Origin of the sequence: Aequorivita marina (assembly GCF_031631895.2) — a bacterium.
In the GTDB taxonomy this organism is placed as follows: Bacteria; Bacteroidota; Bacteroidia; order Flavobacteriales; family Flavobacteriaceae; genus Aequorivita; species Aequorivita marina.
The window spans coordinates 288358-345628 of the sequence record NZ_JAVMBW020000002.1 but is presented as its reverse complement, the minus strand read 5'-3'; the positions used below and the strand labels follow the sequence as shown (position 1 = coordinate 345628).

Below are 57271 nucleotides of genomic sequence, written 5' to 3'. Positions count from 1 at the left end.
GCTGTATTGGTGGTGAAATATCCATCTAAAACCAGACTGCCATCGGTTAGCATAAAACTATAGTCTATAGCTTTAGCCCGTTTTTTCGCGTCTAGATGATTGTTGCCCTGAGCTTCCTTATCAATCAAAATTTTCCCGATGGAATCTTTTGTAGATTTAATGTTTAACGAAATGTCATTGGAATAAATAACACGTTTGTCCATGTCGTTATACTTTAATTCAAGCCCGCTGTTTCGGCCCACGGTATAGCTGTATTGTTTATCGGCACGCATAGAAAGGCGTAACGTATCGCCAGGGTTTATTGCAAGCGTTTGTTCTTCTATAAAATTGCCATCGTAAGCTTGCTCGGTAGCTTGTTTAATGCCAAAAACTGCTAAGCCGATAAGAGAAAGCGCCCAAACAACAATCAGGAATATTTTTAAGGTAGCGCTCATTGGCTTCAGATTGCTGATTAATAGTTTTAAGCCTAGAATAAACAAAGCGAAAAACGGAATTCCGACTACAAAAAAGGTAAGTAGTGCCAATAGCCAAATTGGGGCATTGGTTGTATCAATCATCGCAATTTTTTCGGCTATTTCTGTATTTCCCCAGAAATCTACTGTGCCTACGGTAAAAAATCCAATTACTAACCCAATAAGTGTGGTTAGGGAAATAATAATAATTAACACCCCAATTAATTTGGCGAAAATTTTAAACAGGCTAACAATTAATTCTCCTAGGGAATCAAAAAAACTTGAAGCTCCAGTTTTCACTTTATTGCCGTATTTATCATAATCTACATTTTTCACGCGGTCGGCAACATTATCAAAACCCTCTTTAAACTTTTTTTCAATGTTTGAAATATTGACGGGTTCCCCTGTCATTTTTAGTTTTTCTGAAGTAGTTATGGCTGGTGGAACCAAAATCCAAAATAAAATATATACCAGAATAGGCGATCCGAAACCTGCCACTACCAATAACACCCATAAAAGGCGAATCCAGATAGCGTCTATTCCTAAAAAATGCCCGATACCTGAAGAAACTCCAGAAATATACTTATTGTCAATATCCCGAAACAGCTGCTTGCGTCTAGTAGTACCGCTAGCTTTATGGTTAGCTCCTGAGGTAGGAGGGACGTCTTCAAAAATCTCGTCATCAACCTCATAATCTTCGGGTTGCCCCATAACTTCAATTACTTGGTCTAAGATTTGTAAGGTAATAACTTGATTTGGTTCGCCTCTCTTTTCAGAAAAAAGTTCTGCAATTCGGGCTTCAATGTCCTGCATTATTTCTTCGCTTCCATCATCGTTTTTTAATGACTTCCGAATAGCGTCCAGATAGCGCGAAAGTTTTACATAGGCGTCTTCATCTATATGAAAAGAAATGCCTGCCAAATTTATATTTACTGTCTTATTCATTTTGTGTTTTTTTCGCTGGTTACTATGTTTACAGCCTGTTGCAATTCGTTCCAGGTGCTGTTCAATTCGGTTAAAAATAACTTGCCTTTTTCGGTTAGGCTATAATACTTACGTGGCGGTCCGCTGGTAGATTCTTCCCAACGGTATGAAAGTAGTCCCGCATTTTTAAGCCTTGTGAGCAAGGGATAGATTGTACCTTCAACCACGAGCATCTTTGCATTTTTTAGGGTTTCTAGAATGTCTGAGGTATAAGCCTCTCCGTCCTTAAGGATTGAGAGGATACAGAACTCCAAAACCCCTTTTCGCATCTGCGCCTTTGTGTTTTCGATTTTCATTTTATCTAATTGTTTGTTTTGATTCTCGTTTGTTGGTGAATAGTATATAAGGCTGCTGACTTTTGATTTCTTCACATTGCTGATGCTTCAATACGCTAACAGGTTCCTGTGTCTTTGGCGTGCTTGCACCCATAAACTGTAAAATGGCAGCTAACAGATAACTAACTAATGTGCTCATCTTGAATTGGGTTTTTAGTGTTGGTTTTTATAAATGGTATAGTAAACGGATATTGATACAATTGACCGCGGGAAGCATGGATTGATGCATTTATTACCGCGTACAGCTCAAAAACAAATAGCGCTAACATAATGACCAGTAACAGACCGAATAGGAGCATGTAACCAGAAAGATGCTGCATGTTGCTCATTGAGAAATTCCCTGCATTTTGATCTATTGCCTCTATAAGTGAAATAAAATCGGTTGCAAAAATAAGGAGGAACGGAAGGCAACTTAAGCCTATTAATATATTGTAAATCAAAATACTCAGCTGGAAATTAACAGCTTGCTTTCCGTGCTCGTCAACAAAGGGTTTTTCCTTGTTAAATGTCCAGATTAATAAGGGCGCAATATAATTTGCAAACGGAAAAATGTACTTTAAGAATGTTGACAAATGGATAAAAGCACTTGTGTTTTTTTCATTTTCTGATGTTGTAGTTGTCATAGTCCAATATTTTCTTATACAAATATATGTCTAAAAGATAGTAGTATGTTACGCATAGTACTATAATTAACATTTTTTTAACAAGTAGTGGGTGTGGAATTTATTCAATATCTTCGTGGTATAAATCAATTTTAAATGAAGCTCAGTCCAAGTAAAATCAATACCTTTATGTTGTTTAAATTGCCCGCGGCATATCTCACTGGCGTAAGGGTTAAATCTATCTCAGAAAATGCGTGTGTTACCACAGTTAAACATCGTTGGATAAATCAAAACCCTTTTAAATCTATGTTTTGGGCTGTTCAAGGGATGGCAGCCGAATTGAGCACTGGGGCAATGGTAATGGGAAAGATTAAGGAAAGCGGTGAAAAAATTTCGATGCTTGTTGCCAGCAATAAGGCTACATTCTCTAAAAAAGCCCGAGGCAGGATTTACTTTTCATGTTCCGATGGCGAATTAATAGATGCGGCAATACAGCAAACTTTAGCTACTGGCGAAGGAGAAACGGTTTGGATGAAATCTGAAGGAAAGGATGCCGATGGAAATGTAGTTTCGGTTTTTGAATTTCAATGGACTATTAAAGTAAAGTCATAACTCCATGTACATAGGGTGTTAGATTCATATTTATCCGATTAACATATCTTTAACAGGGTTAAAGTGATAGCAAAAGTGGTAAAGGTGAAATATATTGGCTATATTTATTTCAAATTAATCAAAACACTTGTGCCTATTGATAGAACATCTACCTAATCTAATTTCTTAAAATCTTAATTAGCTATGGCAAGAGCAATGTTTGATTACACAAAGGCGGTACTTGCAAAAGTAAGCTTTGATGTAAATTTGTTCTGTAAAGAATTGCAAAAAGCGTTGACCAGATTGCTTCCTTATGAAGTTGAGGAACTCAAAGTCTGGATTGATTCGCTTCTCAAACAGAACCCACAATTAAATCAGTGTCTAATCTATTTAAAAACATAAATAAAAATCCCTCTGAGAAATTAGAGGGATTTTTTTGTTTTTTAGATAGCCTATTTTATTAATGAAATGAGCCAAGGATCATTATCAGAACTCTCGGTAATTTCAAATCTCTGAATGAAATTATCATTCTTAAAAATATCAAAATAACGATATTCAGGATATAAAATACTATCCCTTGTTCTTAAAGTGTCAGTCTCTTGAGTTCCATTATAGCGCAGTAATAAAATTTGATTATATACACTTTCAGTTCCTGGCTCGGGATTATTACCTTCTATAATACTCCCTCCAATATAGTATGGTCCGAAATAGTTTTTACCCATTTGATCAGATATTAATCGATCAACTTTAAAGATATTCCATTCTCCATAATATTCAATCTCTCCGTCTACGTTGATATACCCAGAGCGTGCTTCTACTTCTCCTTCTGAATACGAACTTCCATCAGGTTTTGAAATGTCTAAGTAGAGATTATATTCTTTGGGTTGTTCAGTTATTCCAGTATCATTTTCTTTAGTACACCCCAAAAACAGGAACATACATAATGCTGTCATTAAAAATGTTTCTTTCATAGTTTTATTTGTTTAAAATTAATTTTTTAGTAAAGTTTCCTGTTTCTCCTTCAAGTTTTACATAGTACACACCTTTAGGAAAGGTATTCACATCTATTGTTAGCTTACCTTCGATTTCAATAGATTGTACATATATTGATTGCCCCATAGTATTAAAAATACTCAAGATAAAATGACCTTTGTTTGGTGCTACAATTGTCACCTCGTTTGTGGCGGGATTTGGGTATAGCAGCATATCTCCGAATTCAGTGATGGCCATTTTTTGTATCGGTTGTGCAATTGGTGTTCCTTTGTCTCCTATAGTAATACATTGTTGTGCAGGTGGTGGCGGATCTCCATGAATAATTGTTTTGTTTGCATATATAGGATTACTGCAAACACCTGTAACTTGCAAATGCAAAATAGATTGATTTGAAGGATTTTGAGTCATTTTTAATTGAACTTGCCTGTTGTTTGGACTACCTACAATATTCCCGTTGGTAGCGCTCCAAAAATAATTGGCTCCGGTAATAACTGGAGCTGAATAGGTATAAGTATAATTAGGGCAAGCTTGGTCATAACCATCAATCTCTATAGCATTAAGATCTAATATATTTGTCGTGGCTTTCTTGCTCCTACAGTTTGGGGTAACTTTAATCTGTCCTCCCCATCCATTATTGGCTTTTACGGTTATACTAGGAGTTCCTTGTCCATTAGTTGTAGAAATACCGCTAGGAACTATAGTCATGTTGTTGGGAACTTCCCAAATGTAACTAGTTACATCTGGCAAAGTATTTACGGAATAGGTAGCAGTTTGATTCTGACAGAGGGCATTCGGGCCAGAAATAATATTAAATGAAGGATGATTAATTCCAATTCCGCCAATATAACCATACATCTTACCAACTTGTAAAGGTGTAAAGTCTGTTCTACAGGTATTTGAAGAAGATATTAGTCCTTTTCTGAAAGATCGAGGGGGGGGGTAAATTCATAATATCAAAAATTAAATGATTATACTTTACTGGCTAAAGAAAGCAATTAAACATGTATAAAATATATTCAATTGTATTTTTTGCAAAAACCATCAACTCAAATATAAAATATTTTTTTAAAAACCCAAAATATTTTGTTAAAATTTCATTTTTTATGTAAAATCGTTGCACTTTATCCCTATAAACCTAGATTAATTCATAGTGCAATGTGTTCTTAATAAATTGTGAACTTTATCCTTACGAAGTGTTAAAATTAAATACAGGCTACTTTTTTGTTGGGCTGATAATCTTTACATCCTGAAAGGCAATCGCACCGCGTACTACGCCCGCAATACTGTCATAAAGAGCTTCAATAATCTGCATTTTTAATTCGCTTTTACTGTAAATCAGGCTTACCTCACGGGCGGGGGAAGGGTCTTTAAAATACTTTAGGTTCTTTTTAAGGCTTGTTCCAACATCTAAGGTGTGTAAATAGGGGAGTAGGGTCATTCCCAAGCCTTCATTAGAGAGCTTTACCAAAGTTTCAAAACTGCCACTTTCCAATTGAAATTTTTCATGCTCAGGATTTTTAGAGCTTTTGCAAAGGTTTATGATGCCATCGCGGAAACAATGGCCGTCTTCCAGCAGTAATATATCGTCAATATCTAAATCGGATACCTCCAACTTTTCTTTTGAAACAAGGCGGTGGCTCGTTGGAATATAGCCTACAAAAGGTTCAAAATACAGCGGTCTTTCTATGATTTTTTCTTGTTCTAACGGAGTAGCGGCAATTGCAGCATCAAGATAACCATCGTTAATTTTGGTGATGATTTCATCGGTGTTTAACTCTTCTATCTTTAACTGGACCTTTGCGTATTTATTTGAAAAATTCTTTAAGAACATAGGAAGCAAAGTAGGCATTATGGTTGGGATGATTCCCAGTTTAAACGTGCCGCCTATAAAACCTTTTTCTTGATCTACAACATCCTGCATGCGTTCAGATTCGTTGACAATGTTGCGGGCCTGTTCTACAATCTTTTCACCAACCCCTGTGAGTTCAATAGGTTTTTTACTTCGATCAAAAATTAGAATTTCAAGTTCGTCTTCCAGCTTTTGAATTTGCATACTGAGCGTAGGCTGGGTTACAAAAGATTTTTCAGCAGCTTTTGTAAAATTCTGGTGCTCGGCAACTGCCAAAACGTATTTAAGTTGCGTGATTGTCATAGTAAATATTGTTTATACAAATATAGTGTTTCTATCAATATATTTGATAGCATATTTGAACCAAGACTGAAGGGGATCCTGAATTTGGATCAATGGGAGCAAACAACCAGACTTAATGTAAATTATGATTTAAAAGAGGAAAGGGGTTACAGCAGGCCGCGTGCTTTAATTTCCAAATATTTGTTGATGGTGTTCACGGTAAGGTTTTCAGGGGCGGTTAGAATGGATTGAATACCGTACTTATGGAGTTCATTAACAATCAATTTCTTCTCATAAATGAATTTTTCGGCAATGGTTTTTTCAAAAACTTGATGGGTAGTGTTCGCTTTTTTGTCAATAAAAGATTTTAGCTCAGTGTTTTCAAAAAATATAACCACCAAGAGATGTGTTTTATTGATAGCTTGTAGATAAGGCAATTGACGATGCAGCGCATCCATAGTTTCAAAATTGGTGTATAACAACAGCAAACTTCTTTGTTTGATATTTCGTTTTACATCAACGTAGAGTCGGGAGAAATCACTTTCAGAAAAATCGGTTTCAACATTGTAGAGGGTTTCTAAAATTAGATGCATTTGGGCGCTTCTTCTTTTGGCAATTACACGATCTGCTACTTTTCTGGAAAAAGTAAACATCCCTGCCTTATCGTGTTTTTTTAATACAATATTTGATATTACTAAAGTGGAGTTAATGGCATAATCCAGCAGACTCAAACTGTTAAAGGGCATTTTCATAACCCTTCCCTTGTCAATCACAGAATAAACGGGCTGCGATTTCTCATCTTGAAATTGATTTACCATCAAACTATTTCGTTTGGCGGTCGCTTTCCAGTTTATATTCCTGATGTCATCACCCGGGGTATAATCCTTAATCTGCTCAAACTCCATGGTATGGCCAATCCTTCTAATTTTTTTAAGACCGAACAGCTTAAGTTTATTTGAAAAAGCAATAAAATCGTATTTTTTTAGCTGAAGAAAAGAAGGGTAGTTCGGCACCATTTGTTCTGCCGAAAATTGCTGCTTCCGAGAAACGAGGCCCAAGACCGAAGCGGAAAATATGTTTAACTTCCCGAAATGATATTCGCCCCGCTCAGTAGGACGAACTTGATAGGTGAATTTTTTCTCTTCGGAAGGACTTAAAACAGAATTAATCTTAAAATCGCGAATTTGCCATTGAACCGGTAATTCATCAATTATTTTTACAGCAACTTTAAATTGAAATCTGTTTATTACTTTTATTTCAACGGTATTCTCGTCGCCGTTTGAAAGTTTGTCTGGCAAAATACGCTTGGCCTGAATGCCCGTTCTATTGCGGTAAAGTATGAAAACATCAAAAATGAACCCAACTATAAGTACATAAAAGCCAAGTTTTATCACCCCGAAAAGCTCCTGAAAAAAGTAGGAAACCACAAACAGGGTGGCAAGGGAAAACAGCACGATAAAAAATCGTTTTGTTAGATATAAACTTTTTAGAAACTTTTTCACTATGATTTATTCAAAGATTTACGATCAAAATTAAGGTAGCTGAGTGGTCCCGGTTTTTATTCGAGATTGTACCCAAGCTAGCGCGGAATTTCAATGGTTTCAATAATTTGCTGTACCACTTTATCGGGGGTGATTCCTTCCATTTCACGTTCCGGAGTCAACATTATTCTATGTCTTAAAACCGAAGGTGCTATTTTTTTAATGTCGTCTGGGGTTACAAAATCACGGCCGCTCATTGCCGCTAAAGCTTTTGAAGCGTTCATAATAGCCAAGGATGCTCGTGGCGACGCTCCCAGATATAGATTTGCATTGGTTCTGGTATTATCAATAATTGCTGCGATGTACTTTAACAGATTATTTTCGATAATTATTTGTTTGATGGTGTGCTGGTATTCCGCGATTTCCTTTGCATTTAAAACAGGCTTAATATCTTTTAGTACGGGCTTATCTTCTCTATTGTGCTCGTTTTCCAAGATTTGGATCTCCTCTTCCAAAGAAGGGTAGGGCACATTTATTTTAAAGAGAAAACGGTCTAGCTGGGCCTCGGGTAGGGCATAGGTGCCTTCTTGCTCTACTGGGTTTTGTGTGGCAAAGACCAAAAACGGTGGTGGCATTTTATACTCGGTGCCGTCCATGGTTACCTGGCGCTCTTCCATAACTTCAAAAAGTGCCGCTTGGGTTTTTGCGGGAGCGCGGTTTATTTCATCAATAAGGATAATATTTGAAAACACTGGCCCTTGCTTAAACTCAAATTCGTTGCTTTTTACATTAAAAATAGAAGTCCCCAGAATATCACTTGGCATTAAATCTGGCGTAAACTGGATTCTGCTGAAATCAACGTCTAGCGTTTTTGCCAATAACTTTGCCGTTAATGTTTTTGCTACGCCCGGTACGCCTTCAATAAGCGAATGTCCATCGGTTAAAATTGAAATGATCAACATTTCCAGCATGTCGTGTTGCCCAACAATTACTTTACCAAGCTCTAATTTTATTTGTTCAACTGCTTCCTGTAGGTTTTTTAAGTCAATTCGGGCGTTAAACTCTAACGGGTTTTCATGTGTTTCTTCCATAATCTATAATCTAAATGCTTCTATATTTTTATTTAGCTCCAGTAAATCGGCTTCACTGTGAACGGATTTTTCTTTTAAGTTTCTAATAAAAAGCATCAATTCCTGTGTTTCTTCTACAGAATTACCACTTTTTAAAGCCAGTTTCTTTATGAAATCTTCAGTAATTTCATTCGTGTTTAAGTAATATTTAGAACGAAGGGTTTCTAAGAAATACGTAATCTTTTTTGCAATAATATTGCTGTAATCCTTATGCTGAAAATATAAATCGCCAATAGTTTGGGTGAATTCTACCGAGGTGTTTTTAAGTGGCTCTATAACGGTTACAATGCGTTGCTCGCGTTTTCCTTTAAAAAGAACAAAAATTAACAACCCGCCTATTAAAACATAATATGCCCAGGTTAATGGGGCTTGATTTAAAACAAACCGCATAGGCGAGGTTATCACTTTTCTGCCCGATTTTATATAATCGTCCCAATAAATTGTTTCTGCATCAATATATGAAAGTGCGTTGGCTGCGTATTGTTCATTGTTTTTAAGCAAGTAATAATTTGAAAATGCCTCGGGCATGGTGTGGAGTAAAAACTGGCCTTCTCCAAACTTCACTTTTATAAAATTGAGCTGATCTAACTGAGGTTTTTGGGTTTCAAAATAGCCAAGAGCAGTAGTTTGTAAAGTATCAATTTTAGTGTAAACCGATTTGTAAACTCCTTTTTTAAAGGTGGGATCTGCTGTTTGGATTAGATTTTTATTGAAAAACTTCGGTTGTATTTCTTCTTCTAAAATATTGTAATCGGTTGAAGTGAAAAGGTTTAATGTGTCTCGTAAAACATAGCTCACACTGCGGGAAGCGATAAAAACAGTGTTGCCGCTTTCTGCGTATTTTAGCACTTCGTCCACCTGTCTTTTATCTAGAAAAACTTCGTCATTTATAAAAAGGTATGCCGAATTAGCCACATAGCTGCTGTCGCTTAAAAACTCATACGGATCTTTTTTAACCTTTCGTATTTCCGAGTTTTTAAATAAGGAAGCTGCTTCTTCAAAAAGAATAAAGCTGCCGAAGGGTATTTTATCAAGGGAAGTATAACTGGCGCGCCAATCTATAGGTTTTGGGCGTACCAATTCAGTAATCACAATTGCCAATAAAGCAATTCCGAAAATCCACAATACTTTTTTTGAACGTTTATCGAGCATTGGTTACATCTTGGTTTAGGCGTTCAAAATCTTTTTCGGCATTCTTAAAACCTGCCTTGTCTAAGGCAAACTCTCCGTACCAGATATTATCATACAAATACGAGGTTTTTTTAAAATGTTCCTTTAAATCTGGGTTTTTAATTTCGGCGTGATAGTCGGTATTTGTTTTTTCAAAATGCCAGTCAATAATATTGTTTTGGGAGAGTAGTTTTAAGGATTTTAAGTACATATACCGAATGGCCAATCTGTAGTCTTCCGCTTTAAGTGCATTGCGTATATAGCTGTCTAAATCTACGTTTTCAATGTGTTCCTCTTTAATATTTAATGGCGCCACTACTTTACCTTGTCTGCCAAAAAAGGAGGAGGCATTGTTGCCAACGAGTAGTTTTACCAAAATGTAAATCGCGAAAATAATAAGCAGCCCATATATTAAGAATTTTACCATTTGGTAAATCTCGGGCGAGAGTTGGAAACCGAACATTTCCTCAATTTTATTAAAAAACCAGCTAATGGCACGCCCTATGAAGTTTTCAGCTTCGCCCTCTATATCGTCATAATCAAAATCCCTACCCGAATATTGTTGGGCAAAATCTTCATTAAACTGTTTTTGCACAATCTTACTGCTGTCCACGGCAACGCTCAGGCTGTCTGTTGGTAATGCAGTGGCAGCGAGGGTATTCAAAAGAAATAGTAATATTACAATCAATCTATTCACTAGCTCCAATATTATCTATTCGTTCTCGAGTGGCTTCGTTATAGGTTTCCTCATGTAGCGAAAAGTATAGAATGCCGTTTACAAATTGCGCCATGGACTGGTTGAGGGTATAAAGCACCAAAACCAAGGAAAGGGCGAGCGTCCATATTACATTTGCCAATGGCGAGTTTGCCAAATCAACACCAGTGTCTAAGGAATGAAAGGCGTACACGCCAATTAGAATTCCCGGAATCATTAGTACCACCATCATTAAAATACCTAGCAGCATACCAATGACAAGGTTTGAAAGGACGCTTTTCCAAAAATATTTTTTTAATAGGTTCCAACCTTCGCTATACGCTTCTGTTACTTCCTTATTATCGTTTATCATTGCCATAAATGAAAGCCCCATCCAGCTGGTATATGCCAAGATGAGGATGTAATAGGCAATGCTTCCCAGGATTGGAATAAAAGAGATGATGGCTCCAACGATCATGACCCCCAAATACATTAACATCATTAAGATGATAAAAAGAACGATCTTCCCGAGGTTTTGTTTTACCACTTCCCAGACTTCACGTTTTTCAACAATGGCACCTTTGTTTTTTTCATATTTAATCACATACACGGCTGCAAGGCTATAATTTAGTACAGCGGTAATGATAAAAAGAATAAAAAAGCCAAGGATTCCCGCACCAAAATATATTTGATATGTAGTGGTGTCATTGGTCATTCCTAAGGAAGGCGTTGCTACAAACGCGCCTACAAATCCAGTTACAAGCAGATAGCTCACGCCTAGAAAGGCGAGTATAAAAAGGCCGTTATAGCTAATAAAGATGTTTAAAAAAGTTTTAAAGTTCTTTTTTAGAAAATCGAAATAGGTTGTAATCATTTCGCCTACGTCTCGCTGCCTTTTAAGCGGTATATATTCTTTTTGCATCTATTTTATTAAGGATAATTGGATAAATAATGTAATAATAAATAATGAGGGCCAAGGAGCTAAAAATAATGCTCATAGCCAACCAAACGGGCATATTGCTATAACGCGTTATAAAGCCTTCGATAAACCCGGCAATTATAAAAAATGGGATGGTGCTGACAACAATTTTTAAACCGTCTTTTGCTCCTTTTAGGAATGAAACCTTCCGCGAATAAGTTTTTGGGAATAAAATACTGTTTCCCATTACCAGACCAGCGCAACCGGCAATTACAATCACCGAAATTTCAATGGTACCGTGTAACCAGATATTTTTTGAAGCTTCAAAAAGCAGATCTCGATTATAAAAAAACGTAAAAAATGCGCCCAGCATAACGCCGTTACTAAAAAGTATGTATGCCGTTCCTAAGGAAGTAATTACGCCAAAAGCATAGGCCAAAAATGCCACCCGAATGTTGTTGATGGTAATGCCTAAAAACGTGCCTATTTCGCTGCCACTTTTGTAAATAGCGGTAGGGTCGCCTTCTTCAATATTGTTTAAAGTTTCGTTTACGTAGCTATCCCCAAGGATTAAGCGTACAAACGAATCGTCATTTAAGGCTGAGACCACTCCAATTGCCGTTGCGGTTGCAAATATTAAAAACGCAAAAAATAAAGTACGGTGGTATTGTCTAAAAAACAATGGAAACTCATATTTCCAAAAGCTCACTACACGATTTTTCGTTTCTTTTTTGTTTTTATAAATTTTTTGATGGGCTTGTGAGGCCAATGAATTTAGATACTGAAGTGCTTTGCTTCCAGGGTAATAGGTTTGCGCATAAGCAAGGTCATTGGTAAGCTGAATGTAGTGGTCAGCAAGTTGATCTGGACTTATTTTTGAATTTAATGTAATTGCTTTTTCAAATGCAATCCATTTTGCCTTATTTTGCTTGACGAATGCTGCTTCGCGCATGTTTTAAAATTTCGATAAATATAATCACTTGCTTTAACATGGCAAACTTAGAAATTAATACCACACAAAACGTAAACCTAGACTATAAAATAGTTAGTGTTGGCGAACGCATTCTTGCTTTTTTAATTGATGTATTCCTGTTTTCTATCTATTTTTACCTAGTAGATTTGGCTACAAAAGGAATGGGCATGGCCTTTAGCGATCATTGGACCGTTTTTGGACTACAACAATTGTTGCTTTTGCCGGTTATGTTTTATTCTCTTTATATGCACATACTTTTTAACGGAAGGACCGTGGGCAAGATGGCGATGAAAACCCGAGTGGTTAAGGTAGACGGTACTCCAGCCAGATGGAGTGATTATATGGTGTTATGGATGCTAAGACTGGTAGATATTTGGATATTTTTAGGTTCTATAGGCCTGTTATCCATCATTTTTTCTGAAAGAAGGCAGCGCGTAGGCGATCATGCTGCCGGAACGGTTGTAATCAGTACCAAAAACAAAGTAAAGATAAGCCACACTATTTTAGAGGAAATCGCTGAAGATTATCAGCCTAAATTTATGAATGTGACTATCCTTACCGATAAAGATGCGAGACTTATTAAAGAAACATATCGAATTGCTATGAAATCGAATGATTTTAAAACCTTGAACCTACTCCGTAAAAAAGTAGAGTCGGTCCTGGGAACATCATCAGATTTGTATGACAAGCAATATTTAGACACCGTGATGCGGGATTATAACCATTTTACACAAAACATGTGAGTTTACTTTTAGTTTTAGATATTATAGGAACCCTGGCATTTGCCATTTCTGGCGTACTTACTGCGCTCAGTAAACGATTAGATCCGTTTGGAATATTGATAATTGCCTTTGTTACTGCCGTTGGTGGGGGTACGCTGCGCGATATACTTATTGACGCCAATATAGCTTGGATGCGAAACCTTACCTATGTGTACGTGATTTTTGGCTCCGTAGTATTTGCGGTAATTTTTAGAAAACGACTCAGCTATTTTAGGAGATCCCTATTTTTGTTTGATACCATTGGGATTGCTCTTTACACCATAGTTGGTGTTGAAAAAGGAATTGCCGCAGGCTTTGAACCCATTATCTGTATTGCCTTGGGCACCATGACAGCGTGTTTTGGAGGAGTTCTTCGCGATATTCTGTGTAACGATATCCCAATTATTTTTAGAAAAGAAATCTATGCTACCGCCTGTATTTTAGGGGCTTCGGTTTACTTTATACTATTACGAACTACATTAGCTACAGACCTTATTGTTATAATTTCTGGTGCTACCGTAATGACTGCTCGGCTTTTGGCAGTTTACTTTAAATTATCGCTCCCCAATATTTATAGGAAAGAAGAACTGAAGTGAGCTTTTTTGAGGCAATGGCTTAGATTCTTACACGTTAGGAAAAACTCTTTCTCTTAAGTGGTTTCTTACGCTGGATAGTATTGTAGTTAGATTAAAAGGCTGTGTGTTGTTTTTAGTGAAACTAGCTGATTAACTGGGTGTAAAGTGTGATATTTTGGGGTATATTTGGGTGTTCGGATACATTTGCGTACGAAAGAAAATTATGCTAAATTTGAAATATGGAGGTAAATATTCAAAAAGCTAAAATTGACTTAATTCAGTGGTTGACCACTGTAGAGGATAGTTCTATAATTCAAAAAATTATGGAATTAAGAAATTCTGAAAACAAAGACTGGTGGAATGAAATATCTGATGCTGAAAAAAAATCAATAGAATTAGGGATTTCTGATGCTGATAACGGTAATCTGAAACCACACGCTGAAGCAAAAAAAATATATGAAAAGTGGTTATAAAATTCTTTGGACTGAACACGCTCTGGATGAATTGTCTGCTACTTATGAATATTTAGAACTACATTTTACTAAACGAGAACTTAAAAAACTTTCTACTGAACTTGATAGAACATTATATTTAATTTCACAGAACCCATATTTATTTCCAATTTCTGATTTGAAAGGAGCGAGAAGAGTTGTCATTAAAAAATTCAACACGTTATATTATAGAGAAAAAGAGAGTTATATTGAAATTCTTTCATTTTTTTCTAACCGACAAAATCCAGATAAGAGAAAAATATAAAAACGTATTACACCACCGTGTCCTATAATTAACTGCTTGGTTCTTGTCTATTTACAAATCCCGAAGCCCAGGGGCTCACGCATTTTCCATTCGGATTTTATTTGAAAACCTTCTTGTGCACAGATATGACGGATTAAACACAGAAACACGTTATGGTGTCATTGAAAATTAAATCGGAAGTCTAAATGAAAAAAGTAGTAATTGTTGGAACCTCAAGAAACGATGGAGATACGCTAAGCTTTGTAAATGAGTTGATTGAGCTATCAAATTGGGACTCGATTAATTTGAATGATTATAATTTCAGCTATTATGATTACCAAAATAAAAACAGAAATGATGATTATCTGCCTTTAATGAACGAAATCATTAAAAAATATGACACGCTAATTTTCGCAACACCTGTTTATTGGTATTCAATGAGCGGAATTATGAAAGTGTTTTTTGACCGATTAACTGATTTATTGACTATAGAAAAAGAACTCGGGCGGAAATTAAGAGGAAAGGGAGTGGCTGTAATGAGCTGTTCAATTGGAGAAAATTTAGGTGAATATTTTTGGCTTCCATTTTCGGAAACCGCAAGATATTTAGGGATGGAATATCTTGGAGACGTCCATGTAATTGTTGGAGAAAATAATGACGGAAAAATAACAGGGTTTATTAACGACATCGAAAAATAAAAATGTGCTAATATTACGACTTGCCAGCACAATTATAAACGCAAAAATCTTAAATTTCCTGATTGTATATTGAAAGTTCCATTACCAAAACCTTATTCAACTACCTTCGCATTAATATAAATATTCTGTAAAGGCCAATCTCCATCGTCTGTAGCTACTTCCGATATCTTTTCTACCACGTCCATTCCCTTGGTTATTTTTCCGAAGATAGTGTACTTTCCATTTAAATGACCGGTTGATGATTTTGGCCCTAAAAAGATAAAAAATTCAAAAGGAGCAGTTCTGTGATCTGGGTTTTCACGATATTCCTTTGCGCCCGAGACCGTGCCGTATTCGTGGATTCTGCCAGGGATTATTTCAGCTGGCAATAAATAATCATTCCCTAGTTTTACGCGTTTCTTTGGGGTTGATCTTAGGTCACTGCTTCCGGCTTGGATAATAAAATTGGGCACAACGCGATGAAAAAAGGTATTATCAAAATACTGCTGTTTTACCAAGTAAATAAAATTGGCTCGATGTAGCGGCGTATCTTTATAAAGTTCCATTTCAATATCGCCAAAACGGCTTGTTATTAGAACTTTTGTTTCAGGATTATTTTTTCCGTACTCGGTTAAAAAAGAAACTACATTATCGTTTGTGATTTCAGGATATGTTATTGAATCTTTCGTTTCGGTGTCATTTTTTTGACGACTGACCGAAGTAGAACTATTTATTTCATCCTGATAGCCATCGGAATTGATTTCGATTTCGTTTCGGGAGTCCTTTTTCTTATCTTCACAACCTGCCAAGAGGAGCACAATTCCGAAGCTATAAATAAATAATTTTCGCATAAATGAAATTTCATGATTTTGAAAAACGGATTGTAAAAGTAACAAAAATGGAGCTTCCAGGGGAGGGCGCACAGTTTAAAATGGCGCCTTTAAAACGTTTGGACGAATTGAAACGCGAGGCCAAGGCTATACATTCAGCAAGAAGAGCAGGGGTGATGTTACTTTTTTATCCTTCGGAAGACGCAGAAACGCGTTTAATTTTAATTCTTCGTAAAACCTATAAAGGTGTTCATTCGGCACAAGTAGGCTTTCCCGGCGGAAAGGTGGAGCTTGAGGACAACAACTTGCAAGATGCAGCCTTGCGTGAAACGGAAGAGGAAGTTGGGGTTTCACGAGGGAATATATCCGTTTTAAAAGAACTAACCGAAATTTATATCCCACCAAGTAACTTTTTTGTACAACCATTTTTGGGTATAACGACCATAAAACCAAGGTTTATTCCACAGGAAGAAGAGGTGGAGGCCTTGATTGAAGTTCGGCTTCAGGATTTTATGGATGATTTAAATATAACCACCCAAACCTTAACCACATCATACGCCACTAACCTTGAGGTACCTGCCTTTAAACTCAACGGGCATATAGTTTGGGGAGCTACTGCTATGATGCTTAACGAGGTACGCGAATTACTTAAAATGGCACTGTAAAAGCATATTTTAGTATATTTGTCGCTGTTGAATAGAAAACTTAAACTTCAAATTTTGTAAATTGAAAGAATGGCTTTAAGCTTTCTGAGCTTATTGAAGTACTAAATACGCTCTACCACCAAACACTTTTATAGCGGTGGATAACCTTGATAATAAAATATGAGTCTTTTCAAAAAAAACCCTTTTGGGCATATATTATTTTTAAAACGCTGGTTAATACGCATTGCGGGGCTTTTAACCCATAGACGTTTTAAGGGTTTTAATGAACTACAAATACACGGCAGTGAGATTATAAAAACATTGCCCGATACCAATGTTCTTTTTGTGAGTAACCATCAAACTTATTTTGCAGATGTAGCGGCCATGCTCCATGTTTTTAATGCGAGTTTACACGGAAGGGAAGATAGCATTAAGAACGTAGGGTATTTATGGAATCCAAAACTCAATATTTATTATGTTGCGGCAAAGGAAACCATGAAGGCGAGCCTATTAGCAAAAATATTGGCCTATACGGGCTCTGTTAGTATTGAACGTACCTGGCGCGAAAAAGGTAAAAAAGTAAACAAGCAGGTTAAAATGAGCGACGTTAGTAATATAACCAAGGCCATAGAAGATGGTTGGGTTATTACTTTTCCGCAGGGAACCACAAAGCCCTGGAAGCCCATAAGACGCGGTACAGCACATATTATCAAAAAGAATAAACCTATTGTGGTCCCTATTGTTATTGATGGTTTTAGAAGATCGTTTGATAAAAAGGGAATTCGCATAAAAAAGCGTGGCATTCTTCAAACTATGGAGATAAAGCCACCTTTAGAAATTGACTACGAAAATGATTCTATGGAAAAAATTGTTGAGCAGTTAGAATATGCCATAGAGCAGCACCCATCTTTCTTAAAGGTTATTCCTTCAACGGTTCTAAAAAGTGAAGAAGAACTTAATAAAGAACGCCAGTGGCGATATTGAAAACCAATATTCAGTAGTCAGTGATTCAGTAGTCAGTAGTCAGTAATTCAGTGTTCAAAACTGTTTTATCTTGCTAGAGTTCTATCTTTTTAAGCTCTTTATAATTTTGGGTTAGTCTTTTAAGCAATATTCCGTAAAGAAGTCTATAGAACAATAATACGAGGCCTGCCATAACCAAACCGAAAAGCACTTGAATAAGAAAGAACATGTTCATAAATTTTTCTTGTGAAATATTTCCAATCCCGTAATCTTCGGCCATATATCTAAAAACTTCATCTTGGTTTAAATAGTAATAGATATTGAGAAACGTGAGCAGTACCAAGAAACTAAGTACGTTATAGATTACAAAATACCGAACTGTTTTTCTGGTGCGCAGAATACTTTTCATCAACTTTTTAATAGAATCTGTGGTCGATATTTTTTTGTAATTTCTATAAAAAAGGACGATAAAGAAACCGAAGATGAGATAATTCAAAATATTCGCCACCAATAAACTGTTGTGAAGCCCAATATCATCCGTAAACCTCGTGCTTGACTCCGGAACAAAAAATGCTAGGGTAGTCCAAAAAACAAGTTCGGCAATACTAATGTAGAATATCCACTTTACAATGGAGGAAGACTTTTTCAACACAATTTTATAAATATCGTCGTATGACAAACGCGGAAGCTCCTGCTCCTGGCTTTGCCATTGTTTTTTTAATAATTCTAATTGACCCATAGTAGGTTACGGATTTAAAATTGTTCGTAATTTTCCTTTTATCCTATTCATCTTCACGCGTGCATTTACTTCGGTAATTCCTAAGGTTGCAGAAATTTCTTTATAGTTTTTATCCTCTAGGTATAGAAAAACCAACGCCTTATCAATGTCGTTTAAATCTTTTACGGCACTGTACATCAGTTTCAGTTGCTGTTCCACGGTATCATCATAAGGCACCGATGAAATCTTAAAACTAACGCCTTCATAATCTTGCGTTTTTATGCTTCGTTTTGATTTTCTATACAGGGTAATTGCCGTATTTAATGCCACGCGATACATCCAAGTACTAAATTTAGAATCGCCTCTAAACTTAGGGTATGCACGCCAAAGCTGAATGGTAATTTCCTGAAAAAGATCGTTATGCGCCTCTTTGTCGTTGGTATATAACCTACAGATTTTATGTACAATGTTCTGGTTTTCCTCTAATTGGGTTACAAAACTATGTTCAAGGTCTTTCTTCAATGGTTTTTCTCTTGGCTATTCATTAGTACGCTATGGAAGTACTTTGTTACAAAATTGATAAATATTACGAGAACTCGCCGTACAATGCCTAAATTTAAGCTATAAAATAAAACAGATGAATGTACCCGAAACAAATATTCCAAGAATTGTTGTAATAGGCGGCGGCTTTGCTGGTATTTCCTTTATAAAACAATTGCGGAAAGCTAAGGTGCAAATCGTTCTTTTTGATCGGCATAATTACCATACGTTTCAGCCTTTGCTTTATCAGGTTTCTACGGCCGGATTGGAACCGGATTCTATTGCCTACCCACTTCGGAAAATTTTTAGAAGCAATATGGACTTTCATTTTCGCTTTGCTGAAGTGGAAACCATAGATACTGATTCCAATACCATTAAAACTTCAATAGGAAGTTTGCGTTATGATTATTTGGTCATTGCAACGGGCACGCGTACTAATTTCTTCGGAAACGATAACATCGCTGAAAATAGTATGCCTATGAAAACCGTTCCGCAGGCATTGAATATAAGAAGTTTGATACTTCAAAACATTGAAAAAGCCGATATTACAGTTGATGAAGCCGAAAGAGAACGCTTGCTAAACTTTGTAATTGCCGGCGCGGGGCCAACGGGAGTAGAGCTTGCGGGAGCCTTGGCAGAGTTTAGAAAAGGAATTTTGGAACACGATTATCCCGAGCTTGATGAGGAAGAAATGCACGTTCACCTTATTGAAGGGCAAGATCGGGTTTTACCGCCAATGAGCGAAAAAGTGTCTAAAAAAGCACAGAAATTTCTTGAAAAGCTAAACGTCCAGATTCATCTTGAAACCTTAATTAGCGATTACGACGGAAAAACAGTGACTACAAAAGATGGTAAAAAGTTTGAAACAGCAACATTTATATGGGCTGCTGGTGTTACAGGTGCGCCGATAAAAGGTCTAACTGGCGAAGCGCTGGTTGAAAAAGCAAACCGTTATCGCGTGGATGAATTTAACCGCATAAAAGGTTTCGACACTATTTTTGCTCTAGGCGATATAGCCTTAATGGAAACCGAGGAATACCCCAAAGGCCATCCGCAAGTAGCCCAACCTGCTATCCAACAAGGAAAAAACCTAGGAAAAAATATTAGAAAGCTACTAAAAGGTGAAAAAATGGAACCCTTTAAATATTTTGACAAAGGAACCATGGCAACCGTGGGGAGAAACAAAGCCGTGGTAGATATTGGTAATATGCACTTTGGCGGTGCATTTGCATGGTTTTTATGGATGTTTGTCCACCTTTGGTTTTTGGTAGGTTTTCGTAATAGGGTGATCACATTTTTTAATTGGACGTACAGCTATATAAAATATGACAAAGCTGCACGCCTTATAATCAGGCCTTTTAAAAAGCCCGTTCCCGAACCTTCCGAAAAGCATGAAAAGCAAATGAGTTCCTAATTATAAAATTAACGCGCTAACTTTACAGGAAGCGGGCCTCCATTAGATACCCAGCTTCCGCCAAGGCTATACAGGTTTACGTTTAATTGGTCCTTGGTCTCTATTGTACTTACATTTACCTTTAAAGCATCGTAGGTGTTAACTTCCTTTAGGTTTACGTTCAATTTGTCGCTCGTGTTAATGTCAACCAAGCGGACGTCCATTACCTGATTTTCGGGAACAATTAAATGTCCGTTGGGAATATTTAAGATCTTTTCTGTTTCATTTGCATAAGCTGCAGGCAAAATATTGAATTCCTTGACTAGATTGATGCTTAAACAAATGGCAATAATTGTTAAAACTGTTTTGGTATAAGTATCCGTTTTCATAATTGTTAGGTTTTTAGGTTAAAAGCTTTGAAGATACAAAATTTAGTAAGATGTTTATGGAATTTATAGGAATGAATAGTTCTTTTTTGGCCGCTAATTATCACCCGTGAGTTAACAATTTGAAAATGCTGTAAATTTTTAAATTGATTAATACGTTTTGGTCTATTGTGACTTTTCCGTTTAAAAACGCCTTATTTATCCGCTTTTGTTAATTTTATTTATGCCAGACAACTACTTGTTGAGCAGTTGCTTATGCCTATGCCTTAGGTGATTTATAAGATAGGTTAGGAGCACGGTGCTTTTTGTTTGGTTTATTTTTAGATATATTTGGCTAAATATTAACAATTAACACCCTATTATGAAGAACAAATTACCTAAAAAAGGGACAGTGTTATTTACATTTATGATGTTTTTAGCAATGTCCTTTTCAATGAATGCACAATATTGTGTGCCGGAGGCTACGAACTCCGAACGCTTTATTGACAATTTTTCAACTACGCTTGGTTCGGATAACATCTCGAATCTTGAAAGTGGATTTTCCGCTGACGGATACGGAGATTTTTCCGATACCCAAGGCGTTACCCAAGCCCGTAACCAATCTGTTGATTTTTCAGTAGATATTGAAGGTGGAAGTGCCGGATTTAGAATTTGGGTGGACTGGAACCAAGACGAGGTTTTTGACACATCTGAAGAGGTTGCTTTTAATTCAAGTGGATATTCGGCTACGCACGACGGCAGTATTGAAGTGCCTGGTGATGCTTTAGAAGGCGATACCAGAATGCGAATTGTAAGCCATTGGTTAAGTTCAGCGGGTGATGTAGATCCATGTGTAACAGATTTCACCTATGGTGAATTTGAAGATTATAAATTTACTGTAGTCGCGGGTCAAGATTGTACGGGAACACCAGAAGCTGGAACTGCAATACTAGACCTTGCTTCTGGAAACCCTGGTTCTACTTATGTTGTTTCTGCTGAAGACTATACAGTTGCAGATGCATTATCTTTTCAATGGCAATCTAATACAAACGGTGCCGGATGGGAAGATCAAGGAGATGCTACTGCTGCGCATACCCCTTATACCGCTACAGCGCCAAGTGAGATTGGAGATGAAGCAGCATGGAGATTGGCATTAACTTGTACCGCTTCAGGTGAGACTGCTTTTTCTGAAGTAGCTACATTTACTACAGAAATTAGCTATTGCGAAATTACCGTGAATAGCACAGAGCCAATATCTAAAGTTGTTTTTGCAGGAATTGATAATGATTCCTCTCCATTAACAACTAGTGAAGGCTATGAAGACTTTACAGCTATAGTGGCAGAAGTTGAAGCAGGTGAAACCTATAGTTTTACTGCAGAAGGAAACACTAACGGCTCTTACATTAACTTCTTCACCGTTTGGATTGATTGGAACCAAAACGGAACGTTTGACACTGAGGAAATGTATGAAATTGGTTCAATTGAAGATTCTGATGGAACCGATGGCCAGCAAGCCGTAAATGATATTGAAGTGCCTGCTGATGCCCTAGAAGGTGAAACTCGAATGCGAATTGTGAAAAACTACAACACCTCTCGAACCAACCCTTGTGGTTTAGTTAGTTATGGTCAGGTGGAAGATTACACAGTAAACCTTGGCGGTTCTGGAGGCGGTACTTTCCCAGCACCATATTGTGAAATTGCAGATGCTGATGAAGTTATGGTAGAAGAAATTACAGCTGTTGATTTCGCAGGTACAAGCATTACAAATAATGATAATACTTCACCCTTAATTGATAAAACGGATGTTGTTGTTGCAATTACTGCAGGTGATACTTATACCATTTCTGTTGAAGGAAATACCTATGGCGACTTTGATAGTAACATTGTTGCTTTTATAGACTGGAACCAAAATGAAACCTTAGACGATGCGGGCGAAGTTTACGAAATAGGAACCTTATCTAACTCTTCTGGAGACGATGGTGTTTCTGTAAGCATGGATATTGATGTGCCAGCAGATGCAGTTCTTGGAGAAACCCGCGTTAGAGTTACAAAAACATACTTTGATGCAGACTCACCTGCCGAGATTAACCCTTGCGGTATTGAATTTAGTCCAGGTGGCTACGGTATTTTCCCAGGATTTGGTCAATCACTTGACTTTACTGTTGCAGTTGAAGAAGGTAACAGCATAGACTGTGACCAAGGAGACGATAGTAATGAGTTTGAAAATGGATTAAATATTACAGCGGGCGGTACGTATAGAAATGCCGATGACTTTATGGTAACTGCAGATAATACATTGAATGTTAAGTCTATTGAGCTTAATGTTATCGCTTCAGATCGTCCAGACAACTATAACATAAATTTCTATAACGATGATAATGGAGTACCAGGATCTACAGTTGTACACTCTGTAACTGCTGTTGAGCCTTACGCCCAAGTGGCAGTAGGAACCGCTTTTGGATTTAATGTTTATGCTGTTTTTATAGAAGTTGATTTAGATTTTGACGGTGGAGCCTCTGGAACTACCTATTGGATGCAACCTGAAGCTACCATTGTAGATGGTGCCTTCTGGGAGGTTAGTACAGTAGGAACCTTAGGAGAACCTATGCATAGTTCAGAAGATCAGGGAGCATGGACTCCAGATGAAGATGGATCGCAAGGAGTGTTCAAATTACACTGTGATGTTGCAACACCACCAGACCAAGAATGCTTCTTTGATATTACATCATCGGTAGAGCCAATTACTAGATTGATAATGGCAAATGTAGATAATGCTTCTCCTGTTAGCAGTTCAGAAGCTTTAGAAGACTTCACAAGTGTAGTAATTAATGCAGAAGCCGGCGAAAGTTATGATGTAGCCTTAGAGGGTGATACTGCAGGTTCTTTTACCAATTACTTTACAATTTTCGTCAATACAGATCTAGATAATGAATGGACTACATACGAAACATTCGAAATTGGTTCAATTACAGGGTCAACAGGTGATGACGGACAGCAAGCTACGGCTAATATTACTTTGCCAACTAGTTTAACCGAAGGCGAATACCTACTTAGAGTTGTAAAGAACTTTAATGCATCGCCATTAGATCCATGTGCTGCTTATAGCTTTGGACAAGGAGAGGATTATACCTTAAACATTGGCCCAGTAGATGACTGTACAGGTACACCAGATGCAGGTGCGGCAACTGTAAGCCCTGAAGAAGGAAACCCTAATAGTGATTATACCGTAAGTGCCGCTGGTTATGGTAGTGCAAATGGAATTACTTACCAATGGCAATCTAATACTGATGGTGCAGGATGGGAAAATGAAGGAGACCTACTAGACCAATACGCTAACTTTGACGCTACTGCTCCAGCTGATGCAGGTGCTGAAGTAGAATGGAGATTGGAAGTTACATGTACGTTCTCTCAAGAAGCAGCCTTTTCTGAAACAGCTACTTTTACAACCACTTCATCAAGTATCTATTGTATTCCAGTTTTGGATTGTACCGATGGTGACGTAATCAATAACGTATTATTCCAAGAAATAGACAACGCTACAGCTTGTAGCCCGGATGGCTATGGAGATTATACTGCTATGGTTGCTACCGTACAATCTAATGGAACCTACCCAATTTCAGTTACCGTTGGAGGTGGCTGGGCAAATGAGTCGGTTTCTGTTTGGATTGATTTTGACGATAACGGAACCTTTGACGAAGATGAATTCTTCTTTATAGGCACTGGATCGGCAGAAACTTTAACAGGCGATATTGCAATTCCTAATGATGTAGCAGATGGTAACTATAGAATGAGAGTTCGTGTTGCCGCAGTAGATGAAACTACAGCAACTTGGGATATGGCTTGTGATGAAGATCAAGTTTATGGTGAAACTGAAGACTATACGGTAACCGTTGACGGGGTAGCTGGTGTGGATGATAACGCTACAAATAGCTTTACATTCTATCCAAACCCAGTGGAAAATACACTGACTATCTCAGCAAACGAAACCATTCAGTCTGTTTCGGCATACAACGTTTTAGGTCAGGAAGTATTGAACAACACTAATTTTGCCGATGGTAAAATGGATGTTTCTTCACTGCCAACCGGTACGTTTATGTTCCGTCTTACTTTTGAAAGTGGACAAGCTGAAAACTTTAAAGTTGTAAAGAAGTAAGTTATTCTTTAGTAGCAAAGAAGATTGATGAAAGAGCTGCTCCTTAATTGGGGCAGCTTTTTTTATAGACTCATCCTAAAAATATAATTCATTAGCATTTATTGCTTAAGCAACATAAATAGATGGAATATAAATAAGAAATCACAGTGTTATCTTGGGGTAACCGCCCTATTGGTAGTAACAGACAACACTTGGAGTTATAACTTGGCGATAAAATGATGTTTAGCTCACTTGGCACAAACCTAAAATCTTCTTATTTTGGGAGATTATTCCAAACATTTGTACTATTCTTAAAAGATTCTCAACTAGGAAGACTATATTAATTTAAATAGATGTATTTTTTGCATCACTAAAAGAACTGAGGCTTTATGAAAATTGAAAAAGATAAACACTGGATCATGTTTTATGGCATAGCCGCAGTGTTGTTAATTGTTGTTCATTACTTGCTAGATTTAAAAGTACTTGAGCCTTGGAATGAGTACCTGCCTTTTTTGAAAACCTTAAGTCTGAGCTTATTCTTAATTGCGCTAATCTTTTTAGTTAGCAAAATCTTTGAAAGAGTGGTAAATACCCAGACCCGTCTTGAGGGAGATCGGTATAACCTTTTGCGCATTATCAGGTTTCTAGCTATTGTATTTAGCCTTGTGGTTGTAGTTTCTTTTTTATTTAAGAGTCTTTATGGAGCCGCATTAAGTGTAGGTCTATTCTCTTTAATAGTAGGTTTTGCACTGCAAGCGCCTATCACATCGTTTATAGCATGGGTATATCTTATATTTAGACGTTCCTATTTGGTTGGAGATCGTATTCAGATTAAAGGCTTTCGTGGCGATGTTGTAGAAATAAGCTACTTAGATACTTCAATTTTGGAGTGCAGTGGAGATTATTTGGTTAACGATAGAAAAAGTGGAAGAGTAATCCGTTTTCCGAATAGTTTAATCTTAAGAGAAGAGGTCATTAATTACTCGGGACCCGAAGTACCGTTTATATGGAATGAAACTGCTATTCAGGTTGCCTATACCAGCGATTTGCAATTTGTTGAAGATTGCTTGTTAAATGCTTCCCGGAAAGATTTTAAAGCTCGCTATCCACAGCTTGATATAAAGGCCCATGAAGATTGGGAGCCTACGGTGTACTTCAGAATAAACTCTTATGCCTGGATGGAGGCTGTAATTTCTTATCCAGTGGAACCCGAAGATACTACCGGCCGTAGAAACCGTATTTTACGATCAGCCCTTCCTGTGCTGAACGATGCGCCAGATAAAGTGAAATTCCCCGAAGGCACGCTTCGTTAATAAACTACATATTAATGAAAAATGTATTGTTTAAATAGTTTTCTGATGCTTTGAAGACCAGAAATTGGTTAGATCTATATGTTGTATATGGCGGGAGTAGATATACACCTAATATCCGTTGTGCATTTTGGTGTGAATTGGAATCAGATAATCAAAACCTTCGATTTTTAGCAATGAAAAAAACGAATATTCATGATTGAAAAAAATCGGTTCTTGAGTTTAATCCATTGAAATTTACACAGAACCAAAGTTAGATTGTTTTTAAATAAACTTTTAATTTTCATTATTCGCGTTTTCCTAATTGTTTAAAGAATTAATTTGTAATTTGCACTTTACTGCACTAACATTTAAAATGCTGATTTATAGTTAATTAAATATTAAAAGCTATTTATTTCTTATAAGGAAAACTCAGAATTCAACTTACTTTCTATTATGCGTACTCAATTTTATATTATATCGACAATTTCTTTGTTGATAACCTTCGGATTGGCCTATTTTCTAAACTCCAGCTGGTATGTGGTTTTCGGAATTGTATTAATCGCGACTATTGTGGGGTATTATGATATCTCCCAAACGCGACACACTGTTATGCGAAACTATCCAGTGTTTGGAAGACTGCGCTATGTGTTAGAAGAACTTCGCCCTAAAATGTATCAATACTTTATAGAATCTGATATTGATGGTCGCCCTTATAATAGAGTAGATCGCTCTACGGTTTACCAACGAGCAAAACGAGTGCGCGACACCATTCCCTTCGGAACGCAGCACGATGTGTATGGGGTGGGCTATGAGTGGATTTGCCACTCCATTGCTCCCAAAGAATTTAATACTTTAGATCATGACCCAAGGGTTATGATTGGAAACAAGGATTGTAAGCAACCTTATTCTGCCAGTATCATGAATATCTCGGCAATGAGCTTTGGTGCACTTAGTGCAGCTGCCGTTGAAGCATTAAACGCTGGTGCAAAAATTGGAAACTTTGCCCATAATACTGGGGAAGGTGGTTTGAGTGATTATCACTTAAAGCACGGAGGCGACTTAATTTGGCAAATAGGAACTGCATATTTTGGTTGTAGAACGGAAGAAGGGAACTTTAACCCTGAACTTTTTGCCGAAAAAGCAACCCATCCGCATGTAAAAATGATCGAGCTTAAGATCTCGCAAGGTGCAAAACCTGGTCATGGAGGTATTCTTCCAGCAGAGAAAAACTCTGAGGAAATTGGAAGAATTCGTCATATTAAACCACATACCAAAGTAAGTTCCCCACCGTATCATTCTGCTTTTAATAGCCCAATAGAAATGGTACAGTTCATCAAGAAATTGAGAGATTTATCTGGAGGAAAACCCATTGGTTTTAAACTCTGTATTGGATACAAAAGTGAATTTATATCCATTTGCCAAGCTATGGTAGAACTAGACATTTATCCAGATTACATTGCGGTAGATGGAGGTGAAGGTGGTACTGGTGCAGCACCGCCAGAGTTTAGTAATTATGTGGGGGCACCCTTGATTGATGGGTTAGATTTTGTTCACAACATCTTAAACGGAATGGGTATTAGGCAACATATAAAAATTATAGCTTCGGGGAAAATCTCCTCTGCCTTTCACGTGGCTCGAGCTATTGCCTTGGGAGCAGATGCCTGTTATCAAGCCCGCGCCATGATGTTGGCCCTAGGCTGTATTCAAGCATTATTGTGTAACACCAATAAGTGCCCTACTGGCATTACCACGCAGGATCCAAAACTAACCAAAGGCTTGGTTCCAGAAGATAAAAAGACGCGAGTGGCACATTACCACGAATCAACCATTAAAAACTTTGTGGAACTTTTAGGAGCTAGTGGTTTAGATGAAGTGAAGAACTTAACCCGTTCACATATTTACCGTCGTATTTCATTTAACGATATGATTACTTACGAAGAACTTTTCCCATCCATTAAACCCGGATGTATGCTTAATGGTAATATCCCTGAAAAATACAAGCTAGACTTTAAATTTGCTGATAAAACGCGCTGGGGAATTCATCCCGATGTGGTTTTTTAAAAAGATTCTTTTAGACGATTTGATTAACAAACATCTCTAAAAACTTGCCGATTGGCATTTTTAGGGATGTTATTCTAAGGTCACAGCGTTGATCGCTATATTATAAATTAGTCGTGTCCGACTAAGATATAAGACCGCTGCGCTGAAAGATATAAGACGTAAGACTTGCTTTTTAATAGATTGAAAACTAGATAAAATTGATTAAACATACTTTTTAATTGATAAATTTTGATGCTAAGTATAATAGCATGCTGTCATTAAATAAAAAATATTCTAATTGCCTATTATCTGTGACTCAACAAATTTTCTCACTCTTTTAATCGAACACTAATGATTATAAATTAGTAGTGTCCGATTAAAATAATTAAAAAACCACTTGTTTCAACAATAGTAAGCTTTTAGAATATCATTAAAATATAACACCTTGCTATTTAGCTTCCAATAAAGGATAAACATTTTAAAAATATGTATAACGGAATTAACCTAATTATCAAGACTTTACAATTCTAGTCGTATGTCGTTAGTCATTTAGCGAAGCGGTCGTACATCTTTGTCGGACACTAATGATTATAAATAGTGAAAAAATTGTTTTTAACTCTTGAAAGACCCTGAGTGTTTCTAAATGTCTTGTTGTTTAAACATCTTATCCACTAGTTTTTAGGATGCCATGTATAATTTGAAAATTTTTCAGAAAAACTATCCATTCTACTTAGTCTTATTCTAAATAAGGCTTAAATTTGCACCAAAATTTAAAAATTCAATTCAATGAAAAAATTAGTTTTATTTAGTGCCCTTATTTTCGGAATGGTATTTTATTCTTGTTCCAGTGATGACGATTCTCCAGCCGAGGATAATGTTAATTTAGTTGGGGAGTGGCAACTTACCAATGTAGATTTTACACGTATGGAAGAAGGCGGGATACCTGCAAGCGATGCTTGTATTGTTGAGCTAGTTGCTGGCTACGATTTCCGTGCAGATGGAACATTTTACTTTATCTTGGGAGATACTGATGCCCCAATCAGTTTTGAAGGAGAATATTGGTCTTGGGATGGCGAATTGGAAGATTTCAGAATTATCCAAGACAACCCTGCAAGCCCACCATATAACTTTAGCTTAACACCTACAAACATCAATGTAACAGAAGTTGATGGGAAAACACAGATTACTTTTAATTCTGAAATGTCTAATGGGTCAGCGGCTAAATTTACGATTGTAAAAGAGGCTATCGATACAACCCAGTTGCCAGAATTAACTGATCCTGATGGAACTCCGTATCATTGCGGATTTTTTGATTAATCATATAGTTAATGTTTACTAAAAAGTCTATAACAGACTTTTAATTGTCTTTCTGGGCGTATTTATTGCTGCATCACAAGCTATTTAGATGCTATAGATACGCCCAGTATTACAAAATATCATAGAGCGCTATTGGCTCAACTCTCTTATGTTACGGAATTTTACACACTTTTTTCTTTTACTTCTCTCCACGTTTTGCATCGCACAAAATACTGCGATTATAAAAGGGAACGTTGTGAATTCCATCGACAACCAACTTGAAAATATTCAAGTTTATTTGGTTGAAACCAATACAAAAACCCTAACAGATAAGGCCGGAAATTTTATTTTTGAAAACTTAGCTGCGGGAACTTATTCCATTTATCCTACCTATGACGGGTTTCAATTTCCCGTTAAAACCGTAGAAGTTGGAGTAGGGGAGATTGCGGAAACAACGCTCTACGTTGGGACCATGAACTATACGCTAGAAGAAGTGAAACTTCGGACGCTGAGTTTGAGTGAAAAATTAAAAAACGCTGCCATCAAAGCAGATGTTATTTCGGTAGAAGCAAATACTAGGCGGGCCAATTCGGTAGAGGACTTGGTTGATAAAAGCCCCGGAGTTAAAATACGCAATGTAGGCGGCCTAGGCTCTGCAAGCAATATTATTGTGGGCGGATTTACCGGGAACGCGGTCAAGTTTTTATATGATGGTGTTCCAATTGACTACCTAGGCTCCAATTTTGGACTTACCAAAGTGCCTACCAACGCCATTAGTCGTGTTGAGGTATATAAAGGAGTGCTACCTACTAAAATTGGGGTAGATGCCCTGGGTAGCGCCATTAACATTGTGCCAAAACGGAGCTCTAAAAATTCAGGTACGGTTTCCTACGAAACGGGTTCTTTTAACACCCATATTGCAACTGCAAACGCCAATTTAAAGTTGAACGAGCATTTTTTCCTTGGTATAAATAGCTTTTATAACTATTCAGACAACAATTATAAAGTAGATAACCTGCCCTATAAAGATCAAAATTCGGGACAGGTTAATTATATTCGGGAGCGTTTATTTCACAATGGGTTTAACCAACATTCCTTAGAGTTTTCGCTTGAAGCTCGTGAGTTGTCTTGGGCAGAATCTATTGAGCTTAAAGTGAATTCATATGGCTTAAAAAGAGACATCCAGAACGATCCGTTTTCAAGAGCAAGACCTTTTGGTGAAGTGTACCGAAAAGAAAGTGGTGACTTTATCCCTTCGCTTAAATATAAAAACCACTTTTTAAATAACAAATTAAGCATCAATCAATTTGTTGTGTATAGCCAAATCAATTTTGAAATCTTTGACCAGGCCAACAATGTATATTATGATTGGAAAGGAATGGCTCATGCCACTAATTCAGGTTCCGAAATGGGTAACCTGCTTTTAAAGGATGGCTATCTTAACAACAACTTTAAACAATTTACTACGCGAACCAATCTAAATTACCTAATTAACAACTATTTTCAGATAGAAAACAACACGGTTTACAGTCATTACAATAGGTCGTCAAACACCAACGACTTGAATATAGACGGCACTGTCTATGATAAACTGATCACTAATTTTGCCCTAAACACACAGTTTTTTGAACGAAAACTGGAATCTAATACTCAATTTAAATACCTATACGGAAATTTTGCAGGCCAGTATAATGCTTCAGATAATCCGCTAGAAGAGAATATTGTTTCCAAAGAAGTAACAAATACGGGCTTGAGCTTTTCACAGGCTTTAAAGTACAACATCAATGCTAAAAGCTATGTTCGCGTTTCAATTGAAAATACGTTTCGATTGCCTGAACAGCAAGAATTGTTTGGCGATAATAACTTTATTGTAGCCAATTACGAACTGGTTCCGGAGGAGAGTAAAAATATAAACCTAGGTTATACCTATACGGGAACTAATTTTGGTTTTGAAATAAACACCTATTATCGCGATACTAAAAACCTAATTCGTTTAAAAGACCTTAATCAATATCAGGCTACCTACTTAAATTTAGACAATGTTAAAGGCTTTGGGGTAGAGTTGCAGGCCAATTATGAACCAGTAGCTAATTTACTTTTAGGTGGAAACCTAACTTGGAACGATTTCCGTTTGCGATCTTCTGAAGATAGCTTTTTAAACAATCAGCATTTTGAGGATGCCCGTATTGCCAATATGCCGTTTTACTTCGGTAATGTAAGTGCAACCTACAACTTTAAGGAGCTGTTGAAGCTTTCTACAGACTTATCCTTTTTCTGGGATTATTCCTATGTGCATCAGTATTACCTAGATTATATAGAGCAACAATTTGAACCCGATGGATTTTTAGGGCTCTTCGGAACATCTAAAATTAATACCAGCCGGATTATTCCGAGGCAGCACACCCATAATTTGGGATTTATCTATGTGCGCGATTTTTCAAAACAAAGCGTATCTTTTAGTGCGGAACTTAAAAATGCATTTGATGAAGATATTTATAACGAATTTAAAATGCAGAGTCCGGGCCGGCATTTTAGAATGAAAATAATGTATAGTTTTTAAGCGTATGAAGTTTTCAATACCATATAAATTCCTTTGCTGCCTAATGGCTTTAGGCTTGTCTGCATGCGAGGTTGACAACTTAGATGATCAGAATAAAACGCCAAAGACAGATTACTCGTCCTTTAGTTATGTGTTAGCTACTGAAGATGCTTCAACGGCAGATATAACCCGTTTCTTTAGTTTTAATTTAAACGGAATAGACCCTGGAAAAACCTATGATTTAATTGAGGCAAACCAAACCTTTGTCAACTCAGATCCTTCAACTTCTTCAGGACATCGTTCTTTTAAAAACTACATCTTTAGTATGGCGAAAGATAAACGAGGTTATTCATCTACGCCTGGTTTATTTCGGCTTACGTTAAACACAACAAATCAAATTTTTATTGATAGTGAAATATACATAGGTAAAGAAAACCTATTTCCGTCGCGAAAATTAGCCTTGGTAAATGATACCCTTGGTTTTTACTACAACGAAGATGGTGGCGGGCAGACCATACAGGCTTTTAACCCTTTGACTATGTCTACAAAAGCCAACTTAAACCTGCGCCCCTATATTGAAGCATTTCGTCCCGAAGCGGAATTTGAGGATGAATTCGGAAATAATTTGGTTAGAACCGGTTCTTTGGTAATGGACACAAAAGAGGATAAATTATACGTTAGTGTTGTTTTTTTAGAGAGTGCCAATTTTAACTTGATTGCAGAGGAGGAAGAAAATTTTTACTTAGCGGTAATTGATATCCCTAGTTTTAGTTTTGAGAAAATCATTCAATACGAAGGAGTTAAAACAGTTGGGTTTTTTGTTTCGGAAAACAATCCTACTACCAAAGATGAAGATGGAAACCTCTACTTTTGCTCTTGGGGCTGGAACCAGTTTAATGACCATAACCCATCTAAGGTTTTTAGGATTAAAGCTGGCGAAACAGATTTTGACCCCGATTGGGAAATTGATATTGAATCCTTGTTCGGAACGGGAAGAATCGCCCAGTCTATTATGGCCTATAACAATAAGCTGTATCTACATATTTCGGAAGACCCTTATCTTTTTGACACCAGTGAAGAGGTAGAAACCCGGAACGGCTTAAAATTAAACTACTACCAATTTGATACGGCTTCAACAGAAAACTATACCAAGCTCGATGTTCCCGCTTCCAATCCGGCTGCTAGAATGAATGTTTTCAATGTGGTGGACGATAAATTGTTTATGGTTGTACCCAATGCTATTGCGCCCAATTTTAACGGCGTTTACTCTATTGACCGCGCTGGGAATATTAAAAAAGAAATGCAAGTTGCGAATAAATATAGACCTACACGGTTTTATAGGTTGGGGGAGTAGGAGTGGATTACAATTCTGTAATTTATAATGCCTTAATCCATTAAAAAGTGTTTATATTGCGCCTCCTAATTTTAATAATTGGGCACGTGGTTCGAAATTCTCCCACGTTAAAAAACTAAGAAACGTTTTATGTCTTCCGAAAAAAAACAAGTCCTAGCCCTATGGTTGGCAGGGTTTCACATTCTTATTGTTGCGTCAAGCAATTATTTAGTACAGTTTCCTATAAGCGTATTTGGGTTTAAGGCTACTTGGGGTGCTTTTACCTTTCCGTTTATCTTTTTAGCTACAGACTTGACCGTTCGTCTTTTTGGCGCGCAATTGGGAAGACGCATTATTTTTTATGCCATGTTTCCCGCCTTATTGGTTTCTTATTTAATTACGGTTGGTTTTCGTCATGGCTCATGGCTGGGAATTGAATCCTTTTTTAGCTTTGATCTTTTTGTGGCGCGTATTGCTATCGCGAGTTTTTCAGCTTATGTTGTTGGACAGATTTTAGATGTTTTTGTTTTTAATAAACTTCGGCAACATAAACAATGGTGGCATGCTCCCGTGGCCTCGAGTATTTTCGGAAACCTAATGGATACCTTTGTGTTTTTTACAATTGCATTTTACAAAACCTCAGATGCCTACCTCGCCGAAAATCTAGTTGAAATTGCTACGGTAGATTATGTTTTTAAAGTTGTAATTAACGGCCTATTCTTTCTTCCGCTTTATAAAGTTATTTTAAGCCAGGTCCTGAAAAAGCTTCAACCTAGGCCTTAGTGCATTTTATGTTTTAAGTTAAGCTATAAAAAGCTTACTCAATTTGCTGTAGTACATAAAACACTGCCCCACCAAGAAAATAGGAAACTACATCCCAAACATCGCCTGTATATCTATACGACTGCTGGGGTAAATAATATTCAAAAGCAATAGAAAAAAAGACTACAAGGCTCAGTATGGTAAAAACGTCTAGGCGAATTGTTCTATCTTTTTTAAGCAACCAGACGCCGTGTAAACACAGTGTAGCAACAATGGGTATTGCTAAAAAATCGTTTAAATGATGAAACACCCAATTGGGCTTTGCAAGAGAAAAGTACTTTAAACCTTGAACACCTAAAAACACGAGTAAAAACAGAAATACGGCTGCGTGTAGTAGCTTTAAGGGCAATTTATGCATCATATAAACAAAAACGAAATTAGCCAGATGATAAATCCGCCAATAAGCATAACAGCCATCCAGACTGAGCGTAATACGTGATACGTGCCACGAACCAGCCAAAACCGATTCGTTTTCCAACGTTCAGAAAATGATTTCTTTTCCGCAACTTCTACTTCCGGTGTAGTTTCGGGATGGGGTTCTGTGGGGGTATGTTCAGGTTTTGATGTTGAATTTTCAGCGTTTAGACCGGCAGTATTTTTTTCAACATTTTCCTTGTTTTGCTGTGACATATTTAAACAAAATTCAACTGACAAAGATAGTACTTATTACTTGAGAATCGGAATCGTATTTTAAGTCAGTCTGATCGATTTTTGTTGAAACAATGCTAGGTTTCTCCTGAAGTAAAAGGGGCTTCCTACCAAAGTGTTTGTACGGCGCTATTCAACTTTTTTTAAACACCGTTGAATCATTTTTACGGCTTCGTCAATGGTTTCTTTTTTTGTTCTAAAAGCCAGGATGGCAATCCGGATAACAAAGCGTCCATCTATTATAGAGGAGCTTAAAAATACAGTTCCGTCGGCATGTATTGCTTTCATAAGCTGCTTGTTTTTCTCATCGGGATTAGTTTTGAAAGGATACCAAAAATAGCTAACGGATAAGTCTGGCTGTGGACCAAGACAAAAGTTGAGTTCAGATAGTTTGTTTCTAAAATATTGGGTTAGCAGTAGTTTTTCTTCTAAACAGGCGATAAAAGGGGTTATTCCGTGCATTTGCAAAGGCAACCAGACTCGAAGCCCTCTAAAGTGCTTGGTTAACTCTGGCGATAGATTTGCCGGACTTTTCAGCATTTCTTCACTTGCACCGTCCTGCATATAATTTGCCGTATAATAATTAGAGTGTAAAACGGCTTCGCTGTCTTTAATTAATACGGCACCAACACCATAGGGAATAAAAAGTCCTTTATGGGGATCTATAATTACTGAATCGGCTTTTTCAATTCCCTTAAAAAGATGCTTTTTTGAGGTCATAATAAAAAATCCACCGTAAGCAGCATCTACATGAAACCACAGTTTGTATTTTTTTGAAATCCTTGCTATTTCGTTTAGTGGGTCTATAGCTCCGGTATCTGTAGTTCCTGCGGTTGCTACAATCATAAATGGTTGCAGACCCATAGAAATGTCATTTGTTATAACTTCGGTTAAGGCATCTGTTTTTAGTTTGTGGTTATCGTCTAAGGCAACATACCGTATAACAACGTCTTCCAACCCGATAATTCGCAAAGTTTTTTGGGCTGCATGATGCACCTGTTCACTTACATAAACCACACTTTTTGGGATGCGCTCATTCTTGATTTTATGTTTGTCTCTTGCAGCGGTAAAAGCAATAAGTGTTGAGATGGAACCTCCAGAAGATAGACAGCCAACCGCAGTGTCTGGAAATGAAAACACGTTCTTTAACCAGTTTACCACTTCGTTTTCTATGGTGGCTGCTCCGGGTGATGCATAATGCACGCTAGCGTACGGATTGGTAATTGCAGCGATGTAATCTGCCAAGGCGGCGGTAAAAACTCCTCCGCCCGGAATATAACCCAAATGCTTTCCTGAAGCGGCATTAATACCGGTCTCGGCCACTTCTTTTTGATACACTTCCAAAAGCGCTGTAAGTGACCTTTCCCGATTCGTAATTTCTAAGGAATTGGCACTCTTCTCAATAAAGGCTTTTGTCTTTGGAAGTCCCGCTATAAACTGATTGGTATAATCTGTTACTTTTTCGATCATCTCTAGTCTTTCCGGCTTTTGTATATCGAGTTTCCCGCTTCTTTTATTCAGTTCTTGTAACTTCTCAATTATATTTTTTGTGTCCATACAGTGCTTTTAAACTACTTAGCTATGTTTTTAGGCCGTTTTCATGGTCATCTAACAAAGGTAATTTTTTAAAATTTTATTTACTATTGACCAACAAAAGAATCAAGAATACACCACGCTGGTGCCGGCGGTTCCGTCAGGGACTTTCTTTGTTAAAATAGACGAAGCCAATACAACAGCTTAACATGTGGATTTATAAGAAGAAAAATAAACGATACTTACCCAACAAACGAAACTTCAAACCTAGAGATTGAAGAATTGTTTTAGGGCTGAAAAAAACTAAAAACATTGCCGCCGTATTTACGAGCTTCGGCAAAATGATCTAGTTCTGAAAGATTTATTTGTTTAGAATGTTCTATCACTAATAAACCATCTTCGTTAAGTAGATTTTTTTCAAAGATTTTAGTCCTTAAGCTGGATAACTCGGAATAATCGAACGTGTATGGTGGATCGGCAAAAATAACATCAAACTTTTCTGAAACATTGTCTAGATAATTTATAACATCAGATTTTACCGTTTTAATAGGAAACGAGAATTCTTCTGCTATTTTATCTACGTACTGAACGCAGCCGCTATGAGCATCAACTGAGGTTACGTTTGGCACGCCACGGGAAGCTAATTCAAAACTAATATTTCCTGTGCCGGTGTATAGATCTAGCGCTGTAAGTTCATCAAAATAATACCGAACCCTAAGGATATTAAAAAGTGCTTCCTTGGCAAAATCTGTCGTGGGGCGTACCGGTAAGTTCTTGGGGGCGATAAGTCTTCTACCTTTATGTGAGCCTGAAATAATTCGCATTATACCGTAGTTTTTAATATGAAATGTTGATGGTCTTTATCTCCTGGGGTAAGCTTTGTTATAGTGCTTTTGTTTGTGGCAAATTCAATATTTCGAATAAAAGTATATGCCATTTTATAGTTTTCATCTGCTTTATCTATTGCTCCGCAAAGATATACAGGGAGCGTTTCAGGGTTTAACTGCAATTGCTCCATACAAAAGAGTGTGTAATAGATAAAATCTTCGGGCGTTTTGTAGGAATAGCTATTGCAGAGTTGAAGAGCTCCATCTTTTAGGACGATACAATCGAAAGTGTTTTTCTGAAAATGGAGAAACATTTTAGGTAAGGTATATTTTTCATCCTTAAAAATTGATTTCAACAGCAGGGTGGTGGCGTGATAGTAATTAAACGATCCGTATTTCTCAAAGAAGAAGTTGTTGATATTCATAAATGGAATATACACCACGACGATATCTTGATTTTCCAAAACGTCATGCGCCATATAATCGTTAGCCAGTATTTTTGCGTTGAATTTTAAATATTCGCTGGCTTTGGTTTCATCAAAAAGTGTCTTGGGGACTAGGCTGTAAATAGAGGTAGCGTAAATCAATGAAACCTCTTGAAACTCTGAGTTTAAAATAGCATTATCAAAAAATATCGATTCAATTTCTATGAGCAATTCTTCGGGAGTGGTGCTGTAATCTAATATTTTTTCATGGAAAAAAATCACCTCAGAACTTTGAGGATCCGTTACCAAAAAAGAAAGCCCGTTCAAAGAAACTTGAACGGACAGTCTATTATGTGTTGAGATTTTTATGTTATTTGTTTTTAGCAGAGTCATAAATTTTTGGCCAGTTACCAGTAGTATTTACCTCTTCTAAGGAACCTACTTTAATATCTGGGCCGTTAACGCCATCAACAGATTGAACTTGTAACTCTTGCGTTACAAGATCTTTATCGCGGTCTTGTAAAATCACCTCTTTTGAAACTTTTGCTTCAAAGACAGAGTAGGTGTCATCGTTTTTTACAATGGTACCAGAGTTAAGTTCAAATTTTGCATCAACCCCTTCAACAGGAACGTTCATCATTGTTTTATATCTGTCAGCACCTCCATAAAGCGAGTCTCTAACAGGCATAAACCCTAATGTGTCAATTAATGATTCTTCAATAAAGTAACCTTCATCGATACCGAATGCTTTGTTTCTTTCAACATCAGCATAACTAGTATCTCGTCTTTGCGTAATTGCAAATTGAGCGGTATCAATAAAGCGCACCAGACTATCCCAATCGCCCGTAAAAGCACCCGTTATCTCTTTATGGGCAAGCTCGGCAACTTGTATGTCTTTTAAATTCTTAATAACTTTGGCATACCGTGCCTCCTTAACTTTGTTAAATTCTACAGGCCCCATTATAGAGTTCCATAGTTTCCAGCCTAAAAACACGATGACAATCCAAAGGACAATCTGAATTACTAATTTCATTGTTGATATTGTTTAAATGTTGATTTTATAAAAGGTCTATCGCAAATCTACAATTTTTTTTTGTTCGTAAAAGTATATTGTGAAAAAATCATACCTATCTTTAAACCCTCATTATTAGTAGTGAAACATGAATGTATCAGAATTTTATAAATATTTAAAGCTCGGTTTTCCCCATAATACGACGCATAAGCAGGATATAGCCCTTCAATTGTTGGCAAAATTTGTGCTGGGAAATAGCAAAAATGAGACGTTTTTATTAAAAGGTTATGCCGGGACGGGAAAAACGACAATTGTAGGTGCATTGGTCAAAAACCTAAAAAAAGTCAATAAACGTTCAGTTTTGTTGGCGCCAACAGGAAGAGCTGCCAAGGTAATTAGTAATTACTCCAGTAAGCAGGCCTTTACTATTCATAAGAAAATCTATTTTCCGAAGAGCGAAAAGGGTTCTGTGTCTTTTACCCTGCAAAAAAACAAACATCGGGATACAATTTTTATTGTAGATGAAGCATCGATGATACCAGATATTAACCAAGATTCCAAACTTTTTGAGAATGGTTCTTTACTAGACGATTTGATGCAATACGTTTATAGCGGCAACAATTGTAAACTTCTTTTAATTGGAGATTCTGCACAATTGCCGCCAGTACATTTGGCAATTAGCCCAGCTTTAGACCCTCGGGTTTTAGAAATGCAATACAATCGTGAAGTGACCTTGTTAGAGTTAGATGAAGTGGTGCGCCAGCAACACGATAGCGGTATTTTAGAGAATGCAACAAAGATAAGGGAGCGGCTTGATGATGAGCTCTATGAAGCTTTTAGGTTCTCAGGAACCAGTTTCCCAGATATTATTCGCCCCATTGATGGGCAAGAGATAATGGATGCCATTGGCGATAATTATTCCAATTTGGGTAATGAAGACACCGTCATTATAGTTCGGTCTAACAAAAGGGCAAACTTGTACAATCAAAGTATTCGGCAACGTATTTTATTTCAAGATTCTGAACTTGCTGCCGGCGATTATTTGATGGTAGTTAAGAATAATTATTTTTGGATAGATAATAAAAGTGAAGCAGGCTTTGTTGCCAATGGTGATATTATAGAAGTTTTAGAAATATTCGCTTTTAAGAATTTGTATGGCTTCCGCTTTGCCGAAGTAAAAGTACGTATGGTAGATTATCCAAATATGAAACCATTGGAAACAGTGCTTCTTTTAGATACCTTAACATCTGAAACGCCTTCGCTTACGTATGAAGAGTCAAACACCTTATACCAAGAGGTTATGAAAGATTACGTTAATGAAAAGTCTAAGTATAAGAAGTTTTTAGCAGTAAAAAACAATAAATACTTTAATGCGTTGCAGGTTAAGTTCAGTTATGCAATAACCTGTCACAAATCGCAGGGTGGACAATGGAACACTGTTTTTGTAGAACAGCCTTATCTTCCCAATGGAATAGATAGAGAGTATCTGCGTTGGCTTTATACCGCCATTACTCGTGCCGAGGAAAAGTTATACCTTATTGGCTTTAAAGATGCATTTTTTGAAGAAGGATAGGTGCATTGCTTTTTGATAGCGTTAACCGGTAAGTTTATTTTTATAATTTAATAAAATATTTGAGTTCACAATAAATTAAAATGGAAGCTTTTAATATCATAGTCAGTATTTTTCTAGGAATTGGTCTTGCCGCGGCGGTCGGTTTTAGGGTGTTCTTACCACTTTTAGTATTGAGCTTGGCAGGTTTTTATGAGGTTATTCCGTTAAACGAAAGTTGGCAATGGGTAGGAAGCCTAACCGCCGTAATCACGATGGGAGTAGCCACTGCAATTGAAACTTTTGGGTATTATATACCTTGGTTAGATAATGTGCTAGACACAATTGCTTTGCCTTTGGCAACCTTGGCAGGGACCATAGTTATTGTGGCAACAGTGGCAGACCTTAGCCCGGTTGTAACTTGGGCCTTGGCTATTATAGCGGGAGGAGGAACGGCTGCAGCAATAAAAGGAAATACTGCCGCGGCCAGGCTCACATCTAGCACAACCACGGGCGGCCTAGCAAACCCAGTTTTGACTACGGTAGAAACGGGTTCATCTATGGTAATGGCAATTGCTTCTATCTTTGTGCCTGTTATTGCTTTTGTTCTTGTAGTCTTCTTATTCTTTATGATTTTTAAGTTTTATAAAAAGCTTCGTAAAAAACGAGCCGCAAGAAGTAAATCTTCTTATTTTTGAAATCATTCTAAAAAATAATTTGTCTTGAAAATAATTGCCATGATCCCTGCCCGCTACGGCGCGTCTAGATTTCCAGGAAAACTAATGCAGGATTTGGGTGGAAAACCCGTTATAGTTAGAACATACGAAGCCGCTAAAGCCACTGAACTTTTTGAGGAAGTCTATGTGGTAACTGACAGCGATGTGATTTTTGAAGAAATTGAGCGGCATGGCGGAAAAGTCATTATGAGCCAAAAGCAGCACGATTGCGGAAGTGATCGTATTGCAGAAGCCGTTGAAAACATGGATGTTGACATTGTAGTCAATGTTCAGGGTGATGAACCTTTTACTAGCAAAGAAGGCTTAGAGAAGGTTTTAGCCGTATTTAATGAACCTGATGCAGAAAAGATAGATCTGGCCTCTATAATGTCGGAAATTCACGACTGGAAAGAAATTAGCGATCCTAACTGTGTAAAGGTAATTGTAGATAAAGATGATTTTGCACTTTATTTCTCGCGTTCGCCAATTCCGTATCCGCGAGATAAAAATATGGAGATTCAATACTATAAGCACAAAGGTATTTATGCCTTTAGAAAAAGTGCTATTCTAGATTTTTACCGCTTACCAATGCGCTCTTTAGAAGCTGTAGAGAAAATTGAATGTATCCGTTATTTGGAATACGGAAAAAACATAAAAATGGTCATTTCAAATACTTCTGGGGTCGAGATAGATACGCCAGAAGATTTAGTTAAGGCCAATAAAATGCTCAAGGATAAAAATCCGGATACAATCAATAATAAATTTAGAAATTTTCCCATGGTGCCTAAGATTGTTTTTGGTGAAGGCTCTTTTGATCAGCTTTCAACAATACTTTCTTCTCAGAAAAAAGAAAATGCACCGTTTATATTTTTAGTAGATGACGTTTTTGAAGATAATGCAGCGTTTTTAGATAGAATAAATCTTCGGTTTAATGATAAACTTATTTTTGTTCCAACCGAAGAGGAGCCAAAAACTACTCAGGTTGACGCCTTGGTAAAAGCTATAAATAATGAATTTACCCATACCCCCTCAGGGATAATAGGTATTGGTGGTGGCACGGTTATGGACTTGTCAAAGGCGGTTTCCATTATGCTTAGCAATCAAGGAAGCGCAGCCGATTATCAAGGCTGGGATTTGGTTAAGCACAAAGCCGTTTATCACGTGGGCGTACCAACCATTTCAGGAACAGGCGCCGAAGTTTCACGAACAACGGTATTAACAGGCCCTGTACGCAAATTGGGTATAAACAGTGACTTTACACCATTTGACCAAGTAATTCTTGATCCAGAGCTTACCAAAGGCGTTTCCAAAAACCAATGGTTTTATACCGGTATGGATTGCTTTATACATTGTGTAGAGTCTCTAAATGGTACGTTTTTAAACGCTTTTAGCCAGAGTTATGGTGAAAAAGCCTATGATTTATGTCTGGAAATATTTCTAGGAGACGAGCTTCCCGAGGAAGATTCTCGTGGAAAATTAATGATGGCATCTTGGCACGGTGGTATGAGTATTGCCTATTCGCAGGTTGGAGTAGCCCACGCCATGAGTTACGGCCTAGGTTATGTATTAGGTACAAAACACGGGATAGGTAACTGTATTGTCTTCCAATATTTAGATGAATTTTATCCCAAAGATGTGAAACTGTTTGAGAAAATGGTAGAAAAACACAATATTGAAATCCCACAAGGAATCTGTAAAGATCTTACCGAGGAACAATTGGAAACAATGGTTACAGTTGCACTTAGCATGGTTCCACTTTGGGAAAATGCCTTGGGCGATCAGTGGGAAGAAACAATTACCCCTGAAAAACTGAAGGCGTTATACTTAAAAATGTAATTCGCACTAAAAATATCATATGGGGATTACAAAGTTTGTTTTTGAGAAAATGATGGGGTGGCACATCAGCGGTGCTTTTGACCCAAGTGTTAAGAAGGCTGTTATTATTGTGGTTCCGCATACTAGCTGGCACGATTTTTACCTTGGCTTGTTTACACGTAGACTAACAAAAATACCGATTAGTTATATTGCTAAAAAAGAACTGTTCCGTTGGCCCTTTGGATGGTATTTTCGTTGGACTGGAGGTGTAGCGCTAGACAGAACTCCGGGTCAAAACAAGGTAGAAGCAATAGCCGAAATATTTAAAAATAAAGAAGAGCTTCGTTTGGCAATGGCGCCCGAGGGGACACGTAAAAAAGTATCTGAGTGGAAAACGGGGTTTTATTACATCGCAATAGCTGCTAAAGTACCTATTATTTGTGTGGCTTTTGACTATAAAAAGAAGGCTATCGTTATCAATAAAACGTTTTACCCTACGGGAAATATAGACTCAGATTTAAAAAAATTACGGGCCTCTTTTAAAGGCGTTATTGGGAAAAAAGAAGCCTACTCGTATGAAATATAAAATGGCATCTTTATTGTACCTATGTAATTTGGCTTCAGGTATATGCCGTTAAATATTAGTTAAGCTTATTCTTTGAGGCAACGCATTAAGAACTAATTATTAAAATTGCAAAAAAACAAATTATGAAAAAAATGAAATATACGTTTGCTATCATAGGCTTAGCTATATTAACCATTTCTTGTAGTGTTGATGATGGACCTACAGGTGGCGGTGGCGATGGAGAGCCGGTTAATGTAACGGCAAATCTATTTGTTACCAGCAACACTAAAAACACAGTGCTTTCTTTTGATTTCACTTCCAATTATGGCATATTAATTCGCCCTATGAGTATGAGCGGTACTAATAACGAGGGCGTATATTACGATAAAGAGGAAGATGAATTAGTACTTGCTTCACGAGAGCAACACGTTTTAAATACATATTCTAACATAAGTGAAGTTCCTTCAAATAGCCAAGTAAATCCGTCGCTTTCTAGTGATTCGGAGCTTGACAGCCCAAGAGATTTAGCTGTAAGTGAAGACTTCTATATTGTTTCAGACAATACCGATTTAGATAATGACCCGAACACAGATGAAGGGCGATTCCTTGTTTTTAAGCGAGACGAAAACGGGTATACCCTAAGAAACACCGTAACGGTAGATTATGCCGTCTGGGGAATTGAATTAATTGGAAGTGACCTTTATACAGTTGTAGATAAATCTGCAGATGTTGCTGTTCTTAAAAACTTTTTATCAACTTATACTACAGATGCTACGGCAACATCAGATAAGCGTATTGAAATTGATGGTATAACCCGTATCCACGGTATTACTCAAGATAAAGGAACTGTTGTTCTTACTGATATTGGTGATCCCGAAAATGATAAGGATGGTGCATTTCATATTATTAAAAGCTTTACCAGTAAATTTGATGCCTTGCCAGATGGTGATATCTTAGATATTTCGGGGAATCAAGTACGAGTTTCTGGATTTTTATCTGAACTTGGTAATCCAGTGGCTGCCGCTTTTGATTATGATACTGGAACGGTTTTTATCGCTGAACGTACCAATGATGGAGGTAAGGTATTATTCTATGACCAGATAGGTATTGGCGGAAATGTTAAACCAACTTTAACATCGCCTCTAGAAGGTGCATCTTCGCTTTATTTCGCAAAGAAACAATTTAAATAAGAAATAATATATTCAATTAAAAAAAGCCATTAGAAAGAAATCTAGTGGCTTTTTTAGTGAAATGAGTGTAGTATAAATTATGCCTCGCTAGAAGACTCTTCCATAGTGTGATATACGTTTTGAACGTCGTCATCTTCCTCAATTTTCTCAAGTAATTTTTCTACATCTGCAGCTTCTTCTTCGCTTAGTTTTTTAGTTACTTGCGGGATACGTTCAAAGCCAGATGATAATATCTCTAGCTCACGTTCTTCTAGGTAAGACTGGATGTCCCCAAAACTTTCAAAAGGGGCATAGATTAAAACTCCGTCATCGTCTTCAAAAATCTCTTCAACCCCGTGATCAATTAACTCCAGTTCAAGCTCCTCTATATCTAAGCCTTCGGGATTAATCCTAAAGTTGCACGTATGGTCAAACATAAACAAAACCGAGCCCGAAGTACCTAGATTGCCGTCACATTTATTAAAATAACTGCGTACATTAGCAACGGTACGGGTATTGTTATCAGTGGCAGTTTCAATTAAAATAGCAATTCCGTGTGGGGCATAGCCTTCAAAAAGCACTTCTTTATAGTCGCCCAAGCTCTTATCACTAGCACGTTTTATGGCCCGTTCAATATTGTCCTTGGGCATATTAACGGCTTTCGCGTTTTGGATTACAGCACGTAACCTAGAGTTAATGTCTGGGTCTGGACCACCTTCCTTTACGGCCATTACAATATCTTTACCTATTCGTGTAAAGGCTTTAGACATGGCTGACCAACGCTTCATTTTTCTTGCTTTTCTGAATTCAAAGGCTCTTCCCATAAGTTATTATGTATCTCTATTAATTATATCTAAAAAGAATTGTCAAATGTAAATAAATTCCAAAAAATAAATCCCAATTGCTAAAAATTGATTTTTAAAATAAGCACTGTAATATCTGTACTCGCTATCCTATTAATTCATCAATAATAGCGGCCAATTCAAAGTCTTTTTCGGTTACGCCGTCTGCATCGTGCGTAGTAAGGTAAATTTCCAATGAGTTGTAAACATTACTCCACTCGGGGTGGTGTGCCAATCGCTCTGCTTCAAAAGCAATTCTGGTCATTGCCGAAAAAGCTTCCTTAAAATCATCAAACTCAAATACGGTGTACAATGCTCCTTCGGTATATTCCCAACCTTCAAACTCCTTTAATTTATCCTGTATTTCATTTTCTGATAGTGGTTTCATAATATTTTGTTTTTTATGTGGACGTTTGGTTTATATGTCATTATTGAATTGTTGCAACTTCTTCGTTTAGGCAGGATGCTTCAATTACTTCGGAAGTGCTTATTTCTAGCATATCTGGTAACCGATTCACTTTTGACAGAATTGCATTATAACTATCTTCATTTCTGCGATATACGCTTTTAAAGATAGGCATTTTATCGCCTATTTTTGAAGCAATTTCCTTAAAAAGGTCTTCATGGTGAACCATATCAGAACTTGCTAAATGATACACGCCGCGAACAGCTTGATTAATAATATAGTGAATTTGTTGGCACACTTTGTCTATAGTTGTAGCGGTGATTACCATATTTGGGTATACTTCAAAGGCCGCTTGATGCCGAATGCATTGGCGTAAATGTATAATTAGAGGGGAATTGATTCCTAAAACTATGGGAAGCCTTAAAATAGCACTTTGCGCCGGAATTTGCTCAAGCAGCAATTTTTCAATCGAAATTTTAAACTTTCCTTGTTTGGTTTCTGAAACAGTTAAATCGTTTTCATAAGCGGGATGCCTGAATTTTCCATTAAAAACTTCGGAATTGGAAATATACAAAACTGAACATTCACTATTTAAACCTGTATAGGCTACCAGTTCTTCATGCGTCTTAAAAACACTTTCAGAAGTGCCTGATATTGCCGAAATAACTGTGGTTGGCTTAACTTTATGTAGCAACGCCAATAACGAATCTTCTTCTGTGAAAAATTGATGAAACACTTGATTTTCAGAAAAAGTATCGTGCTGAGAACAATAGGTACAATGGACTTCAAAATAGGGCAGGAGTTCTTTATAGAGCGCGTTTCCTATAAAGCCACTACCCCCTAGAATTAAAATCCGTTCTTTTTCCACTTTTGTCCTCATAACCAAACTTCTTTTCGTTTTAAAAAATAGAAAGCTGTGTTTTTGAAGTAAACAGTTCTAAAGCTTTCATTCCCAGAAACGAATTTCCTTGCTCATTTAGTGCGGGCGCCCAAGTTGCAAGCGTAAGGCAATGCGGTAATAACGCGACAATACCACCTCCAACACCACTTTTACCGGGTAGGCCCACTTCAAAGGCGAACTCTCCTGCCTCATCATAAAAACCACAGGTAAGCATGATGGCATTAATTCTTTTTACCTGGCTAGGAGTAAGATGTTGGACATTTTTTAAACACTTGCCTTTGTTAGAGAAAACGAAGAAAGCCTTGGTAAGTTGTTTACAATCCATCATAATTGAACATTGATGAAAGTAAAAGTCTAGAACATCTTCAACTTCATTTTGAAGGTTGCCAAATGATTTTAACAAGTTTGCTGCTGCGTAGTTGTTAAAACCAGACTCGCGCTCAGATTCGGCTATAATTTCGTTGTAGTCAATGCTATCATCGTGGGTCAATTCCCTAACAAAATTTAAAAAATCTTGCTTTGGGTTTTCCAGATGGGTCAACAAAATATCGGCTACTACGATTGCCCCAGCATTTATTAAAGGGTTTCTCGGAATTCCATTCTCAAGTTCCAATAGCGAAAGGTGGTTAAATGGGTTTCCTGAAGGCTCCACATCTACGCGTGCTAACAAATTGTTTCCTACCAATTGAAAAGCCTTGGCAAGCGACAACACTTTAGAAACACTCTGTATTGAAAACTTTTCTAAGGAGTCTCCTGCAGCGTAATTTTCACCAGTAATTAATTGTAGGTGAATGCCAAATTTATCTTTTGATACTTTTGCCAATTCAGATATATAACTTGCAACTTTACCGGTATTCTCATAACTTCTTACCGTGTGATTTATTTCTTCTAAAATTGCTTGATAGTCCAACATTAGCCTTTATAGAATGGGGTTTTTACAATAGTTGCTGCCACTGGTTTCTTTCGTATTTGAATAAACACTTCGGTTCCTGGGCTACTGTTTTCAATAGTTACGTAACCTAAACCTATGGGTTTCCCTAAAGATGGTGCCATAGTTCCGCTGGTTACGGTACCAATGTTGTTTCCGTCTTGGTCAAGAATTGCATAACCTTGTCTTGGAATACCGCGCTCGGTTAATTCAAAACCAATCAATTTTCTTTTTACACCTTCTTCTTTTTGTTTCTTTAGGTTTTCTGAATTAACGAAATCTTTCGTAAACTTGGTTATCCAACCTAGGCGAGCTTCCAACGGTGAAGTTGTTTCGTCAATATCATTTCCGTATAGACAGAACCCCATTTCCAGACGAAGCGTATCTCTTGCGGCAAGACCAATAGGTTTAATGCCAAATTCTTTTCCAGCTTCCATAACCTTGTTCCAAACTTGCTCAACCTCACTGTTTTTGCAGTAAATTTCAAAACCGCCACTTCCGGTATAACCGGTCGCGCTAATGATAACGTGTTCAACACCGGCAAAATCGGCAACCTTAAAATTGTAAAATTTAATTGCACTCAGGTCTTCTGAGCTTAATGGCTGCATGGCTTCAATAGCTTTTGGGCCTTGAATTGCCAGGAGCGCGTAATCTTCAGAGATATTCCGCATGTCCGCCCCCATGGTGTTGTATTTAGAGATCCACTCCCAATCCTTATCTATATTTGAAGCATTAACAACCAATAAATACTGTTCGTCTTTAAGCTTGTAAATAATAAGATCGTCAACAATACCGCCGGTTTCATTGGTCAAACAGCTGTATTGCGCTTTTCCATCTACCAATTTTGAAGCATCGTTACTACATACTTTCTGTATTAATTCCAACGCATGCGGCCCGCTAATTAAAAATTCGCCCATGTGCGAAACATCAAAAACACCAACCCCGTTTCTAACAGTTTCGTGTTCGGCATTAACGCCTTCGTATGATACAGGCATGTTATAACCTGCAAATGGCACCATCTTGGCGCCTAATTGTTCGTGTATATGTGTAAGTGCAATTTTTTTCATCGTATTCCGTGTTTTTTTTCAAACCCCTTATTTAGGGTTAAAAAATTAATAAAATATGTTCAGCATTCCGTATAAGTAAAGGCTTTAGCAAATGTATCATAATACTTAAAAGTTAGCGAGTGTTTGCGTGGTTTATTATCAACATTTTCACGTTAAAATCCTCTTAATCGATTGGGGTTTTGCCAATGTTTTCAATACTTTTAAAATAAAAATTATGGCCAGTACAACTTCAGTGAACCCTTATTCGGGAAAAGAAATAAAATCTTACAAAAACCATACTAAAGAAGAAGTAGAACAAATCATTGACAAGGCGCATAAACGATTTTCCAGTTGGCGAGAAATCGCTTTTAGCGAGCGAAGAAATCTAATGCTTGCTGCTGCTTCTGAATTAAAGAAAAACAAAACAGAATATGCCGAAACCATGACTTTGGAAATGGGTAAACCAATTTCGCAAGCCCTTGCCGAAGTTGAAAAATGTGCTTGGGTTTGTGAATATTATGCAGAAAATGCAGAGGAACAACTTCAGAAAAAAGTTATAAAAACTGATGCCCATAAAAGTTATGTTAGTTATGAACCACTTGGGGTTGTATTGGCTGTAATGCCTTGGAACTATCCTTTTTGGCAGGTTTTTCGTTTTGCCGCTCCTACTTTAATGGCCGGTAACATTGGTGTTTTAAAACACGCCTCTAATGTTTTTGGTAGTGCCTTAAACATAGAAAAAGTTTTTAAACGAGCAGGGTTTCCTGATAATTGCTTTACTACTTTATTAGTTGGTAGCGACTCCGTTGAAGCCATAATTAAAAACGAAAAGATAAAGGCCGTTACGCTCACGGGTAGTGGGCCTGCAGGATCATCCGTAGCGGCTATTGCTGGCCGGAACATAAAGAAATCGGTACTTGAATTGGGGGGTAACAATGCGTTAGTTGTTTTAAAGGATTGTGATATGGAGAAAACAGTTGACACCTGTGTTCAAGCACGTTTTCAGAATACGGGGCAAAGTTGTATAGCCGGAAAACGACTTATTGTTGACGAATCAATTTCGGAAGAATTTGTAACCAAGCTAGTAACAAAAGTTCAAGCCTTAAAAAGTGGCAACCCAATAAAAGAAGATACCTTTGTGGGGACTTTGGCACGAGAAGATCTAGCAGAAGATTTAGAAAAACAGGTAAACGACTCTATAGCTGCTGGTGCCCGTTTAGCCATAGGAGGGAAGCGCGTAAAAGCATATTATGAACCAACGGTATTAACCCATGTAACGGAAGAAATGCCAGTTTTTAAGGAAGAAACATTTGGTCCGGCGCTTTCGGTTACCACATTTAAAAATGTAGATGAAGCGATTGCGCTTTCAAACAATTCAAAATTTGGTCTGGGGGTTTCAATATTTACCAAAGATATTACAAAGGCTGAAGCACTCGTGCCTAAATTTAACGAAGGAGCTGTCTTTATAAATGAACTGGTTAAAAGTGATCCCAGACTACCCTTTGGTGGGGTAAAAGAAAGTGGATATGGTCGTGAACTCAGCGATAATGGGATTCACGAATTTGTCAATAAAAAAACTGTGTTTGTGAATAGGTGACTTATAGAAAAAATATACTAGGTTTATTCTTTAAATCGTTTGACGATGGTTTAAATCTAAAGTGTTTTAAGCAAGCATTAATTTATTAAACAAGATTCCAATATTTTAAAAACATATAATTTTAAAACCAATTAAAACAACGTATTAAACTATGAACTTTCACACCCGCAAATGGATAAAACCAGAAGATTTAAACCCTAACGGCACGCTTTTCGGAGGAAGGCTACTGGAATGGATAGACGAGGAAGCGGCACTATATGCTATCATTCAACTTGAAAACCCGCGAACGGTAACCAAGTATATGAGTGAGATAAACTTTAGAAGCTCAGCAAAAAAAGGCGATATTATTGAAATAGGCCTTGATATAATTGGATTTGGGAACACTTCTATAACACTTTGCTGTGAGGTTAGAAATAAAATGACTCGCGAGGTTATTATAAGCATTCCGAAAATAATAATGGTTGGCTTAGGTGAAGATGGGAAACCCAATAAACACGGAAAAATTGAAAAAGAATTTGTTAAGGACCGATTGAAGGAATAGGCTTAAACAACGTGTTTAAAATCATTGCCGCTGGGTAATTCGAATATTTCAAGATCAAAATGGGAGGTGGCAGCCAGCAAATGATCAAAAATATCAGCTTGAATATGTTCGTAATTCACCCAACGCTTGTCTTTGCTGAAGCAATATATTTCAATAGGAACTCCTTTGTCTGTAGGGGCTAAGGGTCTCACCATTAATGTCATGTCTTTGTTAATGGCCGTATTGGCGTTTAAAAAAGCATCAATATAATACCTAAAGACTCCAAGGTTTGTTTGGTTTCGTCCATTTATTTGGACTTCTTTATTTGCTTCTGTCAGTTCATTAAAATTATCAATGTCCTTTTGTCTATGTTCAATATAGGACTTAACAAGACCTATTTTTTTAAATCGTTTTATATCTTCTTCCGATAGGAATTTAATGGAAGACTGTTTTATATAAATGGAGCGTTTAATCCTTCGGCCGTCGCTTTCCTCCATTCCACGCCAGTTTAGGAACGAATCTGCAATTAAGCTATAAGTGGGAATTGTTGTAAATGTATTGTCCCAGTTTTTAACACGAACCGTAGCCAAATTGATTTCAGTTACAAACCCGTCTGCTCCAAACTTTTGGAAGGTAATCCAATCGCCAATTCGTACAATATCGTTGACAGAAACCTGGATGCTTGCAACAAAACCAAGTATGGTATCCTTAAAGATTAGCAATATTACTGCCGAAGCTGCCCCTAGGGTTGCAACGCTAATTATTGAATAGCCTGTAATTAAATTGATAATAAAAAAGGATCCAATTCCCCAGGCAAAAATCATTAATACCTGTACATAACTCTCTAAGGGTTTATCGCCATAACGCTCATTTTCTTCAAGAAAACTTCGTAAGCTGCGCAATACGCTTCTAAAAATAAGAACCGCTAAAACAACCAAACACACTTTTGCTGCAACAAATAGAACTTTGATGATAAGAGGAGATGCTTCAAAAATAATAGGTATGAGGCCCCAAATAATAATTAAAGGTATTAAATGGGCAACGTGATTGGGAAAATTACTTTTTACAAGATAGTCGTCAAAGGTAGATGCCGTTTTATCTGTAAATACCTTAAAGGCCTGGACAATGGTCTTTTTGAAAATAAGGTCTATAATGGCAATAATGGAAAAAGCTATTATGCAATTTACAACTACGTTAATAAAAACAGCCCAGCCGTAGGTCATGCCTTCTTTTATCAAGTAATCTTGAAATATGCGACTATAAGCTTGAAGCGTTTCTGTGTTCATTACAAGTATTTTCGTTCAACATAAAAAGGTCCAAAAGGAAGGATAGAACACATAATTGCGATAAACAGCGTTTTAATGGTCCAATTTAATTTTTTAAACATATAAAAGGCGCCTCCTACATAAAGCACAAAAAGAATACCGTGTGCCATCCCTACAATTTGAACCATTTGTGGCATGTCCCAAATATATTTTAGGGGCATTGCAATTCCTAAGAGTACTAAAAATGAAATTGCTTCCAACGTACTTATCAATCTAAATGTTTTTACCGTAAGTTCCATAGTTATCTTTTAAAAGGAGCTGCTAATTTTAAATTGGCGCAAAGATACAAGTTGTAAGAAGATCGGCTAAGCTTTATGTTTAATTTATGGAATGATTTTTTTTAAAAATGTATATATTTAAAAAAAAGAAATCGAGCCTAATGATTACACTACTTCAAACACCTTCAGAAACCATTCAAAATTCGCTTGAGGCCTATTATCAAGAGTTTTTAAAAATATTGCCACGGATTGCCTTAGGAGTTCTGGTTATAATTTTGGGGGTACTGCTTGCCCAATTTATTACCCATTTGTACCGAAAACGATTTCAACAAAAATCTGAAGATCCCTTAATGGCGAAATTCTTAGCACAGGCCATAAAAGTTGTCTTAATAATTATTGCCATTATGATTGCCTTGAAAGTGGCAGGCTTAGATGGAATTGCAACTGGCCTGCTAACAGCAGTAGGGGGAGGAGCAATTGTCTTGGGGTTTGCTTTTCAAGATATTGGCAAGAACTTTTTGGCGGGGGTTATTCTAGCTTTCAATCGACCTTTTAATATTAATGACACTATAAAAATAGACAACATCTTTGGAAAGGTTAAGGCTTTGAGTTTTCGCTATTCCCATATTAAAACTTTTGATGGTCGAGATATTTATATTCCCAATAGCGATGTGTTGACCAAACCTGTTGAAAACTATACTGCTGATGGTTATTTTAGAGTAGAATTTATCGTTGGCCTTGGCTATGAAGACAATATTACGGCTGCCAAAAGGGTAATACAGGATATTCTTGATAAAAATGAAGATCTTGCTCGAAACCCAGAACATGAGAACTTTGTTATTGAAGATGAACTCGCCGCAAGCGCCGTTAATCTTAAAGTGTATTTTTGGGTGCATACAAAAGATTATAGGCGATCCTCAAGAGTGCTTCGTGGAAGCATAATTAGAGAAACCAAAGAGGCGCTCTTTGAAAAAGGCTTTAATTTGCCAGCAGATATTAAGGAACTTAAAATTTATGGTACAGAGGATGCTATACCCCTTAAATTCAGAAATAATCCGGAGTTTAATAAAAGGGAAAAGTAGTAGCGATTGAGGCTTTGCAAAGATGTTGTAACAAAACCAAACGTTCAGCATTTAGAGAAGTGAGGCTTGTTGCCTGCGGTGCTTTTGTTTTCTTAAATTAAGGGCAAGAAAAAGGAATGTTTAAAGTTTTATAGCTTCGGTTCTTTTTATAGCTGAAATGCCACCATTCGGTTCGTATGGGAGAAAATCCAAATTTACGCATGCCTTCAAAAAGCAGTTTCCTGTTGGCGAGTATTTCTTTAGAAAAATTATAATTGTCTATATGTGCCTCTCTTCCGAAGTAATCATAATCGCTGCCCATTTCTAGATAACATCCGTCTAAGGTTTCTAAGGTTATATCAATTGCCGCACCTTTATTATGAATAGAGCCATTGCCGTACGGATTGCCTACATAACCTGCTTTTGGCACTTTTGCCCACATTTTTTTCTGAACATCTAATGGTCGGTAGCAATCGTATATTTTTATGCGATAGCCAAGCTCACAAAAATATTGATTTGCTTCTAAAAGCGCTTCTGCAACTTCAGGCCGCAATAAGCATTTGGCACAGTCATACAGTATTTCGCCTATAAAATTATTAGGTGTGGCATAACGTATTTCATAAACAAATTCAGTTGATAGTGCTTCTAGGTCAACTAAAGTTTCCTGGGCTTTTAGCTTAGGTGAAAAACCAAGGCATAGCAACATAGAGAAGGAAATTACAAATAGCTTCATTTTATAAATTTAAGCAGAATTTAATAACATTCGAACAGGCAATTGGTAACTTTGAAAAAAAATATAAAAATATGAATGATTTAGGAACAAAAGCCGCTTTAATAACAGGTGGTACAAAAGGAATTGGATACGGAATTGCAGAAGCCTTGCTAAAAGAAGGGGTAAATGTGGCAATAACTGGTAGAAGTAAAAACACGGCAGAAGAAGCTGCAAAAAACTTGAATGCCCAAGGTAACGATCGCGCAAGAGCTATAGGGATTGAAGCAGATGTTCGCGATTACGAAAGCCAAGAAGAAGCTGTTAAAACCGCTGTTAATGCCTTCGGGACTATAGACTTTTTTATCGCGAATGCCGGTCTGGGCCATTTTGGATCTGTTGAAGATTTGACTATAGACCAATGGAAGGAAACGATTGATACAAACTTAACGGGACCATTTTATACCTTACGAGCTGGATTAGAAGAATTGAAAAAGAACAAGGGGTATTATATCAGTATTTCTAGTTTGGCAGGAACCAATTTTTTTAAAGGCGGAAGCGCCTATAACGCAAGTAAGTTTGGGTTAACTGGTTTTTCGCAAGCTGCCATGCTCGATTTACGCAATTATGGAATAAAAGTAAGTACCATTATGCCTGGCTCTGTTTCAACCCACTTTAACGGAAATGAACCCGATGAAAAAGGTGCTTGGAAAATCCAAAAGGAAGACATTGGTAAGCTTGTGGTAGATCTATTTAAAATGAACCCGCGTACCTTGCCAAGTAAAATAGAAGTGAGGCCCACAACTCCACCTAGTAAATAAGGGGTGAGCCATCTTTTTGATATTAGTGAGAAACCACTTTAAATACAATAAAGGCTGTTCGATTTATCGAACAGCCTTTGTCAATTCTTGAATACTTTTAACTACGACTAGTTGGCAGTAAGAAGTGCTAAGAATTTATCAAGGTTTGGTAATATTACAATGCGTGTTCTTCTATTTTTAGAACGTCCATCCTTAGTGTCGTTTTCGGTTAGGGGATGAAAACTGCTTCGTCCAGCTGCAATTAATTTTGCAGGGTCAACGCCGTAATTATCCTGTAACTTACGGATTACTGCTGTAGAACGGTTAACGCTCAACTCCCAGTTGTCTTTAATATAAGCACCTGGTTTTACCGTTTGGCTGTCAGTATGCCCTTCTACCATAACCTCTAAGGCAGGCTCACTATTAATAACATTAGCAAGACGTTCCAATAGCGAATTAGCTTTTGGGTTTACACGATCACTACCCGAACTAAATAATAATTTATCAGATATTGTAATCATAACAACGGTTTCATCAATATCAATCTTAATGTCATCTTCTTCACCTTCACCAACTAAGCTGTTGTCTAGGTTTTTCTTTAAATTGTAAGAAACAATAAGATTCATTGAATCTCTAAGGGTTTTTGCTTCTGCTAATTCTTGGGGATCTACTTTAGCAAGAGCTTCATTCATCTTTTCTTTGTCATTTTCTGAAACTACAACGCCGTCAAAATCTTGTAGGCGGCTGTTGTTGCTGTCAGTTAACGATTGGATTTTTGAATTGTAATCAGCTACACGATCTTCAATTTTTGCATATTTAGCTTCAATTTCTTCTTTTTCAAGTTGAGTTTTAGCTAACGTAGTACGCGTATCATTGTACTGATTTTCTAATTCTACATACTTCTTTTTGGACACGCAAGAACTCATAAATAGTGTTCCTGTCACCAAGGTTAGTGCAATAACTTTTTTCATAACTATTATAGTTTTTTAGGTTTGTAAGGCAAATATAACCGCTCAAATAACCAATAAATAGTTAATGCATGCTATTGTTTTGTTAAAAGAACCCTTTTAAATAACATCAAAAACAAAGCCCAATAGCCAGTAAAGAATAATAAAAACAACAATTGTTCCGATGCATCCACAACGGCCACCACCAATTTTTTTTGCTCCCCATCCGGCCAATAATGCTCTAAATATTTTTTTCATAAACTAAGTGTTTAAAATTTTAAGTTGTTAGTAATCAATTAATTTTTGCCGTAATTGTTGTTTTTCCTAGTATTCTCCTTATGAGCTGTTATTGTTAAATTATTTTTTCCAAAATCCATTGTACGAATAGGGAAGGGGATGTTAAATCCAGCCTCGTCAAAGTTTTTCTTGATTAGCTTTATAGCTTTGTGCTTAGCGGCGAATTTTGGCTTAGGTTTTTGGCACTCAATCCAAAATCTAGCAACAAAATTGATGGAGCTGTCACCAAACTCCGTAAAAAAGAACTCAATGCCTTCATTGTCTTTTTGTTCAAAATTTTCTGAAAGAACTTTTAAAACTAAATCTTCTACTTCTTGTAAGTCGTTTTCATGACTAACACGACAATTAACGGAAACTCGAGCCCGTTCGGTCCAAGAATAATTGGTGATAGGGTTTTCAGTAAATATCTTGTTTGGAATAATTACATAATCTTTATCTGGCTGTCGTAGGGTTACATTTCTTAAACTAATTTCTTCTACATAACCGCTTATACCTTGTGCCTCAATATAGTCTCCAATGCGAACTTTGGGTTGAAAAGAGATTATAAATCCAGAAACCGTATTGCTTAAGGTCCCCTGAAGCGCAAAACCAATGGCAAGCCCCATTACACCGGCACCAGCAAGAACCGAAGTTAATACCTTGTCTAACTGCATTACACCCAGTGCTATAAAGAAGCCGACAAGCAAGACTATGGCATAAACCATTTTTGAGATAATCTGCCGGATGGATACATCGCTAATTTTTTTAAAAAGCACTTTGTTAGATAGCTTTTTAAAACCTTTGGCTATAAAGTAAAAAATTACCATAACCAATATGGCAACCGCAAAGTTTGGGAGTTTGAGGATTATGTCATCTAACCAGCCGTCCAACTTATCCCATAAGCTTGTTATTGCATCTTGAATTGAAAATTTTTCTTGTGACATACTATATTTAAAGTAATGTGGAGAGCATAAATGTGCCCAATATCCAAAGAATTATGGATAAAATACCTCCGATTAAAAAGAAATGTTTAAACTTATAAAAACCCATTCCGTAAATAAGTGTGTTTGTTTGATAGCCCATGGGCGTAAAAAAGCTAAAATTTGCACCAAACAAAACAGAGAGAATAAAAGGCTTCATTGATAAATTGAGCCCGACTGCCACAGCTATTGCAATAGGGGTCATTATAATAGCCGTAGCATTGTTGCTAATTACGCTACTCATCAGCATTGTTATTAAAAATACTAGTCCGATTACAATCAGATTTGACTGCCCACTTAAAACTTGAAGTAACTGGTCTGAAATCCATTTATCGGCACCGGTGTT

60 protein-coding genes, 1 pseudogene and 1 riboswitch (2 of these 62 running past the window's edge) are annotated in these 57271 nt (G+C 37.1%); of the genes and pseudogenes, 27 read left to right on the top strand and 34 right to left on the bottom strand.

All coding sequences use genetic code 11. The annotated features are described in order from the left end of the window. The 3 genes from QPK98_RS05575 to QPK98_RS05565 form a co-directional block, all read right to left on the bottom strand. Positions 1-1397: the 5' portion of a PspC domain-containing protein gene (locus QPK98_RS05575; RefSeq protein ID WP_310992071.1), read on the bottom strand. Its footprint begins 316 nt before the window's first position; only the first 1397 of its 1713 coding nucleotides appear in the window; the start codon lies at positions 1395-1397; its stop codon lies beyond the left edge, outside the window. After that, positions 1394-1732, bottom strand: a complete 339-nt coding sequence (locus QPK98_RS05570; RefSeq protein WP_310992070.1) for a PadR family transcriptional regulator — start codon at positions 1730-1732, stop codon at positions 1394-1396. Before QPK98_RS05570 ends, QPK98_RS05575 begins: the two co-directional genes overlap by 4 nt. A gap of 161 nt (positions 1733-1893) precedes the next feature. Continuing rightward, on the bottom strand, positions 1894-2394 hold the full coding sequence (locus tag QPK98_RS05565; RefSeq protein ID WP_310992069.1) for a DUF4870 domain-containing protein: 501 nt from the start codon (positions 2392-2394) through the stop codon (positions 1894-1896). A gap of 135 nt (positions 2395-2529) precedes the next feature. Here QPK98_RS05565 and QPK98_RS05560 point away from each other — a divergent pair, with 135 nt between their 5' ends. After that, a complete protein-coding gene (locus tag QPK98_RS05560; protein ID WP_310992068.1) occupies positions 2530-2985 on the top strand; it encodes a DUF4442 domain-containing protein in 456 nt (151 codons plus the stop codon). A gap of 183 nt (positions 2986-3168) precedes the next feature. Further along, positions 3169-3366, top strand: coding sequence for a hypothetical protein (locus QPK98_RS05555; protein ID WP_310992067.1), 198 nt, complete (start codon positions 3169-3171; stop codon positions 3364-3366). Positions 3367-3416: 50 nt separating this feature from the next. Here the strand turns inward: QPK98_RS05555 and QPK98_RS05550 are convergent, their stop codons facing one another. From QPK98_RS05550 to QPK98_RS05510, 9 genes are all read right to left on the bottom strand, one after another. After that, on the bottom strand, positions 3417-3935 hold the full coding sequence (locus tag QPK98_RS05550) for a hypothetical protein (protein WP_310992066.1): 519 nt from the start codon (positions 3933-3935) through the stop codon (positions 3417-3419). A 4-nt stretch (positions 3936-3939) separates the two neighbouring features. Then, positions 3940-4812: a T9SS type A sorting domain-containing protein gene (locus tag QPK98_RS05545; RefSeq protein ID WP_310992065.1), complete on the bottom strand. Its 873-nt coding sequence runs from the start codon at positions 4810-4812 to the stop codon at positions 3940-3942. A 358-nt stretch (positions 4813-5170) separates the two neighbouring features. After that, positions 5171-6109, bottom strand: coding sequence for a LysR substrate-binding domain-containing protein (locus tag QPK98_RS05540; RefSeq protein ID WP_310992064.1), 939 nt, complete (start codon positions 6107-6109; stop codon positions 5171-5173). A gap of 146 nt (positions 6110-6255) precedes the next feature. Then, positions 6256-7590 carry a DUF58 domain-containing protein gene (locus tag QPK98_RS05535; protein WP_310992063.1) on the bottom strand — a complete coding sequence of 445 codons (1335 nt, stop codon included), beginning with the start codon at positions 7588-7590 and terminating at the stop codon, positions 6256-6258. A 77-nt stretch (positions 7591-7667) separates the two neighbouring features. Then, positions 7668-8660 carry an AAA family ATPase gene (locus QPK98_RS05530; RefSeq protein WP_310992062.1) on the bottom strand — a complete coding sequence of 331 codons (993 nt, stop codon included), beginning with the start codon at positions 8658-8660 and terminating at the stop codon, positions 7668-7670. A gap of 3 nt (positions 8661-8663) precedes the next feature. Next, positions 8664-9851 carry a DUF4350 domain-containing protein gene (locus QPK98_RS05525; protein ID WP_310992061.1) on the bottom strand — a complete coding sequence of 396 codons (1188 nt, stop codon included), beginning with the start codon at positions 9849-9851 and terminating at the stop codon, positions 8664-8666. Next, a complete protein-coding gene (locus tag QPK98_RS05520; protein ID WP_310992060.1) occupies positions 9841-10533 on the bottom strand; it encodes a hypothetical protein in 693 nt (230 codons plus the stop codon). Before QPK98_RS05520 ends, QPK98_RS05525 begins: the two co-directional genes overlap by 11 nt. 25 nt (positions 10534-10558) lie before the next feature. Next, on the bottom strand, positions 10559-11485 hold the full coding sequence (locus tag QPK98_RS05515) for a hypothetical protein (protein ID WP_310992059.1): 927 nt from the start codon (positions 11483-11485) through the stop codon (positions 10559-10561). After that, complete coding sequence (locus tag QPK98_RS05510; protein ID WP_310992058.1) at positions 11460-12434, bottom strand: stage II sporulation protein M; 975 nt, start codon at positions 12432-12434, stop codon at positions 11460-11462. Before QPK98_RS05510 ends, QPK98_RS05515 begins: the two co-directional genes overlap by 26 nt. Before the next feature lie 38 nt (positions 12435-12472). Here QPK98_RS05510 and QPK98_RS05505 point away from each other — a divergent pair, with 38 nt between their 5' ends. The 5 genes from QPK98_RS05505 (at position 12473) to QPK98_RS05485 (ending at position 15224) form a co-directional block, all read left to right on the top strand. Continuing rightward, complete coding sequence (locus QPK98_RS05505; protein WP_310992057.1) at positions 12473-13198, top strand: RDD family protein; 726 nt, start codon at positions 12473-12475, stop codon at positions 13196-13198. Continuing rightward, a complete protein-coding gene (locus QPK98_RS05500) occupies positions 13195-13812 on the top strand; it encodes a trimeric intracellular cation channel family protein (protein WP_310992056.1) in 618 nt (205 codons plus the stop codon). Before QPK98_RS05505 ends, QPK98_RS05500 begins: the two co-directional genes overlap by 4 nt. A 218-nt stretch (positions 13813-14030) precedes the next feature. Next, positions 14031-14264: a hypothetical protein gene (locus tag QPK98_RS05495; RefSeq protein ID WP_310992055.1), complete on the top strand. Its 234-nt coding sequence runs from the start codon at positions 14031-14033 to the stop codon at positions 14262-14264. Next, complete coding sequence (locus QPK98_RS05490; RefSeq protein WP_310992054.1) at positions 14248-14547, top strand: type II toxin-antitoxin system RelE/ParE family toxin; 300 nt, start codon at positions 14248-14250, stop codon at positions 14545-14547. The genes QPK98_RS05495 and QPK98_RS05490 overlap by 17 nt, the downstream gene beginning before the upstream one ends. Before the next feature lie 185 nt (positions 14548-14732). Then, complete coding sequence (locus QPK98_RS05485) at positions 14733-15224, top strand: flavodoxin family protein (RefSeq protein ID WP_310992053.1); 492 nt, start codon at positions 14733-14735, stop codon at positions 15222-15224. A gap of 92 nt (positions 15225-15316) precedes the next feature. Here QPK98_RS05485 and QPK98_RS05480 read toward each other — a convergent pair whose 3' ends face one another. Beyond that, a complete protein-coding gene (locus QPK98_RS05480) occupies positions 15317-16054 on the bottom strand; it encodes a peptidylprolyl isomerase (RefSeq protein ID WP_310992052.1) in 738 nt (245 codons plus the stop codon). Positions 16055-16056: 2 nt separating this feature from the next. Between QPK98_RS05480 and QPK98_RS05475 the strand changes: the two genes are divergently transcribed. Together QPK98_RS05475 and QPK98_RS05470 are read left to right on the top strand one after the other, a co-directional pair. Beyond that, complete coding sequence (locus QPK98_RS05475) at positions 16057-16698, top strand: NUDIX hydrolase (protein WP_310992051.1); 642 nt, start codon at positions 16057-16059, stop codon at positions 16696-16698. Between the two features lie 159 nt (positions 16699-16857). Beyond that, positions 16858-17661, top strand: a complete 804-nt coding sequence (locus tag QPK98_RS05470; RefSeq protein ID WP_310992050.1) for a lysophospholipid acyltransferase family protein — start codon at positions 16858-16860, stop codon at positions 17659-17661. A 73-nt stretch (positions 17662-17734) separates the two neighbouring features. Here the strand turns inward: QPK98_RS05470 and QPK98_RS05465 are convergent, their stop codons facing one another. Both QPK98_RS05465 and QPK98_RS05460 read right to left on the bottom strand, forming a co-directional pair. Next, complete coding sequence (locus QPK98_RS05465) at positions 17735-18379, bottom strand: DUF8845 family protein (protein ID WP_310992049.1); 645 nt, start codon at positions 18377-18379, stop codon at positions 17735-17737. 6 nt (positions 18380-18385) lie between these two features. Continuing rightward, complete coding sequence (locus QPK98_RS05460; protein ID WP_310992048.1) at positions 18386-18880, bottom strand: RNA polymerase sigma factor; 495 nt, start codon at positions 18878-18880, stop codon at positions 18386-18388. Positions 18881-18995: 115 nt separating this feature from the next. On the opposite strand from QPK98_RS05460, the gene QPK98_RS05455 reads away from it, so the two are divergent. Continuing rightward, positions 18996-20312 carry an NAD(P)/FAD-dependent oxidoreductase gene (locus QPK98_RS05455; RefSeq protein WP_310992047.1) on the top strand — a complete coding sequence of 439 codons (1317 nt, stop codon included), beginning with the start codon at positions 18996-18998 and terminating at the stop codon, positions 20310-20312. A gap of 8 nt (positions 20313-20320) precedes the next feature. Here QPK98_RS05455 and QPK98_RS05450 read toward each other — a convergent pair whose 3' ends face one another. After that, on the bottom strand, positions 20321-20680 hold the full coding sequence (locus tag QPK98_RS05450) for a hypothetical protein (RefSeq protein ID WP_310992046.1): 360 nt from the start codon (positions 20678-20680) through the stop codon (positions 20321-20323). 358 nt (positions 20681-21038) lie between these two features. Between QPK98_RS05450 and QPK98_RS05445 the strand changes: the two genes are divergently transcribed. From QPK98_RS05445 to QPK98_RS05415, 7 genes are all read left to right on the top strand, one after another. After that, positions 21039-24809, top strand: coding sequence for a GEVED domain-containing protein (locus QPK98_RS05445; RefSeq protein WP_310992045.1), 3771 nt, complete (start codon positions 21039-21041; stop codon positions 24807-24809). 368 nt (positions 24810-25177) lie between these two features. Beyond that, a complete protein-coding gene (locus tag QPK98_RS05440) occupies positions 25178-26101 on the top strand; it encodes a mechanosensitive ion channel family protein (protein ID WP_310992044.1) in 924 nt (307 codons plus the stop codon). A 432-nt stretch (positions 26102-26533) separates the two neighbouring features. Continuing rightward, a complete protein-coding gene (locus QPK98_RS05435) occupies positions 26534-28141 on the top strand; it encodes an FMN-binding glutamate synthase family protein (protein WP_310992043.1) in 1608 nt (535 codons plus the stop codon). Positions 28142-28906: 765 nt separating this feature from the next. Continuing rightward, complete coding sequence (locus tag QPK98_RS05430; RefSeq protein WP_310992042.1) at positions 28907-29437, top strand: hypothetical protein; 531 nt, start codon at positions 28907-28909, stop codon at positions 29435-29437. A gap of 148 nt (positions 29438-29585) precedes the next feature. Then, positions 29586-31976: a TonB-dependent receptor gene (locus QPK98_RS05425; RefSeq protein WP_310992041.1), complete on the top strand. Its 2391-nt coding sequence runs from the start codon at positions 29586-29588 to the stop codon at positions 31974-31976. Between the two features lie 4 nt (positions 31977-31980). Next, positions 31981-33309: a DUF4374 domain-containing protein gene (locus QPK98_RS05420; RefSeq protein WP_310992040.1), complete on the top strand. Its 1329-nt coding sequence runs from the start codon at positions 31981-31983 to the stop codon at positions 33307-33309. A gap of 80 nt (positions 33310-33389) precedes the next feature. Beyond that, a riboswitch (PreQ1 riboswitch) is annotated at positions 33390-33434 on the top strand. A 4-nt stretch (positions 33435-33438) separates the two neighbouring features. Next, on the top strand, positions 33439-34071 hold the full coding sequence (locus QPK98_RS05415) for a 7-cyano-7-deazaguanine/7-aminomethyl-7-deazaguanine transporter (protein WP_310992039.1): 633 nt from the start codon (positions 33439-33441) through the stop codon (positions 34069-34071). A 34-nt stretch (positions 34072-34105) separates the two neighbouring features. Here the strand turns inward: QPK98_RS05415 and QPK98_RS05410 are convergent, their stop codons facing one another. From QPK98_RS05410 to QPK98_RS05385, 6 genes are all read right to left on the bottom strand, one after another. After that, positions 34106-34471, bottom strand: coding sequence for a hypothetical protein (locus QPK98_RS05410; RefSeq protein WP_310992038.1), 366 nt, complete (start codon positions 34469-34471; stop codon positions 34106-34108). Then, complete coding sequence (locus tag QPK98_RS05405; protein WP_310992037.1) at positions 34468-34740, bottom strand: hypothetical protein; 273 nt, start codon at positions 34738-34740, stop codon at positions 34468-34470. Before QPK98_RS05405 ends, QPK98_RS05410 begins: the two co-directional genes overlap by 4 nt. A 147-nt stretch (positions 34741-34887) precedes the next feature. Beyond that, a complete protein-coding gene (locus QPK98_RS05400; protein ID WP_310992036.1) occupies positions 34888-36315 on the bottom strand; it encodes a pyridoxal phosphate-dependent decarboxylase family protein in 1428 nt (475 codons plus the stop codon). 263 nt (positions 36316-36578) lie between these two features. Further along, complete coding sequence (locus tag QPK98_RS05395; RefSeq protein ID WP_310992035.1) at positions 36579-37115, bottom strand: RsmD family RNA methyltransferase; 537 nt, start codon at positions 37113-37115, stop codon at positions 36579-36581. Then, entirely contained in the window at positions 37115-37936 is an 822-nt protein-coding gene (locus tag QPK98_RS05390) for a DUF3822 family protein (RefSeq protein WP_310992034.1), read from the bottom strand. The genes QPK98_RS05395 and QPK98_RS05390 overlap by 1 nt, the downstream gene beginning before the upstream one ends. Then, entirely contained in the window at positions 37914-38576 is a 663-nt protein-coding gene (locus QPK98_RS05385; RefSeq protein WP_310992033.1) for a hypothetical protein, read from the bottom strand. Before QPK98_RS05385 ends, QPK98_RS05390 begins: the two co-directional genes overlap by 23 nt. Before the next feature lie 127 nt (positions 38577-38703). On the opposite strand from QPK98_RS05385, the gene QPK98_RS05380 reads away from it, so the two are divergent. From QPK98_RS05380 to QPK98_RS05355, 6 genes and pseudogenes are all read left to right on the top strand, one after another. Beyond that, the gene (locus QPK98_RS05380; RefSeq protein ID WP_310992032.1) at positions 38704-40128 is read left to right on the top strand and encodes an ATP-dependent DNA helicase; all 1425 of its coding nucleotides are present in this window, start codon (positions 38704-38706) and stop codon (positions 40126-40128) included. 80 nt (positions 40129-40208) lie between these two features. Next, positions 40209-40802, top strand: coding sequence for a DUF4126 domain-containing protein (locus QPK98_RS05375; protein WP_310992031.1), 594 nt, complete (start codon positions 40209-40211; stop codon positions 40800-40802). A 39-nt stretch (positions 40803-40841) separates the two neighbouring features. Further along, positions 40842-41552: pseudogene (gene kdsB / locus QPK98_RS05370) on the top strand (3-deoxy-manno-octulosonate cytidylyltransferase); the annotation flags it as partial. Continuing rightward, positions 41544-42656 (top strand): iron-containing alcohol dehydrogenase family protein, encoded by a 1113-nt coding sequence (locus QPK98_RS05365; RefSeq protein WP_310992121.1) that lies wholly within the window; start codon positions 41544-41546, stop codon positions 42654-42656. The pseudogene kdsB and the gene QPK98_RS05365, both read left to right, overlap by 9 nt. A 19-nt stretch (positions 42657-42675) precedes the next feature. Beyond that, positions 42676-43221: a 1-acyl-sn-glycerol-3-phosphate acyltransferase gene (locus QPK98_RS05360; protein ID WP_310992030.1), complete on the top strand. Its 546-nt coding sequence runs from the start codon at positions 42676-42678 to the stop codon at positions 43219-43221. A 122-nt stretch (positions 43222-43343) separates the two neighbouring features. After that, the gene (locus QPK98_RS05355) at positions 43344-44390 is read left to right on the top strand and encodes a hypothetical protein (RefSeq protein WP_310992029.1); all 1047 of its coding nucleotides are present in this window, start codon (positions 43344-43346) and stop codon (positions 44388-44390) included. 77 nt (positions 44391-44467) lie between these two features. On the opposite strand, the gene QPK98_RS05350 is transcribed toward QPK98_RS05355, so the two are convergent. The 5 genes from QPK98_RS05350 to gcvT all read right to left on the bottom strand — a co-directional run bounded on the left by QPK98_RS05350 (position 44468) and on the right by gcvT (position 48513). Continuing rightward, on the bottom strand, positions 44468-45193 hold the full coding sequence (locus tag QPK98_RS05350; protein WP_310992028.1) for a YebC/PmpR family DNA-binding transcriptional regulator: 726 nt from the start codon (positions 45191-45193) through the stop codon (positions 44468-44470). A gap of 124 nt (positions 45194-45317) precedes the next feature. Further along, complete coding sequence (locus QPK98_RS05345; protein WP_310992027.1) at positions 45318-45599, bottom strand: 4a-hydroxytetrahydrobiopterin dehydratase; 282 nt, start codon at positions 45597-45599, stop codon at positions 45318-45320. Positions 45600-45639: 40 nt separating this feature from the next. Next, a complete protein-coding gene (locus QPK98_RS05340) occupies positions 45640-46497 on the bottom strand; it encodes a sugar nucleotide-binding protein (protein ID WP_310992026.1) in 858 nt (285 codons plus the stop codon). A 19-nt stretch (positions 46498-46516) separates the two neighbouring features. After that, on the bottom strand, positions 46517-47431 hold the full coding sequence (locus QPK98_RS05335; protein ID WP_310992025.1) for a glutaminase: 915 nt from the start codon (positions 47429-47431) through the stop codon (positions 46517-46519). After that, positions 47431-48513, bottom strand: coding sequence for a glycine cleavage system aminomethyltransferase GcvT (gcvT, locus tag QPK98_RS05330; RefSeq protein WP_310992024.1), 1083 nt, complete (start codon positions 48511-48513; stop codon positions 47431-47433). Before gcvT ends, QPK98_RS05335 begins: the two co-directional genes overlap by 1 nt. Positions 48514-48727: 214 nt before the next feature. On the opposite strand from gcvT, the gene QPK98_RS05325 reads away from it, so the two are divergent. Both QPK98_RS05325 and QPK98_RS05320 read left to right on the top strand, forming a co-directional pair. Further along, on the top strand, positions 48728-50089 hold the full coding sequence (locus QPK98_RS05325; RefSeq protein ID WP_310992023.1) for an NAD-dependent succinate-semialdehyde dehydrogenase: 1362 nt from the start codon (positions 48728-48730) through the stop codon (positions 50087-50089). A 151-nt stretch (positions 50090-50240) separates the two neighbouring features. After that, the gene (locus tag QPK98_RS05320; RefSeq protein WP_310992022.1) at positions 50241-50630 is read left to right on the top strand and encodes an acyl-CoA thioesterase; all 390 of its coding nucleotides are present in this window, start codon (positions 50241-50243) and stop codon (positions 50628-50630) included. A 2-nt stretch (positions 50631-50632) separates the two neighbouring features. Here QPK98_RS05320 and QPK98_RS05315 read toward each other — a convergent pair whose 3' ends face one another. Both QPK98_RS05315 and QPK98_RS05310 read right to left on the bottom strand, forming a co-directional pair. Continuing rightward, a complete protein-coding gene (locus QPK98_RS05315) occupies positions 50633-51895 on the bottom strand; it encodes a mechanosensitive ion channel family protein (protein ID WP_310992021.1) in 1263 nt (420 codons plus the stop codon). Beyond that, complete coding sequence (locus QPK98_RS05310; RefSeq protein WP_310992020.1) at positions 51895-52173, bottom strand: DUF3817 domain-containing protein; 279 nt, start codon at positions 52171-52173, stop codon at positions 51895-51897. Before QPK98_RS05310 ends, QPK98_RS05315 begins: the two co-directional genes overlap by 1 nt. A gap of 140 nt (positions 52174-52313) precedes the next feature. On the opposite strand from QPK98_RS05310, the gene QPK98_RS05305 reads away from it, so the two are divergent. Continuing rightward, on the top strand, positions 52314-53234 hold the full coding sequence (locus QPK98_RS05305) for a mechanosensitive ion channel family protein (protein ID WP_310992019.1): 921 nt from the start codon (positions 52314-52316) through the stop codon (positions 53232-53234). A 97-nt stretch (positions 53235-53331) separates the two neighbouring features. On the opposite strand, the gene QPK98_RS05300 is transcribed toward QPK98_RS05305, so the two are convergent. Continuing rightward, positions 53332-53946, bottom strand: coding sequence for a M15 family metallopeptidase (locus tag QPK98_RS05300; protein WP_310992018.1), 615 nt, complete (start codon positions 53944-53946; stop codon positions 53332-53334). 71 nt (positions 53947-54017) lie between these two features. Between QPK98_RS05300 and QPK98_RS05295 the strand changes: the two genes are divergently transcribed. Next, positions 54018-54743: an SDR family oxidoreductase gene (locus tag QPK98_RS05295; protein ID WP_310992017.1), complete on the top strand. Its 726-nt coding sequence runs from the start codon at positions 54018-54020 to the stop codon at positions 54741-54743. A 107-nt stretch (positions 54744-54850) separates the two neighbouring features. Here QPK98_RS05295 and QPK98_RS05290 read toward each other — a convergent pair whose 3' ends face one another. The 4 genes from QPK98_RS05290 to QPK98_RS05275 form a co-directional block, all read right to left on the bottom strand. After that, positions 54851-55693 (bottom strand): OmpA/MotB family protein, encoded by an 843-nt coding sequence (locus QPK98_RS05290; RefSeq protein ID WP_310992016.1) that lies wholly within the window; start codon positions 55691-55693, stop codon positions 54851-54853. Between the two features lie 96 nt (positions 55694-55789). Further along, positions 55790-55927 (bottom strand): hypothetical protein, encoded by a 138-nt coding sequence (locus QPK98_RS05285; protein ID WP_310992015.1) that lies wholly within the window; start codon positions 55925-55927, stop codon positions 55790-55792. Between the two features lie 38 nt (positions 55928-55965). Then, complete coding sequence (locus tag QPK98_RS05280) at positions 55966-56889, bottom strand: mechanosensitive ion channel family protein (RefSeq protein ID WP_310992014.1); 924 nt, start codon at positions 56887-56889, stop codon at positions 55966-55968. 7 nt (positions 56890-56896) lie between these two features. Then, positions 56897-57271, bottom strand: the 3' portion of a protein-coding gene (locus QPK98_RS05275; protein WP_310992013.1) for a sodium:proton antiporter. Its footprint extends 1446 nt past the window's final position; the window shows 375 of its 1821 coding nt (coding positions 1447-1821); its start codon lies beyond the right edge, outside the window; the stop codon is at positions 56897-56899.

Excerpts from the sequence above, each read along its gene's own strand:
- QPK98_RS05475 (WP_310992051.1), top strand. The coding sequence starts at position 16,057 with ATGAAATTTCATGATTTTGAAAAACGGATTGTAAAAGTAACAAAAATG.
- QPK98_RS05505 (WP_310992057.1), top strand. The coding sequence starts at position 12,473 with ATGGCAAACTTAGAAATTAATACCACACAAAACGTAAACCTAGACTAT.
- QPK98_RS05405 (WP_310992037.1), bottom strand. The coding sequence starts at position 34,740 with ATGTCACAGCAAAACAAGGAAAATGTTGAAAAAAATACTGCCGGTCTA.
- QPK98_RS05320 (WP_310992022.1), top strand. The coding sequence starts at position 50,241 with ATGAACTTTCACACCCGCAAATGGATAAAACCAGAAGATTTAAACCCT.
- QPK98_RS05470 (WP_310992050.1), top strand. The coding sequence starts at position 16,858 with ATGAGTCTTTTCAAAAAAAACCCTTTTGGGCATATATTATTTTTAAAA.
- QPK98_RS05490 (WP_310992054.1), top strand. The coding sequence starts at position 14,248 with ATGAAAAGTGGTTATAAAATTCTTTGGACTGAACACGCTCTGGATGAA.
- QPK98_RS05515 (WP_310992059.1), bottom strand. The coding sequence starts at position 11,485 with ATGCAAAAAGAATATATACCGCTTAAAAGGCAGCGAGACGTAGGCGAA.
- QPK98_RS05285 (WP_310992015.1), bottom strand. The coding sequence starts at position 55,927 with ATGAAAAAAATATTTAGAGCATTATTGGCCGGATGGGGAGCAAAAAAA.
- QPK98_RS05550 (WP_310992066.1), bottom strand. The coding sequence starts at position 3,935 with ATGAAAGAAACATTTTTAATGACAGCATTATGTATGTTCCTGTTTTTG.
- QPK98_RS05360 (WP_310992030.1), top strand. The coding sequence starts at position 42,676 with ATGGGGATTACAAAGTTTGTTTTTGAGAAAATGATGGGGTGGCACATC.
- QPK98_RS05465 (WP_310992049.1), bottom strand. The coding sequence starts at position 18,379 with ATGGGTCAATTAGAATTATTAAAAAAACAATGGCAAAGCCAGGAGCAG.
- QPK98_RS05420 (WP_310992040.1), top strand. The coding sequence starts at position 31,981 with ATGAAGTTTTCAATACCATATAAATTCCTTTGCTGCCTAATGGCTTTA.
- QPK98_RS05525 (WP_310992061.1), bottom strand. The coding sequence starts at position 9,851 with ATGCTCGATAAACGTTCAAAAAAAGTATTGTGGATTTTCGGAATTGCT.
- QPK98_RS05375 (WP_310992031.1), top strand. The coding sequence starts at position 40,209 with ATGGAAGCTTTTAATATCATAGTCAGTATTTTTCTAGGAATTGGTCTT.
- QPK98_RS05315 (WP_310992021.1), bottom strand. The coding sequence starts at position 51,895 with ATGAACACAGAAACGCTTCAAGCTTATAGTCGCATATTTCAAGATTAC.
- QPK98_RS05385 (WP_310992033.1), bottom strand. The coding sequence starts at position 38,576 with ATGAAATTAGTAATTCAGATTGTCCTTTGGATTGTCATCGTGTTTTTA.
- QPK98_RS05345 (WP_310992027.1), bottom strand. The coding sequence starts at position 45,599 with ATGAAACCACTATCAGAAAATGAAATACAGGATAAATTAAAGGAGTTT.
- QPK98_RS05540 (WP_310992064.1), bottom strand. The coding sequence starts at position 6,109 with ATGACAATCACGCAACTTAAATACGTTTTGGCAGTTGCCGAGCACCAG.
- QPK98_RS05450 (WP_310992046.1), bottom strand. The coding sequence starts at position 20,680 with ATGAAAACGGATACTTATACCAAAACAGTTTTAACAATTATTGCCATT.
- QPK98_RS05430 (WP_310992042.1), top strand. The coding sequence starts at position 28,907 with ATGAAAAAATTAGTTTTATTTAGTGCCCTTATTTTCGGAATGGTATTT.
- QPK98_RS05390 (WP_310992034.1), bottom strand. The coding sequence starts at position 37,936 with ATGACTCTGCTAAAAACAAATAACATAAAAATCTCAACACATAATAGA.
- QPK98_RS05560 (WP_310992068.1), top strand. The coding sequence starts at position 2,530 with ATGAAGCTCAGTCCAAGTAAAATCAATACCTTTATGTTGTTTAAATTG.
- QPK98_RS05310 (WP_310992020.1), bottom strand. The coding sequence starts at position 52,173 with ATGGAACTTACGGTAAAAACATTTAGATTGATAAGTACGTTGGAAGCA.
- QPK98_RS05530 (WP_310992062.1), bottom strand. The coding sequence starts at position 8,660 with ATGGAAGAAACACATGAAAACCCGTTAGAGTTTAACGCCCGAATTGAC.
- QPK98_RS05350 (WP_310992028.1), bottom strand. The coding sequence starts at position 45,193 with ATGGGAAGAGCCTTTGAATTCAGAAAAGCAAGAAAAATGAAGCGTTGG.
- QPK98_RS05415 (WP_310992039.1), top strand. The coding sequence starts at position 33,439 with ATGTCTTCCGAAAAAAAACAAGTCCTAGCCCTATGGTTGGCAGGGTTT.
- QPK98_RS05555 (WP_310992067.1), top strand. The coding sequence starts at position 3,169 with ATGGCAAGAGCAATGTTTGATTACACAAAGGCGGTACTTGCAAAAGTA.
- QPK98_RS05410 (WP_310992038.1), bottom strand. The coding sequence starts at position 34,471 with ATGATGCATAAATTGCCCTTAAAGCTACTACACGCAGCCGTATTTCTG.
- QPK98_RS05325 (WP_310992023.1), top strand. The coding sequence starts at position 48,728 with ATGGCCAGTACAACTTCAGTGAACCCTTATTCGGGAAAAGAAATAAAA.
- QPK98_RS05295 (WP_310992017.1), top strand. The coding sequence starts at position 54,018 with ATGAATGATTTAGGAACAAAAGCCGCTTTAATAACAGGTGGTACAAAA.
- QPK98_RS05545 (WP_310992065.1), bottom strand. The coding sequence starts at position 4,812 with ATGTATGGTTATATTGGCGGAATTGGAATTAATCATCCTTCATTTAAT.
- QPK98_RS05355 (WP_310992029.1), top strand. The coding sequence starts at position 43,344 with ATGAAAAAAATGAAATATACGTTTGCTATCATAGGCTTAGCTATATTA.
- QPK98_RS05565 (WP_310992069.1), bottom strand. The coding sequence starts at position 2,394 with ATGACAACTACAACATCAGAAAATGAAAAAAACACAAGTGCTTTTATC.
- QPK98_RS05570 (WP_310992070.1), bottom strand. The coding sequence starts at position 1,732 with ATGAAAATCGAAAACACAAAGGCGCAGATGCGAAAAGGGGTTTTGGAG.
- QPK98_RS05485 (WP_310992053.1), top strand. The coding sequence starts at position 14,733 with ATGAAAAAAGTAGTAATTGTTGGAACCTCAAGAAACGATGGAGATACG.
- QPK98_RS05380 (WP_310992032.1), top strand. The coding sequence starts at position 38,704 with ATGAATGTATCAGAATTTTATAAATATTTAAAGCTCGGTTTTCCCCAT.
- QPK98_RS05445 (WP_310992045.1), top strand. The coding sequence starts at position 21,039 with ATGAAGAACAAATTACCTAAAAAAGGGACAGTGTTATTTACATTTATG.
- QPK98_RS05455 (WP_310992047.1), top strand. The coding sequence starts at position 18,996 with ATGAATGTACCCGAAACAAATATTCCAAGAATTGTTGTAATAGGCGGC.
- QPK98_RS05290 (WP_310992016.1), bottom strand. The coding sequence starts at position 55,693 with ATGAAAAAAGTTATTGCACTAACCTTGGTGACAGGAACACTATTTATG.
- QPK98_RS05305 (WP_310992019.1), top strand. The coding sequence starts at position 52,314 with ATGATTACACTACTTCAAACACCTTCAGAAACCATTCAAAATTCGCTT.
- QPK98_RS05300 (WP_310992018.1), bottom strand. The coding sequence starts at position 53,946 with ATGAAGCTATTTGTAATTTCCTTCTCTATGTTGCTATGCCTTGGTTTT.
- QPK98_RS05480 (WP_310992052.1), bottom strand. The coding sequence starts at position 16,054 with ATGCGAAAATTATTTATTTATAGCTTCGGAATTGTGCTCCTCTTGGCA.
- QPK98_RS05510 (WP_310992058.1), bottom strand. The coding sequence starts at position 12,434 with ATGCGCGAAGCAGCATTCGTCAAGCAAAATAAGGCAAAATGGATTGCA.
- QPK98_RS05440 (WP_310992044.1), top strand. The coding sequence starts at position 25,178 with ATGAAAATTGAAAAAGATAAACACTGGATCATGTTTTATGGCATAGCC.
- QPK98_RS05365 (WP_310992121.1), top strand. The coding sequence starts at position 41,544 with ATGCTCAAGGATAAAAATCCGGATACAATCAATAATAAATTTAGAAAT.
- QPK98_RS05495 (WP_310992055.1), top strand. The coding sequence starts at position 14,031 with ATGGAGGTAAATATTCAAAAAGCTAAAATTGACTTAATTCAGTGGTTG.
- QPK98_RS05425 (WP_310992041.1), top strand. The coding sequence starts at position 29,586 with ATGTTACGGAATTTTACACACTTTTTTCTTTTACTTCTCTCCACGTTT.
- QPK98_RS05340 (WP_310992026.1), bottom strand. The coding sequence starts at position 46,497 with ATGAGGACAAAAGTGGAAAAAGAACGGATTTTAATTCTAGGGGGTAGT.
- QPK98_RS05400 (WP_310992036.1), bottom strand. The coding sequence starts at position 36,315 with ATGGACACAAAAAATATAATTGAGAAGTTACAAGAACTGAATAAAAGA.
- QPK98_RS05335 (WP_310992025.1), bottom strand. The coding sequence starts at position 47,431 with ATGTTGGACTATCAAGCAATTTTAGAAGAAATAAATCACACGGTAAGA.
- QPK98_RS05435 (WP_310992043.1), top strand. The coding sequence starts at position 26,534 with ATGCGTACTCAATTTTATATTATATCGACAATTTCTTTGTTGATAACC.
- QPK98_RS05280 (WP_310992014.1), bottom strand. The coding sequence starts at position 56,889 with ATGTCACAAGAAAAATTTTCAATTCAAGATGCAATAACAAGCTTATGG.
- gcvT (WP_310992024.1), bottom strand. The coding sequence starts at position 48,513 with ATGAAAAAAATTGCACTTACACATATACACGAACAATTAGGCGCCAAG.
- QPK98_RS05395 (WP_310992035.1), bottom strand. The coding sequence starts at position 37,115 with ATGCGAATTATTTCAGGCTCACATAAAGGTAGAAGACTTATCGCCCCC.